Source organism: Lentzea sp. NPDC092896 (assembly GCF_044754905.1).
Taxonomy (GTDB): Bacteria; Actinomycetota; Actinomycetes; order Mycobacteriales; family Pseudonocardiaceae; genus Lentzea.
In genome coordinates this window covers 2273550-2330487 of record NZ_JBIVPX010000001.1, presented here as the reverse complement: position 1 = coordinate 2330487, position 56938 = coordinate 2273550, and the positions used below count along the sequence as shown (strand labels likewise).

The window sequence follows — 56938 nt, the reverse complement described above, 5'->3', positions numbered from 1 at the left end:
GCGCGCCGCCGTCGCCCTCGGCCGCCACCGGGTCGTCTGGCACCTCGCCTGGGCATTGGACGCCCTTCACTTCCGGCGGGGGCACCTGCGCGACGCGGTCACCTCGTGGCGGGCGGCCCTGGACGCCGCCGCGCACCTGCCCGGCTCCGCCGACCGGATCCGCGCTCACCGGTTCCTCGGCAGCGCCTGTTCGCGGCTGGGCCGGCACGACGAGGCCACCTGGCACCTGGACCGGGCCCTCGACCTGGCCGGGCGTCACGACGACCACGTCGAACAGGCCCACACCCACCGGGCGCTCATGGCGGCGTGGGCACTGCGGGGAAACGACCGGCAGGCCCTGGACCACACCCGGCGCGCCCTTGACCTCTACCGCACGCTCGACCACCCGGTGTGGGAAGCCGACGCGCTCAACGCGGTGGGGTGGTTCGCCGCGCGGCTGAACGACTTCGACACCGCCCGAGACCACTGCCGCGCCGCTCTCGCCCTGCACCGGCGGCACCACAACCCCGCCGGCGAGGCGGACACGCTGGACAGCCTCGGGTTCATCGCCCACAGCGCCGGGGACCACGGTCAGGCCGTCGACCACTACCGCCAGGCCCTCGCCCTGCTGCGCACCCGCGGCAACCTGTACCAGGTCGCGAACACCCTCGACGACGTCGGCCACCCCTACGCCGCCCTCGGACGACACGACCACGCCCGCGAGGTCTGGCGGGAAGCGCTGGAGCTGTACCGCGAACAAGGCCGCGATGACGACGCCGCACGCGTCCAGCAGCAACTCGACGACATCGCGCGACCGTAGTCGGGCTTGATCGGCAGCTGTCCACAACTGCATAATTGACTCGTTAAATGAGCATCTTCGATCAGACCGGGGGCTCCGTGGCAGTGCTCGGCGTGGATGTCGGCGGCACCGCCATCAAAGCGGTGCTCGTCGACGACGCGGGGACCGTGCTCGAGACGAGGTCGCGTCCGACACCTCGGCGGGGGCCTTCCGTGGTACCGGAAGTCCTGGACGCGGTCGGCGATCTGGCGGAAGAACTGCCGTCCGGCCGCGTGGGCGTCGCGGTGCCCGGCATCGTGGACGAGCGGCGTGGCGTCGGTGTGTTCTCGGAGAACCTGGGCTGGCGGGACGTACCGTTCGCCGACCTGCTCGCCGATCGCCTCGGGCGGCCCGTCGCGTTCACCCACGACGTGCGTGCCGGCGCGCTCGCCGAGAACCTGCTCGGCGGCGGTCGTGGCGCACGCACGATGTTGTTCGTCCCGATCGGCACCGGCATCGCGTCCGCTCTGGTGACCGACGGCCACGTGCACGACGGCGACGGGTACGCGGGCGAACTCGGCCACGTCGACGTCGGTCACGGCGAGCCCTGCCTGTGCGGGAGCACGGGGTGCTTGGAGGCCGTCGCCTCCGCAGCGGCCATCGCCCGCCGCTACACGGCCCTGACCGGCGGGGAGGTCTCCGGCGCCGTCGACGTCGCTCGCCGGGTCGAGGCGGGTGAGCCCGAGGCCGTCCGCGTGTGGGAAGAGGCCGTTTCGGGACTGGTCACGGCATTGGCCTGGACGGCGAGCGTGCTCGCGCCCGAGGTCGTGGTGGTGGGAGGTGGCCTGTCCGGCGCCGACCGGCTCCTGCTCGAGCCACTGGCCAGAGGCCTGTCGGCTCGCCTGACGTTCCAACGCGAGCCGCGACTGGTCCGCGCGACGCTCGGTGGCCTGGCGGGCTGCCGTGGTGCGGCGCTGGCCGCACACCGCCGTGCGCGATGATGTTCGTTCGGAGGCATTGATGAACAGATATGAGCGGCTGAACGCGCTGCTGGAGATCCTCGGCGAGCGAGGGCGCATCGAGGTGGACGAGGTCTCGGAGCGGCTGCAGGTCTCGGGCGCGACGATCCGCCGGGATCTGGACCACCTCGCCGAGCAGCGGCTGCTGACCCGGACGCACGGCGGCGCGGTGGCCCACGCGGTCGCCTACGACCTCCCGATGCGCTACAAGACGGTGCGGCACGCGGAGGAGAAGCAGCGGATCGCGCGGGCGGCGGCGGAGATGGTGTGGCCTGGCGCGGTGGTCGGGCTGAACGGCGGGACGACGACGACCGAGGTCGCACGAACCCTGGTCGCCCGGTCGGACGGCGATGCCGTGATCACGGTGGTGACCAACGCGTTGAACATCGCCAACGAGCTTTCGGTGCGACCTCAGGTGAAGCTCGTCGTGACGGGCGGCGTGGCGCGGGCTCAGTCCTACGAGCTGATGTCCTCGTTGGCGGAGAAGATCCTCAACGAACTGAGCCTCGACATCACCTTCCTCGGCGTGGACGCGATCGACGCGGTCGCAGGCGCGTCCGCGCACCACGAAGGAGAAGCGGCGATCAACAGGCTGCTGGCCGAGCGAGCCGGCAAGGTCGTGGTCGTGACGGACTCCTCCAAGATCGGGGCGCGGGCGTTCGCCTCGATCTGCGCGACGCCGGCGATCGACGTGCTGATCACCGACACCGGCGCCGACGAGGACGACGTCAGGCGGTTCCGCGAACGCGGGCTTCAGGTCGTGCAGGCCTGACCGGACGCGAGAAGCCGGCGGTGTGCACTGTGGACGGTCGCGTCAGGAGAACTGGGGCGCGACCGGCGCGGCGAGTTCGCTGCTGAGCAACGTGTTGTCGACCTGGTCCAGCGCCAGTCGCAGAGCCCCCAGCGCGACACCCTCGTCGCGCAGGGTGGACGCGCGCAGTTCCGGTACGCGCAGGCAGTGCTTGGCGAGCTCGCGGCGCAACGGGTCGAGGACGAGGTCGGCGGAACGGGAGAAGCCGCCGCCGTAGACGACGATCTGCGGGTCGAGGGTGAGCACGAGCGCCGCGACGCCGACGGCGAGGTCGCGGATGTAGCGCTGGACGGCCGTCTTCGCCGCGCTGTCGCCCTCCCGTGCGGCCTGGAACACCCAGGCCGCGGCCTCGCCGGGTTTGGCGCCCGTGGGCGCTCCGGGGTAGGCGGTGAGGTGGCCCGGCGCGTTGAGCCAGCGCACCGCCTTGAGTGCTCCTATCTCGCCCGCCACACCGCCGTGACCGCGGCGCAGCGTGCCGTCGATGATGAGGCCCGCGCCGGTGCGCAGCCCGGCGAGCAGGTAGACGATGTCGTCCGCGTCCTGGGCGACGCCCTTCCAGCGTTCGGCGACCGCGGCGAGCTTGCAGTCGTTCTCCACCCGGATCGGGCAGGTGAACCGCGTCCGCAGGTGGGCGACGGGATCGGCGTCGCGCCACCCTGGCAGAGGGGTGGCGACGATGGTGCGCCCGCTCTCGTCGACCGGGCCGGTCACTCCGACGGTGATCGCCCAGAGGTCGGCGGCGACCATGCCGGCCTCGTGCAGCACGTCGTCGATGGTCTGGTCCACGGCCGCGAGCCGCTCGTCGGGACCGGCCTGCGGGTCGGCCGGGCGGCGCAGCGACCCGACCAGGTTCCCCTCCAGGTCGCAGAGCATGACGAGGATCTTGTGCACGCCGATGTCGATGCCGAGCACGTGCCCGGCGGTGGCGCGGAAGCGGTAGCGCCGGGCGGGCCGCCCGACCGTGCTGCTGGCCCCCGGTTCCTCGACCTCCGCCCATCCGTCGGCCACCAGTTGCTGCACGAGCACGTCCGCCGCGGGCCGGGACAGGCCCGTCCGGCCCGCGAGCTCGGTCACGGTCGAGGGCGCGGTGCCGCGCAGGGCCCACAGGACGGACAGCTGGTTCAGCTCCCGCATCCGGGAGAGGTCCGTTCCGCTCATCGCCATGCTGTGCCCCTCTGAAAAGCGCGTAGCCACCTCTGAATAATGCTACGCAGTTTACTAAGTCCGGTCGCGCGCCGGGCTCAGGCGATCGGATACACCTGCTCCACGTCCGGGTCGACCGCCGGGGTGAAGTCGACCTCGCGGCCGTCGAGCGCGAACAGGTAGCGGCCCAGCCTCCGGATGTCGGGCCGGTGGTCCAGGTACCGGGTCATCGCCTCCAGTTCGTCGGGGCGCAACCAGCCGGGCGGGTCCGAGATCGCGCGGAAGCCGCAGATGTCGGCCAGGTCGCGCAGCCAGCTCTGCTGCCGGTCGGTGAGCAGGTTGAGGCGGCTGCGGAAGTACACGACGTCCGGGTCGACCTCGAGCAACGGCGCGTGCCACAGGCGGTGCAGGGTGTTGACGACGGCGTTGCGGGCCAACGCGTCGGACGGGTCCTGCGTGGCGTAGTGGTCCCACATCGGGGCGACGTCAGGTCCGCTGCGCAGCCCGTCGACCAGGCCGAGCGAGGGCAGCAGTGGCGCGCCGCTGCCCAGCAGGTAGGCGTCCTCCCCCGCCGCTTCCCGGATGGCGCGCAGGCCGGACCGGTACGCCTCTTCGCGGTCCACGTCGGCGGAACGGGCCCCCGGTGTGGTGCCGGCCTGGAGGAAGTCGAGCTTGAGGTAGGTGAACCCCCACTCGTGAGTCACGCGGTGGACGGTCTCCCGCAGGTGCTCCCGCGCCGAGTTCAGGGTGAGGTCGAGCGTCCAGTACCCGGTCCCCCAGTTGTTCCCCGCGACGACCGGCGCTCCGCCCGCGTCACGCAGCAGGAGTTCCGGTCGCTCGCGCGCGGTCCGCGAGCCGGGGTGCACGATGAACGGGGCGAGCCACAGACCGGGACGCAGCCCCGCGTCGGTGATCCGGTCCGCCAGTGCGCGCATCCCGGCGGGGAACTTGTGGTTGGCGTGCCAGTCCCCCACCTGCTCCTCCCAGCCGTCGTCGATCTGGGCGACGTCGAAAGGCAGGCCCTGCAAGGCTTTGACGTCCTTGGCGAGCAGCTCCTCGGTGATGTTCTCGTAGTAGGCGTACCAGCTGCACCACACGTTGCCGGCCCGCTTGGTGCTGTGCCCCAGGCGGGCGCCGAGGTGCTCCGCGTAGGCCGCGAAGACCTCGTCCTCTTCGCCGTACGCGAGCAGCCACGGGGACCCGCCGGACTCGTACAAGCCGACGAGGGTGTCCCGGTCGGCGGCGAGCCGGGGCACCCCCAGGCCCAGTGCCCCCAGGAGGAGGACCTTCCCGTCAGGTCCTTCCAGTGCGGCGACCGCGGACGAGTGGTGGCGGCCGGGGTCGTCCCACGTGGTGTCGTCCGCTGTGAGGCGGCGCTCCGCGCTGGCGATGCGCAGGGGGACGTCGGAGAGACGGCGCCATCCGCACGGACTCCAGGAGTTGTGTCCGTGCCGGTAGAACAACGCGTCGCCGAGTCCGTGCAGGAGCGCGACCCTCCCGGGCGGCAGCAGCAGACCTCCGTTGACGAGTCGCGGAACGGCACTGCCCTCGAGCTCGGCGCCGAACGTGCGGCCGCCGACGGTCAGGAACTGGGCCATGGGTGTCCTCTCGCGAGACGACGTACCGGCTACTTGAAGAGGGCGTTGACCTTGTTGTTCGCTTCCTTCAACGCGTCCTCTGCCTTGGCGTCGCCGAGGATCACGGACTGGATGGCGTCCTGGACGATCGGGTTGAGCTCGGTGCCGTGCTCCGTGACGGGCAGCAGGAAGGTGTCCTTCTTCGCGGCGTCGGTGAAGGCGTGCACGTCGCGGCCCGCGGCCTTGTGCGCGGCATCCACCTTCTGGCTGGCGCTGGTGATGGCGGGGAAGACCACGGCGCGCTGGGCGACGCGGTCCTGGCAGTCGGCGGAGCCCAGGAACCTGACCCACTTCCAGGCCTGGTCCGGATGTTCGCTGCCGGCCCAGATTGCGTCGGACAGGCCGTTGATGGAGCTCTTGCGTCCCTGCGGGCCGGTCGGCAGTGGCTTGAAGGCGAGCTCCTGCTTCACCTTCGGGTCGATGAAGGTGAGGATGGTCCACGAGCCGGCGATCGTGATCGCGCCCTTGCCCGCGATGAGCAGTTCGGAGTTGGCGACGCTGGACTGCTTGTCGAGACGGGGCGCGTACCCCTTGTCGATCAGGCGCTTGAACCAGCCGATGGTCTCGGCGAGCTTGGGGTCGTCGTAGTTGTAGTGGGTGCCCCACGGGTTCTTGTCTAGGTAGCTGAACCCGTTGGCGGCGGCGAAGATCGCCCAGCCGTTCTGCCCGTTGGCGCCGTCGGCCCACTCGGGCAGGAACCCGTAGACCTGCACGCTGTTCTTGTCGAACGCGGGGTCGAGACCGTTGCGGCCGTTGGCGTCCACGGTGGCCTTGGCGATCACCTGCTCGAACGTGCCGCCGTCGGACGGGTTCCAGGTGAGGTTCTCCAGCTGCGCGGGATCGACGCCCTGCTTGCCGAGCAGCCCGGTGTTGACCACCAACGCCATCGTGTCCCAGTCCTTCGGCAGCCCGTAGCGCTTGCCGTCCTTGACCCACACCTCGCTCAGACCCGGCTGGTAGGCCGACAGGTCGACGTTGTCGCGCTTGACGAAGGGTTCCACGTCCAGGAGCTGGTTCTGGGTGGCGAACTGCGGGTAGTAGGTGCTCTGGTTGGTCCACACGTCGGGCGCGTCGCCTGAGGCGAGCTGGGTGGTGAGGTTCTGCCAGTACTGGGCCCAGGCCGTCTGCGTGATCTTGACGGTGATGTCCGGGTTCGCGGCGTGGAAGGCGTCCGCGCAGTCCTGGTAGGCGGGCAGCTGCCGGTCGTCCCACAGCCAGTAGTCCAGGGTCGTCGCGCCCCCGGCACCGTCGCCACCGCTCGAGCAGGCGGCGAGGGGGACGGTGAGGGCCAGGCTCAGCAGGAGGGCGCCGGCGCGCCGTCGTGTCGATCGCATGGGTGGTTCGCCTCTCGGATCGGGCCGGCTCACTTGATGCCGGTGAAGTTGAGGGACTCGACCAGGCGGCGGCCGAGGAAGATCAGCAGGACGAGCACGGGCAGCACCGTCAGCGTCGAACCGGCCATCAGCCCGGTCCAGTCGGGCTGGACGTTGGGCGACTGCTGCTGGAAGATCCCGAGCGCGACGGTCAGCACCCTGGTCTTCTCGTCACGGCCGGTCAGCAACGGCCAGAGGAAGTCCTTCCAGGACCACACCGCGGTGGTCAGCCCGATGGTGAGCAACGGGCCGCGGCTCATCGGCAGCACCACGCGCCAGAACATGCCCCAGCCGCCCACACCGTCCAATGTGGCCGCTTCCTCGATCTCCCGCGGGATCGACAGGAAGAACTGGCGCAGGAAGAACACCGCGAACGGCGTCATGAGCACGCTCGGGGCGACCATGCCCGCGAAGGTGTTCAGCCAGCCGAGGTTCTTCACCAGCACGAAGTTGGGCAGCAGGGTGAAGATCGGCGGCACCATCAGCGCGGCGATCAGCACGCCGAAGACCAGGTCCCTGCCGGGAAAGCGGAGCCGGGCGAACGCGTAGCCGGCCATGGCGCAGCACTGCGTCTGCAGGACGGTGATCAGTCCGCAGTAGACGAACGAGTTGACCAGGTAGCGCAGGAAGTCGACCTTGGCCCCGGAACCGCCGGCCGCCCGCGCCTCCTGCTGGGTCGTCAGCCCGAGCACCCGGAGGAAGTTGATCGCCGTGGGGTGCTCGGGCAGCAGGCCCGTGGCGTCCGTGTACAGGTCAGCCGCGGGCGTGAGCGCGGTGCGCACCATCCAGTAGAACGGGAAGATCGTCGCCACCGCGGCCACGGCCAGCAACGCCCACGCGGCTATGCGGCCCAAAGGAATCTGACTCAGCGGCATCCGGGTGCGGGCGGAGGTCATGGGCACTCTCCTCATGCCAGGTCCGAGCGGGAGGCGCGCAGCAGCCGCATCTGCACGGCGGTCAGCACCCCGAGCAGCAGCGCGAGCACGACGGCGATAGCGGAGGCGTAGCCCATGCGGAAGTTCGTGAACGCCTGTTCGTAGATGTAGAAGTAGATGACCCTGGTGGCGCCGACCGGCCCGCCCTTGGTGGTCACCGCGATGGTGTCGAAGATCTGGAACGAGCCGATCAGGGAGACCACCAGCACCAGCGCCAGAACCGGGCGCAGCAGCGGCAGCGTGATGCGGGTGAACATCCGCCACTCGCCCGCGCCGTCCAGAGCGGCGCTCTCGTACAGATATCGGGGAATCTGCAGCATTCCCGCGTAGAGCAGCAGAGCGGTGTAGCCGGCGTAGGCCCAGGTGTTGATGCCCGCGACGGTCGGCATCGCCCACGTCGGCGAGGTGAGGAAACCGGTGGCGCCCAACCCCATCGCACCCAGGGCGTGGTTGACGAAGCCGAGGTTGGCGTCGAGCATCCACATCCACAGCAGGCCCACTGTGACGTTGGGGACCAGCCAGGGCACCAGCAGCATCGCGCGGATCGCCACCGACTGGGTCAGGCGGTGCATCAACGTGGCCAGACCGAGGGCCAGCACGGTCTGCGAAACGATGTTCAGCACGACGTAGTAGCCGGTGACCTTGAGCGCGTTCCAGAACTTGTCGTCGTCCACGAGGTCGCGGTAGTTCTCCACACCGACGAGGTTCGGTGCCGCCAACATGCCGTAGTCGGTGAGCGAGTAGTAGACGCCCAGAACGGTCGGGTACGCGTAGAACAGCACGAACCCCACCAGCACCGGCGCCAGGAACAGCCACGCCACCTTGCGGTCGTCGCGTCGCCGCGGCGGTGCGGTAGGTCTGCCGGCGTCCACGAACACTTTGCGATCATCGCGTCGCCGCGGTGTCGCGGTCTTGCTGGCGCTCATGGACACGCCTCCGCATCGGGACCTTCGCACCTCACCTCTTGCCAGTGGGGCGCTGTTGCTACATATTGATGAGGAATAGTGAAACTTTGTCAATCCTCAAGCGGAACTATTTGGGACCCTGCAGCTCTCCTCATCCCCTGGAGGTCGCTCCATGTCCACCGCCACGCCCAGAAGCCGGAGGTTGGTGGCCGCCCTGTGCGCCGCGGCTGTCGCCCTGCTGCCCGCCGCGATGCCCGGACTCACCCAGGCCGCGGACCTGTCCGCGCAGGGCGTGCCGGCCCGGCCCGCCCCCGGCCCCGCCCCGGATCCGAGCCTGCCCGCCCACGCCCTCGCCACCGCCGACGCGCCGCTGGACAACCCGCTCAAGGGGTTCGCCCGGTTCCTGCAGCCGGGCACCGACCCGAACGCCGGCTACCCGCTTTCCCTGACGTGGGCCTACTTCGGCCTGTCCGAGGTCATGACGGACCCGAACAACTGCTCCAGCTACAACTGGGGCATCGTGGACAACGCGCTCAACACCATCGCGGCGGCCGGCAACCACGCGGCGATCCGCCTGTACATGGAGTATCCCGGCGGCGGCACGGGCACCCATCCCGGCAACGCGATCCCCGCGTGCTTCAACGGACAGGTCCCCATGCGGCACAACGCCTACTGGGACACCACGAGCCCCGACTACGACAACCCGTTCCTGATGACCGGGCTCAAGAACTTCATCACCGCGTTCGGCGCGCGCTACGACGGCGACCCCCGGCTCGGCTACATCCACCTGGGACTGATCGGCCTGTGGGGTGAGTGGCACACCTGGCCCTACGACACCGACACCTCGGGCGACACCTATCCCAACTACATGCCCACCGACGCGAACGCCGCCGACATCCTCAACACCTACAACCGCGCGTTCACCCGCACCAGGCTCGAACTGCGCTACGCGGACAACGCGGGCGGTGCCGCCGACACCCTGCCGCGCATCGGTTACCACGACGACTCGTTCTGCTACCGCGAAGGCGGTCAGGGCGTGACGCTGCCGGTCTCCATGGGCGGCGCGTCCTGGTCCCAGCTGCAGAAGGCACTGGAGCACGGCGTGGAGAACCGGTGGACCACGGCCTCGATGGGCGGCGAGGTCCGCCCGGAGATCCAGTCCGTCGCGTTCGCCAACTGGCCGGGAGGCTCCGGCCCCGTCGACAACATGAAGGCGTGCATCGAGCTCGAGCACACCACGTGGAAGATCAACGAACGCAGCCTCGAGTACTCCCCCGGCGATCCCAACGTGGCCGCGGCGGTCCGGTTGATGGGCTACAACCTCACCGTCCGCAACGCCTACTTCCACAACACCGCGCAGGGCACCACGAAGGTGGGCGTGCAGATCGACAACACCGGCGTGGCCCCGTTCTACTACCCCTGGACCGTCAGCCTCGGTCTGAAGGACTCGGCCGGCAACGTGGTCAGGACGTGGGACACCTCCTGGGACCTGCGGCAGATCCAGCCCACCCGCATCCGCGCCTTCCCCGACTGGGGAGTCGGCGCCGACCCCACCTACCGGGACTTCGGCTACGCCCGGTACTTCGACGCCCCGGTCGACCTGTCCGGTCTGAGCACCGGCGGCTACCGGCTCGTCCTGAAGGCCAGGAATCCACTGGAGACGATCAACGCCAACGCCAAGAAGCTGCGCTTCGCCAACGCGGGCCAGAACGCCGACGGATGGCTCGACCTCGGCGGGATGACCGTCGGCGCCGGCCAGTCCACGGGGAGCTACGAGGCAGAAGCCACGGGCAACACCCTGGCGGGCGGCGCCGTCACCAGTGCGTGCGGCGGATGTTCCGGCGGCAGCAAGGTCGGCTACATCGGCAACAGCGGCACCCTCAGGTTCAACAACGTCGACGGTGGCACCGGTGGGACGCGCACCGTGACGCTGCACTACGCCTCCCAGGAGTCCCGCACCGCGCGGATCCAGGCCAACGCCCTGGCCTCCCAGACCATCACCTTCCCGTCCACTCCGGACTGGAACACGACGAGAACCACCACCGTGTCACTGGTTCTGCGCGCCGGCGGCGGGAACACCGTCACCATCTCGAATCCCTCCGGCTGGGCACCGGACATCGACAAGATCACCGTGAGCTGACCGAGGGCGGCCCGGGGCGTCCGGTCCCGGGCCGCCTTCCCCACTCCACATTCGCGCCGTGCGGAAGGCTTTCCCATGAACACCCATCTCCACCGCGACCTCCGTCTCGGCGTCCTCGGCTTCGGGCTTCGCGGATCCATCGCCCGCATCGCCCACCGCCCCGGAGCGGGCAGCCGGGTCGTCGCACTGGCCGAGCACGACGCGGCCATGAGGGCGGAAGCGGACGAGGCCTTCCCCGGCGCACTGGTCACCGCCGACCACCGGGAGGTCATCGAGTCCCCGGACGTGGACGCGGTGGTGGTCCTCACCCCCGACCACACCCACGCCGACCTCGCGTGCCAGGCCCTCAAGGCGGGCAAGCCCGTCTTCGTCGAGAAGCCCCTGGACATCACGATCGAGCGGTGCGACGAACTGCTGCGCACCGCCTACGAGACCGGCAGCCGGCTGTACGTCGGGCACAACATGCGGCACATGCCGGTGGTCCGCCTCATGCGCGACATCATCACGCGAGGTGAGATCGGCCAGGTCAAAACGGTGTGGGTGCGGCACTTCGTCGGCTCCGGCGGCGACTACTACTTCAAGGACTGGCACGCCGAACGCCGTTACACCAACGGACTCCTGCTGCAGAAGGCCAGCCATGACCTCGACGTCCTGCACTGGCTCGCGAACAGCTACACCCGGCAGGTGCAGGCCTTCGGCGACCTGATGGTCTACGGCGACAACCCGCACCGGCGTCCGCCCGGTGAGCCCAAGCACGCCGACTGGCACACCGAGAACGGCAACTGGCCGCCGCACACCCAGCGCGGGCTGAACCCCGTCATCGACGTCGAGGACGTGTCACTGGTCAACCTGCGCCTGGACAACGGAGTGCTGGCCGCCTACCAGCAGTGCCACTTCACCCCGGACTACTGGCGCAACTACACCGTCATCGGTGACGCCGGCCGCCTGGAGAACTTCGGCGACGGCCCCGGCTCCGTGGTGAAGGTCTGGAACTCCCGTCGCTCGTACTACAGCGACGAGGCCGACCTCCAGTACCACGTGCCGGACGACGAGGGCGACGACGGACACGGCGGGGCCGATCCGCTCCTCGTAGCCGAATTCCTGCGTTTCGCGCGGGAAGGCGGCATCACGGACACCTCACCCGTTGCCGCGCGCATGGCCGTCGCCGCCGGCGTGCGGGCCACCGAGTCCCTCCGCGCCGGAGGCGTCCCGCACGAGGTGCAAGACCTCGCTCCGGAGTTGGTGTCGTACTTCGAGAACGGGCAGGACGCATCGGCGCGGTAGAACGTTCGTGTTCAGGGCACTAGATGATGCGGCGCCGCACCCGCCACACCACCACACCGATCAGGACGGCCGCGACGGCGGCGAACAGGGCCGTCTCGATGAGCTGGAACGTCCAGAACCGGTCGGCGGGGTGGTAGACGTCGAACTGCTGGACGCCCCGCGCGTGCAGGAACTGGTTGAGGTTGGTGCCGGCCTGGTCGGCGGCGCCCTCCAGTTCGTAGTACTCGGTCGAGCTCAGCCTGCGCCCGGTGGCGTCCGCGTAGCCGTGTTCGATCGTCCAGTCGGCGAAGCCGGGCAGGTGCCCGGCCTGGTCCTTCGAACCGCCGACGGGGACCGGTTCCGTGCTGGTGAGCGGGGTGGCGTAGGCGGGTCGGGCCACCAGCGCCACCGCCATCCGGGCGGCGAGGAACGCCCCGAACGCGACGCCGAACGCGGGCAGGCTGCGCCGCAGGATCGCCCCGGCCGCGGTGGCGACGCCGAACGCGAACAGCGCGTACGCCACCGGAACAAGCCCCTGCAGGTCGAAGGCGTCGTACTGGAACCGCCCCTCCCACGCGTCGAACGGCTCGCGGAACCAGGTGAGCACCGCGGTGAACACGCCGGTGAGCGCGACGGTGACACCGGCCAGCACCACGAGCTTGGCCGCCAGCCAGCGCATCCGAGGCACGGCCTGCGTCCAGGCGAGCTGCCAGGTGCCGTCCTCCAGTTCGCGCGCGAGCAGCGGCGCGCCGAGGAACGCGCCGATGACGACGGGGACCAGGTAGAAGGCCGCCAGGAGGTTCTCGACGTACCCGTACTCGTCGTCGAGCCGGCGGAAGGAGGCCGTGCAGGCGTCGCTGATGCGGGCGTCTCCCGCGCACAGGGCGGGACCGCCGGGGAACAGGTCGTGGGCCTGCGACCCGAGTACCAGCAGGGCGACGCCGAACAAGCCGACGAGCAGACCCAGGACGCAGACCTCGGCCCGGTGCTGGCGCCAGATCAACCACGTCATGCCGTCACCTCCGACGTGTCCGCGGTGCTCGGCTCGGACGGCCGGCGCAGGTACGCCAGCACCAGGTCCTCCAGCGCGACCGGCTGGGCCTGCCACCCCGGCGCGGCCGGGAGCGCGCCGTCACGCACCAGCAGGGTCGTGTGCCGGTCGCTGTGGACGGCCTCCACGACGGCGCCGGCCCGGTCGAGGCCGGTGGCCGTGCGCGGGCCGACGAGCAGCCGGTGCTCGGCGAGGAGGGTGTCGATGTCACCGGTGAGCGTGACCCGGCCGTTGTTGAGCACGATCAGGTGGTCGCAGACGCGCTCCAGCTCGTGCACGACGTGGGAGGAGAACAGGACGGTCACCCCGCCTTCGGCCACCGCGCCCATGAGGACCTGCAGGAACTCGTGCCGGGCCAACGGGTCGAGGCTGGCGACCGGCTCGTCGAGGACGAGCAGGTCCGGCCGCTTCGCCAGGGCCAGAGCCAGCGCGACCTGGGCCTGCTGCCCGCCCGAGAGCGTGCCGGCCCTGCGGTCGAGCGGGATGCCCAGCTTCGCCAGCCTGCGCTCGGCCAGCCCCTGGTCGAACCTCAGGTTGCAGGCCCGGCCGAAGCGGAGCATCTCGGCGACGGTGAAGCGCTTGTACAGCGGGTGGTCCTGGGCCAGGAACCCGACCCGGGACAGGGTGTGCGGGGTGCTGGCGGTGACGTCGTGGCCGAGGACCTCCACCGTGCCGGTGCTCGGGGCCAGCAACCCGACGGCCAGGCGCAGCAGCGTGGTCTTGCCCGCGCCGTTCGGCCCGACCAGGGCGATCACGCCGCCCGCCGGCAGGGCCAGGGTGCAGTCGCGCAGCGCCCAGCCCTTCCGGTACCGCTTGCCCACACCGTCGGTGCGCAGCGCGAACTCGGTCGCCGTCACGCCACGCCCTCGTTCCTCGTCTGCTGGTGCACGGAGGTGAAGAGCGCGTTGACCGCCTGCTCGTCGAGGCCGGCCGCGTAGGCGCGGCGCAACCAGGTCGCCAGGCCGCGGTGCAACGACGTGTAGGTCGACGCCGACATCGCGGCCGACTGCTGTTCGTCGACGAACGTGCCCTGACCGGGCCGGCCGGTGACCAGGTTCTCCTGCTCCATCTGCCGGTACGCCTTGGCGACGGTGTTCGGATTGATCGCCAGGTCCTCGACCACCTCGCGGATCAGCGGGAGGCGGTCACCGGGCTGGAGGAAGCCCAGCAGCACCGCCTGGCGGACCTGCTGGACGAGTTGCAGGTACGGCGGCACGCCGGAATGGGTGTCGAGCCGGAAGACGAACACGGTAGCCCCTTACTGCTTTACTAGTACCATAGTAAAGCAGTAAGGGGATCAGTCAGACGCCCGGCTCCGGTGGATTCCGGATCGGGTCCGGCGCTGCCACCTTCCCCAGGCCCACCCGGCGACCAGCGCACAGGCCAGCGCACCTGTCAGGTGCCCGAGCGCCATCGCGACGACGCTCAGCAGCGCGGCGACGACCAGCAGAGCCCCGGACGCGCGGCGGTGGCGATCGCGCGAGGCGTGCAACCGCGCGCCCTCCAGGGTTTCAGCGAGTTTCGGGTCCTCGTCACTGAGGTTGCGCTCGATCTCGCACAAGGTCTCGCGTTCACGGTCACTGAGCACGGCACACCTCCTGCCACGGCTCGCAACGTGCCGGTGTCACCGGATCTCCCCTTCACGCGCCTGCCCGTAGGGCACCGCGTTCAGCAGGGTGACGCGGACCGTGGCGCCGCTGGGGGTCTGGTAGGCGCGCTGCTCTCCTTGGCGGGCACCGTTCACGGCCGCTCCCAGTGGGGAGTCCGGCGAGTAGACCTCGATCGTGCCGTGTTCCGCGCCGCGTGCGCCCAGCAGGAACGTCTCGGTCTCGCCCGTGTCGTCGAAGCTGACGGCGAGCACCATGCCGGGTTCGGCGATGCCGTCGTCCGGAGGGTCCTCGCCCACGATCGCGTTGATGAGGAGGTCCTTGATCTGGTGGATGCGCGCCTCCCGATCCCGCTGGGACAGGAAGTCCGACTCGCCGGACTCCTCGCCCAGGCGAGTGCGCATCGGCGAAAGCAGGGTCATCAGTTCGTTGCGGAGCCGGTGGTGCGCCTGCGGGCTCAGCCACACGCGTGGGGTCGTACTCGTCATGTCATGCCTCCGTGGCAGGAATAAGTGCCGTCAGGGCGGCCTGGGGGGAGGTACCGCCCTGACGGCGGGGCGTCCGCGTGGGCCGGGTTCGTCGACCCGCGACCCGCACGGACAGGAAAGGGGTCAGTGGTGGTGGCGGCGCAACGCCTCGAAGTCGTGGGCGTAACCGGTGGCCACGCCCAGGAGGATGTCGCGCTGGACGCGGAGGAAGTCGTTCTCCTTGCGCAGCCACGCCAGTTCGGCTCGCTCACCGTCGGTCAGCGGGTCGGTGTGCTCGGGTTCCACGGGGCGGTCACCTGAGCGGGTCGAACTCGCGCAGGGCGGCGGGCTGTTTGCCGGTGGTGATCTGCTCAGCCAGCAACCGTCCGGTGATCGGACCCTGCGCCAGGCCCCACATGCCGTGCCCGCCCGCGACGTAGACGCCCGGCGAACGGGTCGCACCGATGAGCGCGCGACCGTCCGGGGTGACCGGACGCGGGCCCACCCACACGTCGGTGCGGTCCTCCCACCACACTCCGTCCAGCAACGGCCGGACGGAGGCGATGATCGCGTCCACCCGCGCCTCGTCCAGCGGCGCGTCCGGCTCGCGGAACTCCATGGTGCCCGCGACGCGAAGACCGTCCTGGTAAGGCGTGCACGCCACGCGCACCTCCGGCAGGTAGACCGGGCCGTGCACCGGCTTCCGCGTCGGCACGGTGAACGAGTACCCGCGGCCCGCCTGGACCGGCGTGCGGACGCCGGCTCGTGCGGCGAGCTTCGGGAGCCAGGCACCGGTGGCCAGTACAGCCACGTCCGCGGAGACGGTGTCGCCGTCCTTCGCTCGCACGGTGACACCGGCGTTGTCCGCCCGGATGTCTGCCACCTCCAGAGAACGGATCGTGGCACCACGGGCGACCACGGCACGTCCCAGCGCCTGCACGAAGCCGCCGGGGTCGACGAAGCGCTGCCCGTCGACGCGCACACCGGCGGCGAGCGCGGCCGACGCCAGCGGGACCTGTTCCCTCAGGTCCGCTGTGGACAGTGCGGCGTGGTCGACCGGTTGTCCCGCCGCAGCAAGCCGTTCCAGCTCTCGCAACAGACCTGCCGCCTGTGCGGGAGAGGTGAAGACCGCGGTGATCGGGGCGTCGATCGTGGGCGCTTCGACGCCGTTCGCGGTCAGCACGTCGTAGGCTTCGATGCTCTCCTCGTTGAGGGGCAGGTTCGCCTTCACGGCCCTGGTCCACGACGGCCACCGGCAGTGGGCACCGAAGCGCGCCAGGAACGTCCAGAGCTTCGGGTCCGCCGTCAGCGGGATGTGCAGCGGTGCGTCCGGGTTGAACAGGGATCGCAGCCCGTAGCGCAGCACCGCCGGTTCGTTCAGCGGGATCGCCAGTCCGGGTGCGATCCACCCGGCGTTGCCCCAGGACGCGCCGGCCGCGACTCCGGTCCGGTCGACGACGGTCACCTCGACGCCGCGCTCCTGCAGGAACCACGCCGTCGACAGGCCCACGACACCCGCACCGACCACCACCGCTGAGCGCGGACCACCGTCAAGGCGCTCGTCCATCCCGACCTCCTGTCATCGCTTGTCCCGACTCCAGGATGCTGCGCACAGGGGGCGAACCGGTTGTCCACTTTCTACAATCGCTGCTCAGCGATTGTCGGTTTCCGACACCGTCGCCGCGAGGTCGATCAGCATCGCGACCCGCTTGGCGGCGTCGTCCAGCCCGAGGTTCGTCACCTCGCCCATCTTGCGCAGCCGGTTGCGCACGGTGTTGCCGTGCACGCCGAGCCGTTCACCGGCCACCGCCAGATCGCCCTGCGCCTCCAGCCAGGCGCGCAACGTCGCGACGTGGTCGGTGCCGTGTTCGCTGTCGTGCCTGCGCAGGTCCGCCACGGGACCGCGGGCCGACGCCCGGCCGACCCGTGCCGCGGTGCGCAGACGCTGAAGCAGGATCTCGTCCCACGACTCGTCGTAGGCGGGCGGAGCCGTGTCCCCGGCGCGCATCTCGTGCAGTGCCAGGCATTCGTCCGCCTCCTGCCGGCCGGCGGGCAGGTCCGCGGGCTCAGCGACCGCGCTGATTCCCGCCGACGTAATGACGTTCTCGGGTAGCGCGGCCCTCAACGCCGCCAGCCACTCCCTCGCCGCGGCGACCTTCTCGCCCGGCAGAATCGTGTAGACGCTGTTGCCCGCCAACGTGCTTCGTCCCGGCCGCGACCAGCCGAACCCGGTGGTCGCCTGCTCGAACGCCAGCAACACGGCCGCGTGCCGCTCGTCCCCGACGTGCGCGCGCACCGCGACCACCCTGGCCGGTCCGGGAGGCAGGCCGAGCTGGCTGATCACCGTCGCGGCGTCCGCCGTGCCCTCCAGCAGCCGGATCACCCACTCCGACTCCACCTGGCGTTCCAGATCGGCACTGGCCCGCAACCGCAGCAGGTGCAGCGCGACGATCCGGGCGCCGTCGGTCAACGCGGTGCGCCGAGCACCTTCCAGCGGAGCCGGGCAGGCCACCCAGATCGCCCCCAGCAACTCCCTGCCCACCCTGACCGCGACCACCATCCGCCCGGTCAGTCCGCGCGCGGGCTCCCCGGCTGCGAAGAGCGGCTCATCGGACCCGAGCAGGTGCGTCCGCACCCCCGCCGCGTCGAACAACTCGCGCACCCACGCGGGCACCTGCCGGCCCATGATGGTCTCCAGGCGTGCCGCGTCGACCTCCTGCTGCGGGCCGGAGTAGGCCAGCACGCGCGACAGCTGGTCCTCGATCGTCACCGCGCCACCAGTGGCCGCGGCGAGGCTGTCGGCCAGCGCGAACAGGTCGGTGGGACCGCGTCCCGACTCGGTCTCCCTGCCTTCGAGCACCAGGCCGTAGACGACCCCCGCCAGCTGGCTCCACGACAGGGCCGGATCAGCCAGCATCACCGCGACCCCCTCGGACTCCCCCACCGCGACGGCGTCCGCCAGGAACTCCTCGCCGCCTCGGACGAGCACCACGACGGACCGCGCCGACACCGCCGCGCGCACAGCCTCGGCCACGGACCCGGCACCGACGGCGAGGTACACGTCGCCGACCTCGGCACGGTCGTCCGCGGCATCGCGCAGCACGACTCCACGCAGTTCCGCCGATCGAGGCACCGGGCAGCAACACAACCGGACCCCGTACCCGCCCAGAACGTTGACCAGCCGGTCCAGCCTCACCATGCGAAAACTCCCTGTCCCACTGCTGACGTCACCGTAGAGGCAGGGACCGCGGGGAGCACCTCCGGCCGCTGACCCGCGAACTCACGGCGCTGCCGCGAGGAGTTGCTCGACGACCGAGTCGATCTGCTGCCGGGGCAGGAAGTGACCGGCCCGGACCACGGCGGCGATCGACGCGAAGTTCTTCACGTCCTCCAGCGGATCGGAGTCGAGGAGCAGGAAGTCGGCGTCCATGCCGGCGGCGACGGCGCCCATCCGGTCGGTGCGGCCGAGGTAGGCGGCAGGTTCCGTGGTGACGGTGCGCAGGACGTCGAGCGGGCGCAGGCCGGCCGCGGCGAGCTCGCGGAACTCGGTGTGCAGGTCCGCCGGGTTCGTGCCCGGTCCGTCCGTTCCGGTCAGGATCGGCACTCCCGCGTCGTGCAGGCGCTTCACCATGCGCAGGGACATGTCGTAGTACTGGCGGTAGGTGGCGCGGGTGTCGGCGGGCAGCGCGGTGAACCGCGCCCGCACCTCCCGGAAGTCGCTGACCGTCCTGGCGGGCAACATCTTCATCCACGGGTGGTCGTCGTACTCGGGATGGTCGGCCAGGTACTGCGTGCGGAGCCGGACCAGGGTCGGCGTCTGCCAGGTGGAGCTCTCCGCGAAGTGCCGCACCATCTCCCGCGCGGCCGTTTCGCTGAAGGAGTCCAACGCGCGCCGCATCAGGCCGACCGACTCCGGCGAGTTGGACATCGCGGGGTTGATCAGCATCTTCGCGGTCATGTTCGTGACGACGTCGGTGGAGAAGAGCCATCCGGCGAACGGCAGGTTCGCGAACCAGCCCGGCACCGGACCGGTGAGATCCTGTTGCCCGCGCAGGGTTTCCTCTTGGGACGACGACTCGATCCACAGGCAACTGCCGGTGCCCAGGTGTTCCATGGAGTCGTAGCCCGCCCGCGCGGCCTCGCTCGGGCTGACCGAGGGTGGAAGGTGCCCGGCGATCTTCAGTCCTTGCCGATGGGCCCATTCGACCGCCTCGAAGAAGACGTCGCGGTCCACGGAGATCAGCTTGACGAAGTCCGCGCCGAGATCCTTCTGGCGGGTGATCTCCTCGCGGACCTCCTCGACCGAGCCGGCGTTCCACGGCATCAGGAGATCGCCGGGCATGCCGAGCAGGCCTGGTGCGTGCAGGCCCAGCGGCAGGCGGCCCTCCGCCCGGTAGCGCAACAGGTCGTCGTCGCCGGCCATCTGACGCATGCCGGTGGTGCCCTCGGCGAGCATCGTGGCCAGGAACAGGCTCGCGCGTTCTTCCTGGAGCACGTGGGTGTGCATGTTGTTGTATCCGGGGACCACGAACCGATCCGCGCCGGCGATGGTCCAGATGTCCTTGGCGGCCGGTGTGTCCTTCGTGGCCGACACCGAGGCGATCCTGCCGTCGCGGACGACGACCGTCATCCCTGGGCTCCTGCTGCCGTCCCGGGGATCGACGACGGTGACCTGGTCGATCCGCAACGGCGCGGTGCGCGGCAGGGACGTGACCGGCGGGTCCCTCCTCGTCAGGTTCTTCACGACCGGCACTCCCACCGCCGCGACCACCCCGGCGCCGACCACGCCGAGCCCCACGCGTTTGAGCACGGTGCGGCGCGTCGGCCCGGTCTCGTCCTTCGCGATCATCAGGGCTCCTCGACGTCCGTGGCGAGGCGCGGGAACAACGCTGCGCCCGGTGAGTTCGGTCCCGGGCTGAGCAACGCCTCGTGCAGGGCCGGTGCCTGCCGCAACCCTTCGGCCAGTCCCGCGACCAGAGGTGCGGGCGTGAAGGGGAAGTCGCTGCCGTAGAGCAGCCGGTCCGGCCCGACCACGGCGAGCAGGCCGTCCAGTGCCACCGGTAGCGGAACGCCCGCCAGGTCGTAGTAGAGCCTGCCGAGAGCGCTGAGGACGTCGACGGGATCTCCGGTGAGGAAGGACATTCCTGCCGCGCGGTGGGCCAGGACCGGCAGCACCGCCCCGGCGTGCGGGACGATCCAGCGGATGTGCGGGTAGCGGTCCAGCGTGCCGCTCAGCACGAGGTCGAGGACGCAGCGGGTGGTGTCGAACAGGAACTCGACCATCGGACGCGGCCTGCCCAGCGCGGTGCGTTCCCAGCCCGGCGGCGAGGTCGGGTGCAGTGTCACCACGGCGGCGCGGGCGTCCAGTTCCGCGAGCACCGGGCCGAACGCCGGATCGGTCAGGTAGCGGCCGTTCTGGTTGGTGTGCAACGTGATCGCGTCGGCGCCGAGCTCGTCGAAGGCCCGCGCCAGTTCGGCGAGCGCGCCGTCGACGTCGGGCAGTGGCAGCGTGGCGGCCAGCCCGAACCGGCTCGGTCGCCGCGCGACCACCTGCGCGCCTTCGTCGTTGACGTGGCGCGCCAGGTCGCGCGCGGCCTGGTTCCTGGTGAGCGAGTCGCCGGCGAAGTGCACGCCCGGCGACGACACCGAGAGCACCGCGGCGGCCACGCCGGTCATGGCCATGACCTCGACGGCGGCGTCGGCACTCCAGTCGGGCAACGCGGGCATGCCGTCGGGCATGGCGTGTCCCGCCGCACGGCACCGCTCCGCGTAGTGCGGGGTGAGGTAGTGGGCGTGGACGTCGAGCCAGCCGGTCATGCGGGTGTTCCCCTCTCGGTGCAGGTCCGTGCGGCCGCGCAGATCACCCGGTCAGGGCGCACCAGGACGGCTCTGACGCGAGCCCCGGTCAGCCACTCCCCCAGCACGCTGTACCGCTCGACGGGCACGACGGTGAGTCCGTGCGGATGTCGCGCTATCGGATCCATGGTCAGCAATGCGAAGCCGTCGCCGAGCGTGTCGTCGAACCATTGGCCGTCTCCGGCGGGCGGCTGCGGGCAGAGGCGTCCGACCAACGGCGAACCGCCCCGGCGCAGGCGCAGCCTCGGTGATTCAGCAGAGAGCGCGAAGCGATCGACGCCCGGAAGCCGGGACAGCCGGCGGACGATCTCGCGCCGCAGAACCGCCGTGCGGCCGCTACCGCCGGTCAGCGCCCAGCCCACGACGATCGCCTGGCGGATGAGTCGCACGGTGTGCGGTTCGCGTTCGGCCTGGTAGGTGTCCAGCAACTGGTCGGGGGCCTCGTCGCGCAGCACCAGAGCCAGCTTCCACACCAGGTTGTGCGCGTCCCGCAGTCCGGAACCGAGTCCCTGCCCCACGAACGGCGGCGTCTGGTGGGCGGCGTCGCCGAGCAGGAAGACCCGGCGCTCCCGCCAGCGTTCGGCGACCTTGGCCTGGAAGGTGTAGGTCGTGGTGCGCACCAGCTCCGCCTCGGCCAGGGCGTGGTCGCCGAACCAGGGCGAGAGCAGCCGCGCGACGCCCGCCGGTGTGGTGAGTTCCGCGATGTCGTCGGTGTCCAGAACGCGGAACTCCCACCGATAGCGGTCTCCCACCAGGTGCATGAACGTGGCCGCGCGGCGCGGATCGCACACCTGGTGCACGCCCTCCCACATCGGCAGCGGCTCCGGAGAGCGGACGTCCACGACGAGCCACGGTTCGGTGAAACCCAAGTCGCGCAAGCCGAAGTCGAGCGCGGCACGCACCGTGCTGCCCGCACCGTCGCAGCCGAGCACAGCGGCCGCCTGAACCTGGTACCGCCGCCCACCACGCTCATAGCTCACGACCGCGCCGGCAGGCAGATGAGCGACACCGGTCACCTCCGCACCCCGGCACGTCGTGATGTGCGGCGACTCCTCGGCCGCGGCGACGAGCAGCGCCTCCAGATCGGGCTGGTCGAACATCGACGCCCGGGGATGACCGGAGAACCCGATCGGATCGTCGCGGCGGAACTCCGCGAGGGTGCGCAGCCCGCCGTCGAGAAGTCGCAGTCCCGGCATGGGCCTGCTGATGCCGCGAAAGCCGTCAGCGACACCCGCCTCCTGCAGGATCCGCACCACCTCGCCGTCGAGGTGCACCGCGCGCGGCAACGGATACGGCTCCGGATGCCGTTCGAGCACCAGGCAGGTGACGCCACGCCGGGCCAGCAGCAGCGCGGCGGTCAGTCCCACCGGACCGGCCCCGACGACGACCACGTCGACCGTGGTCACCGATGCTCCACCCGACTGCGCTGCGCCCCCAGGTCGAGGGCGCCGTCGTCGGTGGCGATCGAGGCGGTGACCAGATCACCGTGCTGGAGGTACTGGTCGTTCTTGGCCTGTCCTTTGAGGAAGAGCTTCCACTTGACCGCGGGCGGCAGCAGCGCGGCGATCCGTTCGACCGGTTTCGGAGGCGCCTTCAGCGCCGTCCCGCCGGGAGTCCCGGTCAGCAGCAGGTCTCCTGGAGCGAGCTCCTGGAAACGGGAGAGCAAGGTCAGCGCCCGCGCCGGGTGCACGATCATGTCGGCGACCGTGCGGTCCTGGCGCACCTCGCCGTTGACCGACAGGCGCAGCCGCAGCCGTTCCAGGTGTGCGAACTCGTTGTCCTGCAACAACACCAGGCGCGGTCCGACCGGGGTGAACGTCGGGTACGACTTGCTCTCGTAGAACTGCCCCTTGGTCAGCTGGACGTCGCGGGCGCTGACGTCGTTGGCCACCACCAGCCCGGCCACGTACCGCGGCAGGCTCGCCTCGGTCACCGCCGTGCCGACCGGCAGTCGCGCGCCGAGCACCAGTCCGAGTTCGACCTCGTAGTCCAGCAGAGCGACGTGCGGCGGACGCACGATCGTGGCGGTGCTCCCCGCGATCGAGCCGGAGGCCTTGCGGAAGAACGTCGGCGGCACGGTGTCGGGGTCGAAGCCGGAATCCCTGGCGTGCGAACGGTAGTTGACCATCTGGGCGACCACCCGGCACGGCGCGGTGACCGGCGAGAGCAGGTCGAGTTCGGCCACGTCCACCGTCGGCTCGGTGGCGGCGTCCACGGCCGCGCGGTCGGCGAGCAGTTCGGCGGTGGTCTCGGCGGAGGTGGACACCTTCGCGGCGCGTCCCGTACCGGGCCGCTCGACCCACCAGCCGTCCGCCGTGCGCAGAACCGTTGTCGTCATCGGGACATCGCCTTCATCAGGGCCAGCAACCGGGCCGCCGTCAGTTCGGTGTCCTCGTCGCGCAACGCCGCGAACACCGCGCGCAGCTTCGCCGGCGACGGTGTGGTGCCGAGGAAGTCACGGGTGGCGGGTGGTCCCCACTGGGCCAGGCCGGAGGCCGACATCGGCGCCCAGCCCGGTTCGAGGGACGAGTCGAACACGTCCCCGTCGGCGAAGTGCTCGACCATCAACCGGTCCGGATCACGCCAGTAGTCGAACAGCTGACTGCCCTGAATGTGCCTGCCGATCCCCCACGACCGGCGGTAGCCGCGCTCTGCCAGGTACTCCCCGCCCGCGGCCAGTGCGTCCAGGTCGGTCACCTGGTAGGCGGAGTGCACGTAACCGAGTTCCGGACCGAGGTGCATCGCGAGCGTGTGGTGATCGGCCACCGTGTCGCCCCGGTCGCACCGCAGGAACGCCATCGTGGGACCGAGGTCGCGTTGCCCCGGCAGGAACAGGAAGTCGCTGACGATCATCCCGAGGGTGTCGAGGTACCAGTCCAGCGCCGCCAGGAAACGCGGCGTCTGCAGCACCACGTGCCCCAGCCGCTGGACCCTGGCCGGTTCCCGCGCCGGACGCTGCGTCGCGTTGACCCGCAGTGGCGATCCGCCGGTGTTGTGCCGCAACGGGATCTGGCCGGGCAGCAACGAACCGGCATCGGCTCCGTGCACCACGCTCACCGGAATGCCGCTGGGATCGACGAGGTCGACGATCCGTCCCGCTCCGAGCGGACGGACCCGGGTTCCCGCGTGCCGGGCGAGCCGGTCCAGGTCGGACGACTCCGCCGCCCGGAACACGGGACCGACGAACCGCGACCGCGGGCCACGCCGGATCACCACCGCGTCCGTGCCCGCGAGCGTGCCGCGCAACCGCAGCTCGTCAGGCGTGCGGGCCGACACGGAGAACCCGAAGTCCCTGGCGAACACCTCCGCCCGGTCCAGGTCCGGCTTCTCGAACACCAGCCACGCCAGGTCGAGCACCTTCACCACCGGGTTGCGGGCGCGCCCGGTGTGCTCACCGCGATGCGCGCCGTCCTGGCTGTGCAGGTCCCTGTGGACCATCGCCCACCCTCCTGACCGCTCGTTCGCTCACTACTGATGAAACTATCAATTACGGAGTCAGGGCACGTCAAGGGCTAATTGATGATTTCATCAGTACTGTCATGACGTAGGATCCCGGCCATGACCACCAGCCGCCCCGAGACCGGCAGCCGCCTCGACCGCCGCAAGGCGCAGACCCGGCGCAAGCTCCTCGACGCGGCACGGGCGATGCTCGCCGACGGCACCGCCCACCAGTCGAGCATCCAGGACATCACCGACGCCGCCGATGTCGGCTTCGGCTCGTTCTACAACCACTTCCCGACCAAGGGCGACCTGTTCACCGCGGCCGTCGAGGACGCGATGGAGGAGATGGGCGCGCGGCTCGACGAGCTGGGCAGCACCGTCGAGGACCCGGCCGCCGAGTTCGCCCAGTCGGTCCGCCTGGCCGGACGACTGGCGCTGCAGCGACCCCAGATCGCCCAGGTCATGGTGCGCCACGGCGTCGCCTACCTGGACTCCGGCCGCGGACTCGCGCCACGCGCGCTGCGCGACATCATCGCCGGCGTCGAAGCGGGACGTTTCCACGTCGACAACCCCAAACTCGCGATGTCCACAGTGGCCGGTGCCCTGCTGGCGGCGCTGCACCTCTCCTTGACCGACCCCGACTTCGACCATGGCACCGTGTACGACCAGCTCGCCGAACAACTCCTGCGCATGCTCGGCGTCAGTCCCGCCGAGGCACGCGAACTGGTCGCGCTGCCACTGCCCGTTCCCGAGGACTGACCGGGCCGTGCCAGGCCCCTGAGCGATCCCGGACAATGGCGACGTGAAGCTTCTGCCTGTCACCGCATCCGGCGCGCAAGTCGCCTACCTCGACGTCGGCGCGGCCGATGGCCGTGCGAACGTCTACCTCGGCGGCCTCGGACTGGCGAGCACCGTCTCGTTCGCGCCGGTCATCGGCCACCCGGCGCTCGCGGGCCGGGGCCGGCACGTGCTCGTCGACCTGGTGGGCAGCGGGTGGAGCGACCACGACGACGCCTTCAGCCACACCATCGACGAGCACGCATCCGTTGTCGCCGCGGCGATCGACGCGCTCGGGCTCCACACGATCACGCTCGTCGGGCACTCGCTAGGCGGTTCGATCGCGATCAGCCTGGCCGCCCAGCGCCCCGACCTGGTCGGTGGGCTGATCGTGGCCGAGCCGAACCTCGACCCGGGCGTCGGCACGATGTCAGCGCGGATCGCGAGCTTCGACGAGGACACCTTCGTCGCCCGCGGGATGCACGGAATCATCGCCCCGGACGACACCACGATGGACGCCCGGACGTTGCGCCGGTGGTCACCGCGCGGGCTGCACCGCACAGCGGTGTCCCTGCTGGCGGACAGGCCGGCCACGTTCCGCGCGCAACTGACCGCGATGTCCGCGCCCAAGCGCTACATCTCGGGCGAGCTGAGCGGCGAGGACCTCGATGCCTTGCGCGCGACCGGTTGTGACGTGCGTGTCGTGCCCAATGCCGCGCACATGATGATGGAGGACAACCTCGACGGATTCGTGAACCTGCTGACCGATCCGCTCTGAGGCAGTCAGAGGGGCTGACTGCCCAGTTCGATCGCGCGGCGCAGGTCCTGGACGTAGGCCGCGGGCTGTTCCCACGCCGCGAAGTGACCGCCGGCGGGATGTTCCACGTACTCGAGCACGTCGAAGAAGGCCTCGGCGTAGCTGCGCGGCTCCGGCTTGATGTCGCGCGGGAACACCGACAGCACAGTGGGAACCTCGATCCGGCCGGGCAGGCCGCCGCGTTCGGTGTAGGTGGAGAACGAGGTGCCGATCGTGCCGGTGACCCAGTAGGCGGTGATCCAGGTCAGCAGTTCGTCGTCGGTGAAGGCCGAGTCGTCCGACCACGACTCCAGCTTGTCGGCGAGCCACGCCGCCAAGCCCGCGGGCGAGTCACCGAGCGCCACGGCGAGCGTGTTCGGCCGGGTCGACTGAGCTGCGATGTACGCGCCTTCCGTGCGGAACCACTGTGCCGTGCGGTCGAGATAGGCGACCGCGTCGGGAGCGAGCCCGGCGGGGTCCGCGGTCAAAGCCCGCTGTGGAGCGACGTTCGTGAGGTGCAGGGCGGCCACGCGGTCCGGGTGTTCGGTCGCGAGGATCTCCGCCACGGTCCCGCCCACGTCGCCGCCGGACACCACGTACCTCTCGTGACCGAGCTCGGCCAGTCCGGCCGCGATCATTCCGGCGATCCGGCTCGCCGACATGCCCGCGGCGCCGAGCCTTGGCGCGAAGGGAAAGCCCGGCAACGCGGGCACCACCACGTGCACGTCGGTGAGCAACGGCAGGACTCGTTCGAACCGCAGCACGGAGTCCGGCCAGCCGTGCAACAGGACCACGACCGGGGCATCGGGATCCGCGGCACGCTGATGGATCACGCGCAGGTCGTTCTCCCCCACCGTCTCCCAGGGAAGCTCCCCGATCCGGCGTTCGTGAACGGCCCAGTCGTAACCGTTGGCCCACCGGTCGAGCAGCGCGTCGAGACGAGCACCGCCGAGGCCCCGCGCCGGATCGTCGTTCCAGGGCGTCGGCACACGTCGCGTCCGGCTGAGTCGCTCACGGATCTCGTCAGTCATGTGTACGACGATACACATCGATGTGTATGGTCGTACACATGACGCCGCGAGACGCCACCACGACCAAGGCACGAATCCTCGAGAACGCACGACGTGAATTCGCGCAGCACGGATACACAGCGGTCACGGTCAAAGGCGTCGCGGACGCGGCCGGCGTGTCACCGAACCTCATCACCCGCTACTTCGGCGGCAAGGACGGTCTGTTCCTCGCAGCGGCCCAGGTGGAGATCCCCGTCGAGAACTCGTTCGACGGCGACCGCTCAGGACTGGGCTCACGGCTGGCGGCGAACATCGTCCAGCGCTGGTTCGGCCAGCCGGAAGAAGACCCGTTGCTGGTGCTGCACCGCGCGTCCGGCGACCGCCCGGAGGCGGCGGAAGCGCTGGCCACCTTCCTCGACGTCCACTCGCTGCAGCCGCTGCGGAACTACCTGCGCGACAGCGGTTTGACCGACGCGGAGGCATTCAGCAGGGCGGCGGCCATCGACGCGTTCGTCCTCGGCGTGACGACCCGCCGTCGAGTCCTGCGCTCCGAACTCGGCGACCCCGCGGAACTCGAAGCCTGGATGGGCGCCACCATCCAACGTCTCGCCGACGGGTGACCGCGAGGCCTGGGTCCACAGGAGACCCAGGCCTCGCGGTCATGCGCTGTCAGGAGTGGACAGGGATCTGCTCGTAGATCACCTTCCACTCGTAGGTGCCGACGAACCCGTTGGCCCACAGGGAGTTCACCCTGGACACCTCGGCGGAGTTCGGCGTGGCGACCCGGCACGACGTGCCAGGACCGCCGCCCGACATCAGCTCCGAGCACGGGCCGCTGTAGTGGTCGGGCAGGCCGAGGGCGTGCCCGGTCTCGTGCGCGGTGATTCGGGTGACGTAGTACTGCTGCGCCTGCGAGTAGTCGATGAAGATGGTGCCGCTGCCGTGGCCGTTGGTGGAGGCGTACGAACCACGCGGGTCATTGCCCTCGCGGTAGCGCAACGTGGCCGCACTGCGGTTCTCCACCAGCTTCACGTTGGACACCCGCGCGTTCCAGTTCGCCGCGCCCTGCCGAATGGCACTCGCGAACGTAGGTGCGCTGCTGGTGTCGTAGTAGACGTTGACCGCCGCCGCGGTGATCGGGGCTTCACTGGCCGACGCCTGGGCGGCCAGGGGTGCGACGGCGGTCGTGGCCGCCGCGAGCGCGACGGACAGGACGAACTTCTTGAACATGGGTTCTCCTCGCTTGCAGGGTGCGAAGAATGGAACCTCCGGTTCCACCACCCAACGTAAGGAAGGCCGTCGCGGCCACTCACCCGCCATTGGCGTGAAGCGGTCCCACACTCTTGACGGTTGACGTTGCTCATTTACCGGACGAATGCGGTGAAGACGCGGAAAAGGGGGCGAATGGTCGTCACGCAGCGTCAGAGGCGTTTCCCCGTCGAGAAGTCCTTCCGCGCCAACGAGAAGCTACGCCGAACCGGAGCGCGCCCTGGTCGCGATCACCACGGCCGCGAAGGTGAGGCCGAGCGCGATCCACGTCGCGACGCCGATCCGATCCCCCACGACGAGATCGACTCCCGCTGCACCGAGCAGCTGCCCGGACACGCTCGCCAGGCCGAACACCAGCACGCCGGTGTGGGCGACGACAGCGGCCGCCACCACGATCAGGCTGATGCCGATCAGCCCGGCGCTGTAGAGCCACGGTTCGCGCGGGAACACCCCGGCCGGCAAGCCGCGCACCGCGACCTCGGCCAGGAACACCGCCGTCAGCGTCAGCACCGCCACCACGAAGTTGAGCAACGTGGCCGCCATGACGGAACCGGCCGCGCCGACCCTGCCGTTGACCGCTGTCTGCCAGGCGAGCGCGGCACCGGCGACCAGCGGCAGGACGATCAGGACCGTTCCTTGCGCGTCCAGCCGTCCACCACCGGCGATCGCGACAGCCGCGACGCACACCGCGGCGGCGCCGAGCCGGGCCCTGGTGACCGGGTGGTGGCCGCTGGGCCCGAGTCCCCACCGGTCGACCAGCAGGCTGCCGGTCGTGTTGCCCGCGACCACTGCCACGGTGAACACCGCGACGCCGAGCGAACCGACGCTCAGTCCTTGGCTGGCCACGAAGAACGCGCCGCACATGCCGCCCAGTCCGTGCCACCAGCGCAGTGTTCCCGTCCGGAACGCCGCCTGGACCTCCCCGAGCGCACGACGTCCGGCGGGCAGCGAGGGAATGACCACGGCGAGAATGACCAGGCCGATCGCCGTGGTGATGAGCGGAGCGGCGATCCCGTCGTGAACGCGGGCGCCGAGTTCTCCGTTGAGCCGCGCCTGGACGGCGCCTCCGGTGCTGACCACCACCGCGACCACCACTGCGGCCGTACGTGCTGGACTGTCGACATCGATCACTTGACGAGAGCGAACCACACTCCCGCCGCGCGGTCATCAGGATTGTCGAACAGCCCACAACGGGCGCCGCGGTCCCGGACACTCACCGCAGGGCAAGAGCCGCCCCATCCTCCACAGTGGACAGCAGCTGCCACGGTCCAGCCGTCGTTCGGCCCGCGGTCGACGCAGTTCGGCAGGACGAGTTCTTGACGGCACGAAAGCAACAGCCTGCGAGGCCGTCACCAGGGCACGGTCGTGCCGTCCCAGGAGAAGAACCCTCCGGTGGGACCGTCATCGGGCAGCAGGGCGAGACGAACGGCCCCCGCCGCGGCCTCGGCCGGGTCACCACCGGACGCGGCGGCCCGGGGGTTGAGGTCGGTGGCCCGCAGGCCGGGGGCGAGCGCGTTGACCTTGAAGCCCTCGTCGGCCAGCGTCTGGGCGTAGAAGACCGTGAGGGCGTTGAGCGCGGCCTTGGACGCGCGGTAGGCCGCCGCGCCGCCGTTGCCGTGGGGGAACTGGGGGTTGGGGTTCGTGCTCCAGGTCAGCGACGAGGTGCCGCTGGAGACGTTGACGACGCGCGGGTGCCCGGAGCGGCGCAGGGCGGGCAGGAAGGCGTTGGTCACCGCCACGACCCCGGCCACGTTGGTCTCGAAGGTGCGCCGGAGGTCGTCGAGGACGGTCTCGGCGGGGGTGGCGAGGGAGGTGCCGATCCCGGCGTTGTTGACCAGCACGTCGAGGTGGTCCACCCGAGCCGCGGCCTGGGCGATGCTGCCGGGATCCGTCACGTCGAGGACGAGGAGGCGGGCCGCGGGTCCGAGTTCGTCGACGGTCCGCTGCCCGCGCTCCGGGTCGCGCGATCCCACGTGGACGGTGAAGCCCTCGGCGACGAGCAGGCGGGCGACGTGCTTGCCGATGCCCTTGTTGGCGCCGGTGACCAGAGCGGTGTTCATGCCGACCATCACAACCCGATCGCGGACGGCCTGCCAGGGATAACCTGTACCAGGCAGTGAGGTGCGGAGGTGTCATGGCGCGGCAGGAACTGGCCCGCTTCCTGCGGGAACGCCGGGCGGCGCTGCGCCCGCACGAGGTCGGGCTGACCCCGGCGGGCACCGACCGGCGGACACCGGGACTGCGGCGCGAGGAGGTCGCGGACCTCGCCCACATGTCCGCCGACTACTACACGCGGCTGGAGCAGGCGAGAGGCCCGCGCCCGTCGGCCAGGATCCTGGACTCGCTGTCCGACGCCCTGTTGCTCACCCCCGCCGAACGCAGTCACCTGTTCGGCCTCGCGGGGTCGAGCGTGCCGCCCGCTCAGAGAGCCGTGCACGGGGTCCGTCCGCACGTGGCGCGCATGCTGGAGCGGTTGCCGGGAACCGGTGCCATCGTCACCGACGCGTCGTACGGCGTCGTCGCCTGGAACCCGCTGGCCGAGGTGCTGCTCGGCGACCTCAGCGGCGGGAGTGCGAACCTGGCCCGACGGCGCTTCCTCGGTCAGCCACCGGCGTACGAGAGCTCCAGCGCCGAGGAGTTCGGGCACGTCGTCGTCGCCCGGCTCAGGCGGGCCGCCGACCGCTACCCGCACGACCCGCGGCTGACGGCACTGCTGGCCGACCTGCACGCGGGCAGCGAGGAGTTCCGGCACATCTGGCAGACACGTCCGGTGCACGCCCCCGGCCACCGCACCAAGACCATCCAGCACCCGGAGGCCGGCGCGCTGCGGTTGAACTGCGACGTTCTCCTCGTGCCGGAAGACGACCAGGAGGTCGTGCTGATCACGGCCGACGCCGGGTCGCCCTCCGCACGAGCCCTGGACCGGCTGGCGGTCGGACAGCCGGCTGAACCGGGGTTTGAGTGCTCGTCCGGGTGGGTAGTCGGTCAACACCAGACGGGTTGAGGCCACAGCTCGGTTCCCGATTGCCGAGCACTCCGAAGGAGCCTTCCCGGTGAAGATCGCGTTGGTGTCCCTCGACGCCAGTCCCTTGACCGCACACTCGCGCGGACTCCGCGTCGCCGAACTGGCCGTCGCGCTCACCCGGCAGCGCCACGAGGTGCACGTGTACGCCGCCCACTCCGACACCGCCTTGCCTGAACAGGCGAACGGGTACGCCGTCACACACCTGCCGCCGAACCCGGCGGAGTTCGTCGACGCGCTCGTCGCGCAGTGGCAGGTGCGCAAGCCGGACGTCGTGCACTCGCTGTCGACGAGTTCCGGTCTGGTGAGCTCATTGAGCGCGCGTCAGGCCGAGGTCACCGTCGTGCAGACCGCCCACGAGACCGGGCAGCAGCCCAGCCCGGACGAGTTGGCGTTGTACCACTCGGCGGACGGCGTCATCGCCACGACCGAACGCCAAGCCGCCGCGCTGATCGGTGCCGGTGTTCGAAGGTCCCGCATCTGGGTGGTGCCGCCGGGTGTGGACACCGAACTGTTCCAACCGGACGACTCCGACGCGCCCCGCCTGCCACCGCAACGCGTCGTGTGGCTGGGAGAGCCTTTGCCGGGCAACGGGTCTGACGTCGCCGACCTGGTTCCGGACACCGAGTTCGCGACCATCGGAGGTTCAGCGCGAAGTCGTGCGGCACTTCTGCGGTCCGCCGACGTCGCCGTCTGCACCGGCTTGTCCGCCGAACAGCAGAGCCTGACCCTGGAAGCGATGTCGTGCGGTGTCCCAGTCGTCGAGTTCCTGCCTGGCGGCCCCAGCGACATGATGGTGCACGGCATCACCGGCCTGCACGTGCCGCAAGGCAACGTGCTTCGCCTGATCCGAACCCTTCGCGCGCTTCTCGCCGCTCCGACGCGGCGGGAACTGCTCGGCGTTCTCGCCCGCGACCGGGTGTGCGTCCGGTATTCGTGGGACCGCATCGCCAACGACGTGATTCACAGCTACGACGAAGCGCTCGGCTCGCACCTGGTTCCACAGACAGGTGGCAGGACGCGTTGAGCTCCCGGTGCTTCGGTACCGGATCGAGATCAGCCGAAGCGGGCGACGTCGCTTGAGTTGCACAAGAGCGGGGTACTGAAGGATCGCCGTGCACGCGTGCACGCACTGGAGGCCCGCCTTCGGGTGGTCCGGCCTGGACCGGTGACCGGACGTTGAACACTCCAGCGTCCCGTTGCCGGTCCAGGTTCCAGGTGAGCTCTCCTCGCCCGACTCCCTTTGCCGACGGTCCGTGGCCGTACGATGCGCTGAACGTGCGTCAAGCAGCCGGCGCCGTGGACTCCACGTGGATGGCGAAGGGGTGCCGCGGCATGGCAGACGGTGCACAAGGGCAGGAACGCTCGGTGGACGAGGATCGCCCTGATCCGCTCGTGCGTCTCGATGAGACCGCTGACGCGCTCGAGGTCCTGCGTGAGGTCTTCACCGGCGACGAGCCGTTGGACGAAGCGCTCCAGCGGCTCGCGGAGACCGCGGCCAGGGCGGTGCCGGACGCCGACGCCGTGACCGTCACCGTGATGACCCCCGAGCATCCGCGCACCGCCGCGACGACGGATCCCCGTCTGATCGAGGTCGACGAGAAGCAGTACAGCGCCCGGCGCGGGCCGTGCCTGCAGTCGGCGCAGACCCTGGAAGCGGTCCGTGCGGTCGTGGGTGAGCACGGCGATCTGTGGCCGGAGTTCGAGGCCGCCGCGGACGAGGCCGGTGTTCGCGCGTACCTGTCGGTTCCCGTCGTCCTACCCGCGTCGGACACCGCCGGAGCACAGCACGTGGGAACGCTCAACATCTACAGCTACACGGCGACCGCGTTCGACCCCTTCGACGAGGGTCTCATGCGGCTGTTCACCACGGCCGCGTCCGCCACGATCGTCAGCGCCCAGCGGTGGCAACGCCTGCGCGAGCAGCTCCAGCACATGGAGCGCGCACTCGAGTCCCGCGCCACGATCGAGCAGGCGAAGGGCGCGCTGATGGCTGTGCACTCGTGCACGCCGGAGGAGGCGTTCGCGATGCTGGTGCAGCGGTCCCAGCACGAGAACACCAAGCTCCGCGACATCGCCGTCGGCCTGCTCGACACGGTCAAACGGACCTGAACGTCACCGGTTCCGGTAGGCAGCCAGCCCGCCCAGCTCCTCGCTGGCGATGAACACCGACCGCACGTGGATGAGGGCTTCCTCGATGTGGGCGGCGCAGCCCCAGGCCGCGTCACCCCACGAGTCGGCGACCTTGACCTCCGCCGCCGCCGTGCACGCCGACCTGCCGCCGAGCTGGCAGTGCTCGGGGTGCGGCGTACCTGCCTGTTCCGCCGCGGCCGCGCGCAGCTGGGCGGCCAGTTCGGCTGCCGCCGTGGCGCGCTGCTCGGCGTCGGCGCGCAGTTCCTGTTCCGCGCGCATCGCCTCGGCCAGGCGCGCTTCGGCCGCCTGCTTCGCCTGTTCCGTGTGGTGGCGTTCGACGGCCAGGGCCGCGGTGCCGGCGAAGACGCGGATGAGCGCCAGGTCCGTGTCCCGCGGTACGCGTGGGGCCCGGTGGTACATCGCGAACGTGCCCAGCAGGCCGCCGTCGCGCGCCAGGATCGGCGTGGACCAGCAGGCGCCCAGCCCGGCCTGCTCGGCCAGGTGGCGGAAGTCGTCCCAGAACGGGTCGGTGGCGATGTCCGTGACGATCACCGGTTCCCGCCGGTGTGCCGCCGTGCCGCAGGAGCCGACGCCTTCGCCCGTGGCGATGCCGTCGATGGCCTCGTTGTAGAAGGCGGGCAGGCTGGGCGCGGCGCCGTGGCGCAGGTGCAGGCCGTCGGGTTCGGCCAGCAGCACGGACACGAGCACGTCCTCCGGCGCCAGTTCCTCGATGCAGCGGGCCATCCCGTCGAGCACCTCGGTCAGCGGGGCCTGCCGGGCGATCTGCTCCAGCAACGCGCGGTGCTCGGCCATCAACCGCTGGGCGTGCTTGATCTGCGTGGTCTCCACGCCGATCACGGTCACCCCGGCCACGTCGCCGGTCGCGTCCCTGCGCGGTTCGCAGGTGAGGTCGAAGAACGCCTCCCGCACGTGCGGCCCGGTGCCCAGCACCACCTTGATGTCACGGCCGCTGAGTGGTTCGCCCGTGCGGAAGACCTCGTCCAGCAAGGCGTCGAGATGAGTCCGGTCCTCGCCGATGGTGGCCAGGAACGCCGGATTGGCGGTCTCCACCGCGTGCGCCGGTCCGCTGAACGCCGCGAACACCGCCGCCGAATGCCCGAAAAGTGTTCGTACGTCGTCAGTCTGCTCGTGCATGCCAAATGCGCTCACTGCGCGCCCTCTCGCGATGCGCCACAGGCTCGCTGTTTGACCTCGGACGCTGTTCTTGGTGCCCGCTCCACGGCGAGTACACGCGATCGTACGCACCGCCGATGACCGGCGATCAGGAGCACTTCTGATCCGGCTCGGCACGGTCCGCGTTGTCGACGTCCAGCAGGCCGAGCAACGACTCCACCTGACCGCCGCGGAACGCGCGGCGCTGCCGGTCGGCGCCGGATCCCTCGCTGTCCAGCAGCCGCAGACCTCGTTGCACCGCAGGGAGATCGCCGTTGGTCTCCAGCACCGGGGTCAGGCGGCGCACCAGGTCGTCCAGCTGCTCGCGCACCGGCCGGGACTCGCCGGACAGCACGTCGAAGGTGTTGCCCCGCAGGCCTTCGTTGGCCACGCCCCAGCACGCCTGTCTCAGTGTCTCCTGCGGAACGTCCTCAGCGGACACACCACGTCCGACGTCGACCACGGCCTGAGCGACCAGAGCGCGAACGAGTGCCGCGAGCAGCACCGCCTCGTCCGCGGTCGCCGCGACGTCCGCGACCCGCACCTCCACGGTCGGCAGTTCGGTGGCGGGCCGGACGTCCCAGTAGACCATCGCCCGGTCCAGCGCCGTGCCCGCCGCGATCATCGTGTCGCTGACCTCTTCGTAGTGCTGCCACGAGGTGAAGACCGGTGGCGGTCCGGACACCGGCCAACGCGACCAGATCGTCGAACGCCAGCTCGCGAAGCCCGTGTCCTCGCCGTCGGCGAACGGCGAGTTCGCCGTCACCGCCGACAGCACGGGTAACCAGGGCCGCACGTGGTTGCACACCTGCACGGCCGTCTCCCGGTCGGGAACGGCGACGTGGACGTGACATCCGCAGATCAGCTGCTGCTCGGCGAGCGCACCGAACTCGCGGGCGATCCGCCGGAACCGCAGGCTGTCCGTGATCTCACCGGTCGCGCGTCCCAGTGGCGGCGCACCGACGGCGATGGCCCGACACCCCACCGTTCTCGCGGCCAGTGCCACCTGGCGACGCAGGTCGAGCAGCTCGCGGTGAGCCTGCTCCACGTCCGCGCACACCGTCGTGTTGATCTCCACCTGCGCGCCGGTCAGCTCGTGCTGCAGGTCCAGGCCGAGCCGCTCTCTGGCGACGACCACGACCTCGTCCGCCCGGTTCACCGCGACGCCGGTCACCGCGTCGACCAGGAGGAACTCCTCCTCGACACCGATGGTGGGACTCCACTCGTCCTTCGCTGACGCCTTTTCCACGTGTCACCAACCTGCTCTGGGCGCCACTGCGCGCTCGGGGATTCCGGGAACCGGCGAATACCCCTCTCCCACCAGGAGAAACTTCAGCGGTCGCTGAATGTCGGCAGCGCGCCGTACGAAGCCCTGCGCGAGGCCCGCCGCAGGGTCGCCAGCACAGCCGGCCCGATCACGAGAATCGCGACGGTGTTCGTGATCGCCCTGCCCGTGTCCCAGCCCGCTGTCGACGTCAGCAACGTGAACACCGCGAACCGGTGCAGGTTCTCCAGCACGGGATCGCCTGCCACGTAAGAGATGTGGCCGTCGTGGTACGGCACCTCGGCGTCGGTGATGAACGGCCAGAACCACAGGTTCATCAGGAACCCGAACAGGTACGCGACCACGATCCCGTACGTCACGAGCATCGCGATCTCGGCCTTGCCGCTCACGCGTTTGGGCAGGAGCCCCGCGCCCATGCCGATCCACGCCGAGCACATCATCTGGAACGGCAGCCACGGCCCGACACCGGCGGTCAGCAACGCCGACGCGAACAACGACGTGCTGCCCAGGACGTAACCGAAGCCGGGTCCGAAGACGCGGCCCGCCAGGATCAGCAGGAAGAAGACGGTCTCGATGCCCGCCGTCCCCGCGCCCAACGGCCGCAGCGCCGCGTTCACCGCCGACAGGACGCCGAGCATCGCGAGTGCCTTGGAGTCCATGCCCCCTTCGGACAGTTCGGCCAGCACGATGACGATCAGGACGGGCAAGATGCCGATGAACACGAACGGCGCGTCCGGGCCGTGCTGCATCGACTGCGGTTCGACGCGGACGAGCAACGGCCAGACGAACATCATCAGGCTCGCGATCGAGGCCAGCGTCAGCACGACCGCCGACCGCTTGCCGATCTTCACCGCCGAGGTGGTCATCGCACCTCCTGCGGCAGCGCGGCGCGCACGTCGGCGACGGTGAGCCAGGGTTCGCCGAGGATCTTGGCGACCTGGGTGGCGAACGCGGGTGAGCCACCGAGGACCTCGGCGGTCGGGCCGTCCGAGACGACCTCGCCCTCGGCCATGACGACCACGCGCTGGGCGATCGTCGCGACGAACTCGACGTCGTGCGTGGCGACGACGACGGCCCGTCCTTCGGCGGTCAGGCCGGCGATCATCTGCGCCAGCGCGGCTTTCGCGGTGTAGTCGAGGCCTCGGGTGGGTTCGTCCAGCAGCACGACGCGCGGCGCGGCGGAGAGCTGGACCGCGAGCACCAGCGCGAGGCGCTGGCCTTCGGACAGGTCACGCGGGTGCGCGGCGGGATCGATGCCGGGGGCGAGCCGGTCGAGCAGGCCCCGGCACCGGCCGGGTTCCGCACCGGACTCGGCGTCGGCGGCGGCGCACTCGGCCCCGACGGTCTGCAGGTACAGCAGGTCGCTCGCGGTCTGCGGGACCATCCCGACCAGCTTGCGGCCCTCGGAACTGCTCAGCGACTTCGGGTCCGCGTCGCCCGCGCGGACGGTGCCGCCCTGGCGGGGTCCGGAGCCCTGCACCGCCCAGAGCAGCGACGACTTGCCGGAACCGTTGCGGCCCATGACGGCCAGCACCTCGCCCGCGTGCAGCGAGAGGTCGACGTCGCGGACGGCGACCTTCGGCCCGTACCGCACCACGATCCCCGACGCGGTGAGCAGCACGTCGCCCGCGGTGGTGGTCCTGACCGGCGGGCTGCCGAGCGTGAGCGACGAGGCGCGGCGGCGGGCGTCCCTCACGGACATCGGCAACGGGTCCCAGCCCGCCAACCGTCCCAGTTGGACGATCGGCGGCGCGATCGGCATGTCCCGCAGCACTTCCGGCGGTGGGCCGTCGAGCACTCCCCCGTTGCCGGGCACGTAGATCATCCGGTCGGCGAACGGGATCACGCGTTCCATGCGGTGCTCGGCCATCAACACCGTCGTGCCGAGGTCCTCCACCAGACGCGCGAGCGTGGCCATCACGTCCTCGGCGGCCGTCGGATCCAGCGCCGAGGTCGGTTCGTCCAGCACGAGCACCTTCGGGTGCGTGGTCAGCACCGAGCCGATCGCGACGCGCTGCTGCTGGCCGCCGGACAACGTGCGCAGCGCTCGCCGGCGGAGTTCCGCGATGCCCAGCAGGTCCAGGGTCTCCTCCACGCGGCGACGCATGACCTGCGGTGACAGACCGAGTTGTTCCATGCCGTAGGCGAGTTCGTCCTCGACGGTGTCGGTGACGAAGCCCGCCAGCGGGTCCTGGCCGACGACGCCGACGAGGTGCGCGAACTCGCGCGGCGGGTGCGAGCGGGTGGACACGCCGGCCACCGAGACGTCCCCTTCGAGGTGGCCGCCGGTGAAGTGCGGGACCAGGCCGTTGATCGTGCCGAGCAACGTCGACTTGCCCGCGCCGGTCTGGCCGGCGAACAGCACGAGTTCGCCTTCCCCGACGGACAGCGAGACGTCGCGCAGCACCGGCTCCGACCGGCCCGCGTACCAGAAGCCGACGTGGTCGAGTTCGATCATGACGCGACCACTTCTTCCAGTGCGGCGAACGGAGGTTCAGGAACGGGAGTGAGGAACGCGGGCAGGACACCGACCAGCACACCCAGGAGCGGCCCCCAGGACAGCGGTGGCCACGACAGCCGGATCAGCGACGGGTTGAGGTTCGCGGGGTCCACACTGGACGTCACGAACAGCACGGCCGCGACACCGAGTCCGCTCAACGCCACCACGAGTTCCGGCAGCTGCCACCGGTCCGGGCGGTAGCGGGTGCGCTGGACCCGCTGACCCGCCATGCGGAACCCGACCAGGGCGATGAGCAGCCCGACGGACAGCACCGGCGCGGCCAGGAATCGCGGTGTGGACCCGTCCAGCGTCGCGTAGACGCCCACGCACACCCCGATCAGACCGGCGATCATCATCGTGCCGGTGAGCACGCGCCGGCGTGCCTCGACCAGCCCGGCCCGGCCGTAGCCGCGGGAGTCCATCGAGGCCGCGAGCTGCAACGAGCGGGACAGCGCGTCCTCCAGGATCGGGATCATGACGGAGTGCAGCACCTGCGTGCGCTTTCCGCTGCCACCACGCAACTTCCGGGCGCGACGCACGCGCAGGACGCTCTCGGCGAGTTGCGGGAACACCGACAGCGCGACGATCACCGCCGTGCCCACCTCGTAGAGCGCGGGCGGCATGGCCTTGAGCAGTCGCTTCGGGTTCGCCAGTGCGTTGGCCGCACCGAGGCAGATCACCATGGTCGCGAGGCGCAGGCCGTCGTAGAGGCCGCCCAGCAACGACTCCGCGGACACGTCGCCGAACAGCCGGATGCCCGCAGCCCACGCCGGCAGCGGGACTTCCGGCAGCCGCAGGATGATCGTCGAACCCTCCGCCCCGCCGAACACGAGCCGGAAGAACACCCGGATCGCCACGATCCACGCGCCCAGCACGAGGTACAGCCGGAACGCCAGCGCCCACGGCGCCTCGGAACGGCGGGCCACGACGACGTACCCCGCCACCGCGATGATCGTGAGCAGCAGCCACGGGTTCGTGGTGCGGGTCGCGGCGACCGCGAGGCCGAGCGCCCACACCCACCACGCCGCCGGGTGCAGGTCGCGCGGCAGGAAGTACGACGTCACGACTCGTTGACCCGTTTCCGCCGCCGTGCCACGAAGAACCCGGCGACCAGCAGCACCACGACCGCGCCGCCCGCGGCCCACGGCGCGTAGTCGCTCGCGCCGGACGTCCGCTTGATCACCTCGCTCACGTCCTCGGCGTTCTCCCCGCCGCTGAACGCGATGTTGCTCGACGGGTCGTTCGCCTTCGTCCGCGCGGTGGCACTGGCGCGAGGCTTGGGCGGCGGCAACGCACCGGTCGGCGCGCCCGGCGGTGGAGTCGCCGTCTGCTCCGGTTCTGGAGTGGCTTGCGGCGGGCGGCCCTGAACGGGAGCCTGCGTCTCGTTGAGGTCGTTGCTGACCGGCTTCGGCTCCTCGACCGCGTTGCACGCCTTGCCCTCGGTGCCGGGGCGGACGGCGGCGACGCGCGGTACCGGGTTCGTGTCCGCGGTGGCGTTCAGCGAGAACGACCAGCCCTCGAAGCCGCCGCGGAGGAACTGGCGGTTCTTCACGCCCCACTGGCTGTAGTCCCAGGCGCAGTTGTTCCCGGCGTGCCAGTACGACCAGTAGGCCGCCGCGGGAGGGGTGTCGACGCACAGCTCGCGGTAGCCGGCGCGGCCGTTGATCGGGATCTGGTCCGCGGCGGCGGGTTTGTTCTCGACGCGGCAGAGGAACGCCTCGCCCCACCGCTGCACCCCGGCGACCTGGAAACCGGCGCCCTTCAGCGCGTCCAGGCCGGTGCCCGCGGTGGTCTGCGGGTTGCAGCGCACGATCGCGTCGCCTCCGAGCTGCTGGAAGTCGACGACGACGGTCACGCCCCGGTCGTCCTTGCAGAAGCCCGGATGGCCCTTGCTGTGGTCGATCGCGTGCACGACGGGTGCCACCGCCACCGTCAGGAACGTGGCGGCGGCCAGTGCCGCGAGCCTCCTCATTGGACGGTCAGGGTGGCGGACGAGTACACCGTCACCCCGTTCCCGGTCGCGGAGATGATGTAGGTGTACGTGCCGGTCGCCGTGGGCGTGATGTTCTGCGTGCCGCCGGGCGTCGCGAGCGAACCGGACCAGCTACCACCACCACTGGCCGGGGAGACCGACGACGCGCTGACCGACGTGGCGTTGGCCGAGGTCCAGGTGAGGGACGTGGTCTGGCCGAGGGTGATCTTGCGGTCCAGGTCGTTGATCGACAGGGCCGCGGTCGGGTTGCTCACGTTCACCGCCGGGTTCGTCGGCGTCACGCCCGGGACCGGGTTCGTGCCGGCCGACTTGTTGAGCGAGAACGACCATCCCTCGAAACCGCCGGGGATCACGTTGCGGTTCAACGCGCCGTAGCTGCTGTAGGTCCAGGTCGAGCCGGAACCGTCGGCGTGCCAGTAGCCCCAGTACGCGGAGCCGGGCGGAGTGTTGAAGCAGCCCTCCTTGTAGGTCGGGTTGCCGGTGACCGGGATGTTCTCCGTCGACGTCGGACGGCCGCCCACCCTGCACACGAACCCGAGGCCCCACTTGACCGTGCCCGCGACCGCGATTCCCGCGTCCTGCAACGCCTTGATGCCGGTGCGGTCGGTGCCGGGAGCGGCGTTGGGCGAGCAACGCGTGATCGTCGGCGCGGCCACCCCGCCGTTGCCGTCCAGTTCCTGGAAGTCGACCACGATCGTCGTGCCGCTCAACGCGTCCGCGCCGGTGCAGATGCCGTCGTAGCCCGCGGCACTGGCAGGAGCGGGCGCGACGACCAGTCCGGTGAGGACCACCGCGGCGGCGAGAACTCTCTTCATCACTGAACCCCCTGGGAGAGACGACGGCGAAGCAGCAGAACGAGACCGGCGAGCACCATGGCGCCGCCGAGTGCGAAGTAGGACCACAGCGGCGGGTGCCGTGGAGCGTTCTGGGCGACCAGCGCGGGGACCGGCTTGGCGTCGGCCAGGGGCAGTCGCACCACCGGTGACAGCGGAGAACCGTTCGCGCTGATCCACGATCGGCCCGCGATGCCTTGTGCGGCAACGAGACTCGTGGCGAAGTCGGTCGTGCCGTCACCGCCGGACACCCGCGCCAGACCACCGTCGGCGAGCACCATTCCGCCGATCGTCTTCGCGGTACCGCTCACGTCCAGGCCCGCTGCCTGGCGAGCACCCGCGACCGAGGCGCTCAACGCGATGGAGGGCGCGCCACCGTCGTCATCGACCATGCCCTTGCCGTTCGGCTTGGCGCCGAGCAACGAGATCGCCTTCACGAACGCGGCCGCGCGCTCCTTCGACCACTCGGCCGGGGCCTGGGCGACGGGCGCGTCCTCGGTGAACGGCCTGCTGTTCAGCGCGGTGACCGCGGCGGCGGTGGAGGCGAGATCGCCGTCCTCGCAGTCCGCGTCGTCCATGCGTTCCGGGAACGTGCCGTCCTCGCACTGACGGGCGGCCAGCGCCTCGATCGCCTGGCCGGGGTCGGCGACGGTGGCGAGCACCGCCCAGGTGTGGCGGCGGACGGAGTCCGCGGAGTCCGCGAACGAGCCGGTGTCGGTGAACAGACCGTCCGCGCCCCGCAGTGCCGCCAGGTCGGCGCGCAGCCGGTTCGCGAGGTCGTCGGACTTCTGGAACTGGGCGAGGACGACGAGTTTCGCGAGCGGTTCGGCGTAGGCGGCCTCACCGGTCTCCTGCCCGGCGCCGTGCGCGTAGGCGTTGACCGCGTCCGGCGTCAGCAGGAACTCCGAGGCCTTCTTCGCGGCGTCCGGCTGCTCGCCCAGCGCGTGCAGGGCCAGCACCAGGTCCGCGGTCGCGTCGTAGTCGACGTAGGTCCTGTCGTTCTCGGTGACCTCGACGTGGTCGCCGCGCACGAGCTTGTTGGCCAGGTACGCGCCGAGCTTCGCGGCGGACGTCTTCGCGGCCGGTTGCACGGTCTTCGGCGCCGGGGCGGGCTGGCGGACCACGGCCTTCGGTTTGGTCGTCGGTGTGGGCGCTCTGACGGTGGTGGTCTCGGTCTTGGTGTGCACCGGTGGTGGCGTGGTGCCCTGTGCCGCCGTGGTCGTAGTCGTCGCCGGGGTGCTGCTCGCGGTGGTGGTCGGGGTCGGCTCGGGCACGTCGCCCTTGGCCAGCGCGTACAACCCGATCTGCGACAACCCGAGCGAGGCCTGCGCGCTCGCCCTGATCCACGTGTCGATGCCGGAGATGCCGCCGGTGCGCGCCGCCTGGTACGAGGCCGGGTCGTACGCGATCGCACCGATCTGCCCGGCCAGCGCGGTACCCGAGTCGGACGCGCCGGCCTGTGCGGACTTCAGGAACTCGACGCCCCTGCCGACCTCAGCACCCGCGCCGCCCGCGTCCGCGAGCGCCTGCACGATCAGGCCGGTGCTGTTGGTGTTCGGCGCCTCGGTCCCGACACCGCCACCCCAGCCACCACCGGCGGACTGGTTGTTCTTCAGCCACGTCACGGTCCTCGCGATCGGCTCGTCGAGCCCGGCCGCCCCGGCGCGCTTCGCCGCGAGCATGGCCGACAGCGCGAGGCCCGTCGCGTCACCGTCCGGCGCCGACGAGCCGTCGGCCTTCCCCTCGTCACAGGAGGACACCTTGAGGCCCTCAGGTCCCTGGACGTACCCGAAGAAGATCCGGAAGTAGCCCTCGGAACACTGCTGCGTCACCATCTTGTCGATGGCGGGCTGGTCGTTCTCCCCCGCCACCGCCAGGCCGATCACGGCGAGGGACTGGCCGAACATGTTGGCGTTGTTGTTCACCATGTCCGCCCACTCGGGGTTCTTCGAGTAGTCGCTGATCCGGCCGGCGTCGACGCCCGAGCGCCGGATCGCCGCCTTCGTCTCGGCGACCATGTCGTGGCCGTCGAAGGCACGCGGATCACGGCCGGAGATCTGCGCGGCGAGCAGGGTCTTGGCCACCGCGCCGCCGACGACGATCTGGTCGAAGCCCTGGCCGGGAGCGAGGCCGTCCCAGGTGAAGTAGTCGGTGACGTGTCCCTGGTCGTCCAGGAACTTCATGATCGGCTCGGCGAGCGCGCCGTCACCGGAGGCGTGCATCGCGAAGACCAGGTCGAGCATCAGGCCGTGGTCGGGCAGCTCGCCGCCGAGCGGGTTCTCCAGGGTGCCGTCGGGTCGCAGCTGGTGGGAGAGCCACACGGAGCTGGAGTGGGCGGCGTCGCGATCTCCCGCGGCGGCCGCGGTTCCGGCGATCGTCGTGGCGATCAGGCCCGCGCCGACGGCGAACGCCAGTGCGGCCAGGCTCCTGCGCCGGGTCATTTCTCTCCCCCTCCTCGTGCTGCTCGAGGAGAGGAGACGACGCGGGGCGCCGGCAGCCACCCCTGCGTTTCGCGACAGCGGTCGGTCCGTTCACCCCGCCCGGATGGTGACCCGACTCGCCACTGAAACCAGTGGCCCACGGTTGCGCGACAGTGCCGGATTCCGACCGGCTTCCCCGTCACGGGCGAGGTATGAAGTTGTCGAGCCGAGCGAGGTTAACACCTGGAAACCGCTGTTCGGCACCGCCTTCGGGGTCGGAGGCGAGCGTCACATCCGTACCCGGTACGGGGCCTTGCGCGGCATGAGAACCTGTTGGGCGTTCAGCGCGGCGCGGGGGAAGTCCGGTGAGAATCCGGCGCTGTCCCGCAACGGTGTGCCCTCCGCGGCAAGCCCGGTCACCCGCATCGCGCGGTGTTCACCAACTCCTGTCGTGGAAGTGCGGGAAAGGGTTCTCATGAGACGTCTGGTGCTCGCTGCTGTCCTGATGCTGGGCATTGGCACCGCTGCCACCCCCGCGGTGGCGGCCACGCACAACAAGTCCGGCGCCGCCGCGGGCTGGCTCGCCCGGCAACTGGTCGACGGCGAACGGTTCGAGGCCGACTTCGGCGGCCAGAAGTTCCCCGACCAGGGCCTGACGATCGACGCGATCTTCGCGTTCGCCGCCGCCCGTTCCTCGGACACCAACGCCGAGAAGGCCATCACGTGGCTGGCGAAGCCGGAGATCACCACCGGCTACGTCGGCTCCGGCACCGAGGCCTACGCGGGCGCGCACGCCAAGCTGTTGCTGGCGGCGAAGGTGCGACACAAGAACGGCAACGCTTTCGGCGGTGTCGACCTGGAAGCCGGTCTGCGCGGCCTGCTCGCGCCGTCGGGGAGGTTCTCCGACCGGTCGGACTTCGGTGACTTCTCCAACGCCTTCACCCAGTCCCTGGCGCTGATCGCCCTCGACCGCACGCCGGCCGGCTCGCCCGCGTCGGCCAAGGCCTTCCTCGCCGGAACCCAGTGCCCCGACGGGGGTTTCCCGCTGAACTTCGGTCAGACCCCGTGCGCCAGTGACGTCGACTCGACCGCGCTGGTCGTGCAGGCGTTGCGCGCCACCGGTGACAACGTCAACGCCGCCGAAGGCACCGCCTGGCTCGCGTCGAAGCAGAACGCCGACGGCGGTTTCTCCGTCGGCGCCAACGCTTCCAACGCCAACAGCACCGGCCTGGCCGCGCAGGCGCTGGCCGGTCACCGCCCTGCGGCCGCGACGCAGGCGCGTCAGTTCCTGCGTTCGCTCGCGGTCGGCTGTGCGGGTGCCGTCGCGGACCGAGGCGCGATCGCCTACGACGCAACGGGATTCGACCAGGCGACCGCTCCACGTGCCACGGCTCAGGCGGTGCTCGGCCTGACCGGGGTCAAGCTCGCGAACCTCGACGGCGGAGGCAACCCCGCCGCGCCGACGCTCGCCTGCTGACGAAGCGGTGCCCCTGACCGGAGTTCCCGGCCAGGGGCACCGCACCCGCACGACTCAGAAGTCCTCGTCGAACGCCACCGTGCCGGTCACACCGACCTGGTAGGCCGAAACCCGGCGCTCGAAGAAGTTCGACAGCTCCTGCACGTCCTGCAGCTCCATGAACGCGAACGGGTTCTTGGAACCGTAGATCGGCTCGATGCCGAGCACCTGCAGCCGCCGGTCCGCGACATGCTCCAAATAGGACCGCATGTCCGCCACCGACATGCCGGCGACACCGCCGCCGAGCAGGTCCTCCGCGAACTGCACCTCGGCGTCGACGGCCTCGCGCAGCATCTGCTTGACCTCCTCGTACAAGGAGTCGTCGAACAGGTCCGGCTCCTCGCGGCGCACGGTGTCCACGACGTCGAACGCGAACGCCATGTGCATCGACTCGTCGCGGAACACCCAGTTGGTGCCCGACGCGAGGCCGTTCAAGAGCCCGCGCGACCGCAGGAAGTAGACGTAGGCGAAGGCGCCGTAGAAGAACAGGCCCTCGATGCACGCCGCGAAGCAGATCAGGTTGAGCAGGAACGACCTGCGGTCCTCCCGCGACTCCAGCCGCTTGAGGTCCGAGATCGAGTCGATCCACTTGTAGCAGAACTCGGCCTTCGCGCGGATCGACGGAATCGTCTCCACGGCGGCGAACGCCTCGATGCGGTCGTTCTCGTCGGGCAGGTAGGTGTCGAGCAGCGTCAGGTAGAACTGGACGTGCACGGCCTCCTCGAACAGCTGCCGTGACAGGTAGAGCCGGGCCTCCGGCGCGTTCACGTGCTCGTAGAGGTTGAGCACCAGGTTGTTCGCGACGATCGTGTCACCGGTCGCGAAGAACGCGACGAGCCGGTTGACCAGGTGCCGCTCGGCCTCCGACAGCTTGTTCAGGTCGGCGAGGTCCGAGTGCAGGTCGACCTCCTCGACCGTCCACGTGTTCTTGATGGCGTCCCGGAAGCGCTCGTAGAACAACGGGTACCGCATGGGCCGCAGCGTGAGGTCCATGCCGGGGTCGAGCAGAGCGTTCTGACGGGCGGTGTTGGCGAGCGCGGTCACTGGCAGGCCTCACAGGACTCGGGGTTTTCGAGGGAACAGGCGATGGCTTCGTCCGACGTCACGACGGGCACCGCCGTGGTGGTCGTGGTCGTCGCCTGCTGGATGCGCGTCGCCGGACGGGAGCGCAGGTAGTAAGTGGTCTTGAGCCCGGCTTTCCAGGCGTAGAGGTACATCGAGGAGAGCTTGCCGATCGTCGGCGAGGCGACGAACAGGTTCAGCGACTGGCTCTGGTCGACGTACGGGCCACGCGCGGCGGCCAGTTCGATCAGCGCCTTCTGCGGCAGCTCCCAGGCCGTGCGGAACAACGAGCGCACGTCCTCCGGCAGTTCGGCGATGCCCTGCGCGGAACCGTCGTCCTGCTTGAGCCGGTTGCGCACGGCCTCCGTCCACAGGCCGCGGGCCTTGAGCTCGCGCACCAGGTAGGAGTTGATCTGCAGGAACTCGCCGGACAGCGTCTCGCGCTTGAACGTGTTCGACACCTGCGGCTCGATGCACTCGAAGCAGCCGGCGATCGAGGCGATCGTCGCGGTCGGCGCGATCGCGATCAGCAACGAGTTGCGCAGGCCGTGCTCGCTCACGCGTTCGCGCAGAGCACCCCAGCGCTCGGTCTGCGTGGGCGTGACGCCCCACAGGTCGGGCTGCAGATCTCCCTTGGCGGCACGGGTTTCGGCGAACGCCGGGTGCGCGCCCGCGACCGAGGCCAGCTCCGCCGACGACTCCAGCGCCGTCAGGTAGATCTCCTCGGCGATCCGCGTCGACAGCTCACGGGCCTCCGGCGAGTCGAACGGCAGGCGCAGCTTGAAGAAGACGTCCTGCAGACCCATGACACCGAGACCCACCGGGCGCCAGCGCGGGTTGGAGCGCGCCGCCTGCTCGGTCGGGTAGTAGTTGATGTCGATCACGCGGTCGAGGAACACGACGGCGGTGCGGACCGTGGCACGCAGGCGATCCCAGTCGATGCCGTCGCCGGCCACGTGCGCGCCGAGGTTCACCGAGCCGAGGTTGCAGACCGCGGTCTCCTCGTCGCTGGTGACCTCCAGGATCTCCGTGCAGAGGTTGGACAGGTGCACCACGTTCGACGGCGACGCGGTCTGGTTGCACGTCCGGTTCGCGGTGTCCTTGAACGTCATCCAGCCGTTGCCGGTCTGCGCGAGCGTCCGGATCATCCGTCCATAAAGGTCACGAGCCTTGACCGTGCGCACGGCGCGGCCGGCCTCCTCGGCACCCCGGTAGGCGCGGTCGAACTCGTCGCCCCACAGGTCGACCAGCTCGGGGATCTCGTCCGGGTCGAACAGCGACCAGTCCGCGTCGGCCTCGACGCGGCGCATGAACTCGTCCGGGATCCAGTTCGCCAGGTTGAGGTTGTGCGTGCGGCGCGCGTCCTCACCGGTGTTGTCGCGCAGCTCCAGGAACTCTTCGATGTCCGGGTGCCACGTCTCCAGGTACACGCAGGCAGCGCCCTTGCGCCGGCCACCCTGGTTGACCGCGGAGACCGACGCGTCGAGCGTGCGCAGCCACGGCACGATGCCGTTGGAGTGGCCGTTCGTGCCGCGGATCAACGCGCCGCGCGAACGGACCCGGGACCACTGCACGCCGATGCCGCCGGCGAACTTCGACAGCCTGGCGATCTGCTGGTAGCGGTCGTAGATCGACTCGAGCTGGTCCTTCGGCGAGTCCAGCAGGTAGCACGACGACATCTGGGTGTGCTGGGTGCCGGAGTTGAACAGCGTCGGCGAGCTGGGCAGGTACGCCAGCGACGACATCAGCCGGTAGAAGTCGATGGCCTCGGTCGCCGTCTGCGAGAGACCGCACGCGACACGCAGCAACCAGTACTGCGGCTGCTCGATCACCGAACGCTTCGAGGGGTGGCGCAGCAGGTAGCGGTCGTAGACCGTGCGCAGGCCGAAGTACTCGAACCGCCGGTCGCCCTCCAGGTCGATCGCGTCGTCGAGCTTGCGCGCGTTGGCGGCCACGAACTCCGCGGTCGTGTCGCCGATCAGGCCTTCCGCGTGGCCGAGCGCGATGCTCTGGCTGAAGGACATCACGCCCTGGCGGCGCACTTCCTTCTCGATGAACGCGGCGAGCAGGCCCGCGGCGAGCTTGGAGTACTCGGGCTCCTCGGACACGAGCGCGGCGGCCGTCTGGATCGACAGCCGGTCCAGTTCCTCGGTGGTGGCGCCGTCGTAGAGACCGCTGATCGTCTTCGTGGCGACCCGCAACGGGTCGACGTCGTGCAGACCGACCGTGCAGCGCTCCACCGCGCGCACGATCTTGTTCAAGTCCACCGGTTCCAGTGAACCGTTGCGTTTCTTGACGCGCATAGTGGTGGTGACCGTGTCGACCGCCGTCACTAGCTCTCTCCTCGCGAGCTCGGGTGGCCACGGGGAAGCGAGGAGTGAACGGGCGCGCGCGACCGCCACGTCCTCCCGCCCTCCCTCGGGGCCGCGGACGCCCGCACGCAGGCACGTGCGGGGCGCTGGCAGGTCTTCGGACTCGTGGGCGAGCCTGTCGCCAGGCGCCTACCGGCCGTCGCTTCCCAGACATCGATGTCCAGTGCTTTCTGACGGCTTTCGTTCCCACTCACCGCTGCGGGGCAGTCCCGGATTCCCACCGGGTTCCCTCTTGCGACGACCGATCTGGAGGATCGGCCGAACCAGCTTCGGAGCACAATACATGGGCGCGGCCGAGCCGCTGACAACTACATCTAGTGGGCGTGTCGCTCAGTTGGAGCAGAGCACGCCAGGCTCACGACGTCGCCTCACCCTGCGCCGTATATCGCTTGCGGCAAGATCTGGAGGCCCCCACACTTGGCCGCCGATGCCGAGGCTGAACAGGTGGTTCATGTTCGATGTGATCATTGCCGGGTGCGGTCCGACCGGCGCGGTGCTGGCCGCCGAACTGCGGCTGCACGACGTGCGGGTGCTCGTTCTGGAAAAGGAACCCGAGCCCGCCGCGTCGTTCGTGCGCATCGTGAGTCTGCACATTCGCAGTCTGGAAATCCTGGCGATGCGCGGTCTGCTGGACCGCTTTCTGGAACGGGGCCGGCAACGTCCGGTCGGTGGCGCCTTCGCCGCCATCCCCAAACCCACGCCGGAAGGCCTGGATTCCACGTTCACCACCATGCTCGGCATCCAGCAGCCGGTCGCCGACCGGCTGCTCGCCGACCACGCGATCGCACTGGGCGCACAGGTCCGGCGCGGTGCCGCGGTGGCCGGTCTCGAGCAGGACGACGACGGCGTGACCGTCGAACTGGCCGATGGCGAGCGGCTGCGGTCGCGGTACCTGGTCGGCTGCGACGGCTCCCGCAGCACGGTCCGCAAACTGCTCGGCGTCGGGTTTCCCGGCGAGCCCTCGCGCAACGACACGCTGATGGGCGAGATGAAGGCCGCCGCACCGGAAGACGAGATCGCCGCCAAGGTCGCGGAAATCCGCAAGACGAGCCCTGTGTTCCACCTCGGACATTTCGGCGACGGGGTCTACCGCGTTGTGGTCCCGTGCGCGAAAGCCGGTGAAGATCGCGCGGAGGCGCCCTCCATCGAGGATTTCCGGCGGGAACTGCGCGCCTTCGCCGGAACGGATTTCGGCGTGCACTCCCCGCGCTGGCTGTCCCGTTTCGGCGATGCCACGCGGCTGGTCGAGCACTACCGGATCGGGCGGGTGCTGCTGGCAGGCGACGCGGCGCACATCCACCCGCCCGCCGGTGGCCAGGGCCTGAACCTGGGCGTGCAGGACGCGGTCAACCTGGGCTGGAAGCTCGCGGCGCAGATCCGCGGCTGGGCGCCGGAGACGTTGCTGGACAGCTACCACGCCGAACGTCATCCGGTCGCCGCCGACGTGCTGGACAACACCCGTGCCCAGGTGCAGCTCTCCGCCCCCGGACCGGGCGCGCAGGCCGTGCGCAGGCTGCTCACCGAGCTGATGGACATCAACGAGGTGAACCGGCGGCTGATCGAGAAGATCACCGCGATCGGCGTCCGCTACGACTTCGGCGAAGGCCCCGACCTGCTCGGCCGGCGGTTGCCCGACGTCGATCTCGCAGAAGGCCGGCTCTACGACCGACTGCACCAGGGGCGTGGCCTTCTGCTCGACCGCACCGGGCGACTGGCCGTCGAGGGCTGGTCGGATCGCGTCGACCTGATCGCGGATCCCGTTGCGGCACTGGAGGTTCCGGCCGTCCTGCTGCGCCCCGACGGGCACGTCGCCTGGATCGGCGAGGAGCAGCAGGACCTGAACGACCACCTCGCCCGCTGGTTCGGCAAGCCGTTCGCCTCCTGACGGGCTGTCAGCGCGCGAACTTCGCGATCGCGGCCGGGGTGACCGGGGTGAAGAAGTTGACGAGGTTGCCGTCGGGGTCGCGGAACAGCAGTGCGCGGTTGCCCCAGGGCATCGTGGTGGGTTCGGTGACGACGTCCTCCACGAAGCCCGCCAGGTTCTCGCGCACGGCGTCCACGTCGTCGACGAGGAACTCGATGATGACGCTGCGGTTCGCGCCGGGCTCTGCTGACCCGGGCGCGAACAGGCCGACGGTGCGGGTGCTGCCGATCGCGAGGGTGCCCGACGCGGTGGCGAGCTCGGCGAAGTCGTCGTTCGCCCAGTTCGCCCGCAGGCCGGTGGCGCGCTCGTAGAAGCCGACGAGGCGGGTGATGTCGCCGGTGATGACACGGATCGAAACGAAGTTCATACCGGCACGCTAGGAGCAATACCGGACAGTATCCGCCCGGTATCTGCGGAATACTTTCGACCATGCCCCGGCCCACCGCCCGCGTCCTCACCCTGCTGGAACTCCTGCAGTCGGGAGGCGTCCGGACCGTCGCCGAACTCGCCGACCGGCTCGGCGTGGACGAGCGCACGGTGCGCCGGTACGTCGAGCACCTCGTCGATCTCGACGTGCCCGTCGAGTCGGTGCGCGGCCGCTACGGCGGCTACCGGCTCGCGTCCGGCTACCGCATGCCTCCGCTGATGCTGAGCGACGACGAAGCGCTCGCCGTGCTGCTCGGCCTGGTCGCGGGACGGCGATCCGGCTTGATGACGGCCACGAACGCCGCCGGTGAAACGGCGGCGGCGAAGATCAGGCGCGTGTTGCCGCAGCGGCTGGGCGGCAGGCTCAACGCTGTCCTCGACTCCCTCGCCTTCACCTCACCCGAACGCGAGCTGCCCGCGCCTGACGCCACGGTCCTGCTCACGATCGCCGACGCGGTGAGCCACCACCGGCCGGTCTCGATCCGATACACCGCAAGGGATGGCCGGCACAGCGAACGCACGCTGCACCCGTACGGGCTCGTCGCCCACTCGGGCCGGTGGTACGTGACGGGTGCCGATCCCGCGATCGGCGAGGGCCGGACGTTCCGGCTGGACCGCATCGCCGGTGCGCGCACGTTGCCCGGCTCGTTCAACCCACCGGAGGGAGTCGATCCGGCGGAACTGGTCCTCAAAGGACTGGCCACCGCCTCCTACCGGCACGAGGTCACCTTGCGCATCCGGGGAACGGCCGAGCAGATCCGCACCCTGCTGCCCGCGAGCGTCGCGCTCATCGAGGAGTCGGACTGGTCCCGCGTCGAACTGCGGGTGGAACGGCTCGACTGGTTGCCGGGCGTCCTCGCGTCGCTGGACCTGCCGTTCGTGATCGAGCGCCCGGACGAGTTGCGCGACCTCGTCGTGGCGCTCGCCGACCGACTCAAGGAATCCGCTTTGCGGTGAACCTAGGAAGGTAAGCGCTTTCCAGCTAGCCTCTGAACCGCCGGGGGCACGCGGTTGTTCCAGCCGCCCGTGCCCCTGGCCCTACCTCATCAGACCCCGTCGATCAGCCGGATGGCCAGATCGGGGTTGAACGTGCCCGCCGGCGTGGTCGGCGCGATGCCGCACGGACCGTCGGACACGCCCGGTGTCTTGACCCACAACAACAGGTCGGCACCGCCACCGATCTGCGGCACCACACCGAGCTTGCGACCGGCGGGGTTGCACCAGCCGTCACCACGCCCCTTGCCGTTGCGGCTCGTGTCGACCACGAAACCGGCCGTGTAGCCGAGGAAGCCGTTGACCTGGCTCGCATAGCTCGTCGACTGGCTGGTGGTGTAGTAGTTCGACACGTTCACCGAGAACCCGCGCACGTTCCGCACGCCGGCCTCGTTCAGCCGGTACGCGATGGTGGACGGCGACACCCAGCCGGCGTTGCCGCCGTCGAGGTACGCGTACGTGTTGGGGGCCTTGGCTTTGAGCTGTTCGGTGGCGTACTTGAGCAGGCCCGCCATCTCCGTCCGCTGTGCCGCCGTCAGGCAGTCGTAGGCGGCGAGCGCGTCCGGTTCGATGATCACCACCGCGGGCTTGGTCCCGATCCCGGCCGCGAAGCTCGAGATCCAGGTCCGGTACGCGCCGGCACTGCCGGCGCCACCACCGGAGTGGCCACCGCAGGCATCACGGTTGGGGATGTTGTAGGCGACCAGGACGGGGAGTTTGTCCTGGCCGTCGGCCGCGCCCGCGTAGTTCGCCACGGTCGAGCCGATGCCGGCGTCGTTGCCGAACCAGCGCGCGATCGGCTTGGAACCGATCGAGGACTGGATCCGCGCGGACCTGGAGTCACTCGGGTTGTTCCGGGCCCAGGTGGCGGGCGCGGAGTTGGGGTTGACGTAGAAACCGCTGGTCAGGTCCAGCGGGCTGGCTGCTGCGGCAGGGGTGGCCGGGGACAGCAGCAAGACCGCGCAGACCGCGACCGTCGAACGGGCAATCCACCGCACTGTGGATCTCCTCTCGGATGGGACTGTTCCTCTCACCCACCGCCCGCGCGGCATCGCGCGGGCGGTGGGAGTTCTCGTGACGGGGAGGTCAGCGGGTGTCGGCGAACGCCGCGACCCAGGCCAGCGCGGAGTTCCAGTTGATCGCGACCTCGTTCGTCGACCACGACCCGAGCTCGTCGAGGTAGCACTTCGCGGGTGCGCAGCCCGGCAGGTTCTGCTGCGCCACCGGGTCCTGCAGGCCCGAGTTGGGGCCACCGGCGAGCGATCCGGCCGGCGGGTTGGGCATCCTGGCGTCTACCTGGTGCGCCCAGTGCCGGTGGTGCTGGTTCTTGCTGGCCTTCTCGCCGTAGCCGCTGACGAACGACTGGTTGAGGCCGTTGCGGCCGAGCAGGTAGTCCATGGACTCCAGCACAGCGTCGCTGTACTTGCGGTTGAGAGTCGTGTCGTAGGCCATCGCCATGATCATCGACGCGGTGAGCGTGGCGCTCGTCGAACCCCAGGCGTACTGGCCGTCGGCCGGCTTGGACGGGTTGGGGTAGCCCTGCGACTTCAGGTCGCGCAGGTGGCCGTCGGCGACGTTGATGACCCGCGCGCGGGCGGTGATCACGCGGTCGAGCGGGAACTTCAGCGGCAGCCGCAGGATCGTGAGGTCGGCCAGGCCGCCGGTGTCCTTCCAGGAGAACCCGGCCGAGGTCAGCTTCGTGGTGATCTTGTTGAGGTACTCGCGCTTGCCCGTCGTCCCGTACAGCTCGGCCGCGGCCCACGAGAACTCGTCGGTCACGTTGGTGTCGTCGTAGGCACCACCACCGACGCTGTCCTCCTTGGGGGCGTACTTCGCCGGGTTGGCCAGTGCGGCCTTCCACGCCGTCTCGGACGCGGCCAGGCACCTGTCGGAGAACGCGCGGTCCCACAGCTTGAAGACGCGGGCGCACTGGGCACCGGCGGCGGCGAGGTTCAGCGTGGCGGCCGTCGACGGGGCGTGCAGGTAGCGCGGCTGCGGGTCGTTGCCGGGCAGCATCGGGTGCGCGGTCCAGGCCAGGTCGTGCATCTTGTGGTGGACCATGCCCGCGAGCGGCTTGCCCGCCGGGACCTGCATCTTCAGCAGGAACTCCATCTCCCAGCGCGCCTCGTCCAGCACGTCGGGCTTCTGGTTGTCCTGCTCCGGGATGGCCAGCAGGCCGTCCCGGAAGCCTTCGATGTCGAGCGTGTAGAGCGACCGCTCGTAGGTGTCCATCAGCTGCCACGCGGCAAGGGCACCGTTGACGACGTACTTGCCGTGGTCGCCCGCGTCGTACCAGCCACCGCTCACGTCGAGGGAGTAGTCGCACTCCCCCGGCAGGCACGGCACCGACACGTCGCCCTGGTTCGGCGCCACGCCCACGTGTCCAGCCGGTCGCGCGTACGCCTCACCGACGTACTTCGCCTCGATCGGGATGCCGCTGCGGTTGTGGTAGAAGTACGCGAGCGAGTCCCGTCGCAGCTGGTCATAGGGCTTGTCGGCGATGCCGAACGGGAAGCTGCTCTGGTCGCCGACAGTCAGACTGTAACCGCTTCCAGCCTTCTTGTAGGCCGAGAAGTCGGCGATGTGCACGTGGTCGCGCGTCATCGCGTCGTTGCCCTTGACCTGCGTTTTCCCCGCCTGGACGACAGCACCCGCGGCGTCGCGCAGCTGCCAGTCGACCGGCTCGGTGGAGCTGTTCACGATCGAGGCGCGCTTGGCTCCGGCCGTCGGGTACGCGTACTGGTTCGTGCGCACCGGTGAGCCGTAGTCCCAGCCACCGCCGGGTGGGACGATTCCGCCGGTCAGCGACACGTCGTCGATGCACAGCGTGTACGGCTCGGCGGACACGCCACCGGCCTGGATCGCCACCTGGCCGCCGGTGCGAGTGGCCACTGTGGACGTGCCGGTGAACTCGAACGTCTTGGGAGTGCTGGTGAGCGCGGCGGCCTTGTTCAGCACGGTGGTGTTCGGCGCGACGGACAGCGCGACCGCCGCCCGCACGGTGACGTTCTTCGTCGCGGTGGCGGTGAAGCGCAGCGTGTAGGGCTGACCGGCCTCCAGCGGGATGTCGTTCTGGCCGATCATGGCCGTCCACGGGTTCGCGGTGCCGCCGGGGATCTGCGCGCACAGCCTGCCGTCGGCCACTGTGGACGGAGCGATTCCGCTGCTCCACCAAGGGGTCTTCACACTGTCGAACTTGCCGTTGAGCACGCGCTCGTAGGGCTCGGCCGCGGTCGCGGGTGCCGCGATCGTGGCGATCAGGACGAACGGAAGGCCGGTCGCGACCAGCCTGGTCTTCACGGACATACCGGGGGCCTCTCGAGGTCGACTGTCTCCCGGCGCGACCGCAGCGTCGAGGCGAATGTTCACCCACCCGACCCCGCCTGTCAACGCTCCCGCGTCATCGAAATGTGACCGGCGCTACCTCTTCACATCCGGATGGCCTCGTGGTTACAGTCCTGTAAGCGCTCACAGTTTCCCCCGATCCCGATGGGCGCACACCGGCCGAAGCCGCAGCGTCGCAGCAGGTGAACGGTGTTCCAGTGGTCTGTCAGACAGTCAAATCCAGGTGTTAGCGCTTGCAGACCATCCGCCAACTGGAGGTTCTTCGATGGGTGTTCGACCGAGGCGTGCCCTGCTCGCCACAACTCTGCTCAGCTCGCTGGTGGCCGTGTCCGCCTGTGGAGGTGCCGCCGACTCCGCGTCGTCGGGGGACGTCACGCTGATCGTCAAGACCTTCAGCCAGTTCGGCTACGACGAGCTCTACAAGGAGTACGAGGCGAGCCATCCCGGCATCAAGATCAAGGAAGAGAACATCGGCAAGCTCGGCGACTACACGCCGAAGCTGCAGCAGTGGCTCGCCACCGGGAAGGGCGCGGGTGACGTCGTGGCGATCGAGGAGGGCATCCTCTCGCAGTTCATGGCGAAGCCCGACCAGTTCGTGAACCTGCTCGACCACGGCGCCAAGGAACTCTCCGGCAACTTCCTGCCGTGGAAGTGGCAGCAGGCGTCCACTTCGGACGGCAGCAAGGTCGTCGGCCTCGGCACGGACGTCGGCGCCCAGGGCATGTGCTACCGCAAGGACCTCTTCGAGGCCGCGGGCCTGCCGACCGACCGGGAGGCGGTCGGCAAGCTCTGGCCCACCTGGGACGCCTACCTCTCCACCGGCAAGCAGTTCAAGGCCAAGACCCCCGGCGCCGGCTTCTACGACTCGACCGGTGGCGTCTACCTGAACATGCTGATGCAGTCCGGTGACCACACGTACTACGACGCCACGAACAAGCTGGTGATCGACTCGAACTCGGCCGTGAAAGCCACCTGGGACAAGTCCATCGAGATGGTGAAGGCCGGTCTGTCGGCCAACATCGAGATGTGGAGTCCACAGTGGAACGCGGGCTTCAAGAACGGCACCTTCGCCACGATCCCCTGCCCGTCCTGGATGCTCGGCACGATCGAGAAGCAGGCGGGCCCGGAGAACAAGGGCAAGTGGGACGTCGCCAAGGTGCCGGGCAACGGCGCCGTGCGCGGCGGTTCGTTCCTCGCGGTGCCGGCGCAGAGCACGCACCAGAAGGAGGCCGCCGAGCTGGCGAAGTTCCTGACCAGCGCCAAGGGCCAGACCACGGCGTTCAAGGCGAAGAACAACTTCCCGTCCTCGCCGCAGGCCATCGACGACCCGGTCGTGCAGGACTTCAAGAACCCGTACTTCGGCGACGCGCCCGTCGGCAAGATCTTCGGCGAGAGCGTCAAGGCGCTCAAGCCGGTCTACCTCGGCCCGGACAACAACGCCATCGGTGACCGCGTCGGCAACGCGCTGCTCGCGGTGGAGCAGGGCAAGCTCCAGCCCGACGAGGCCTGGGCCAAGGCCGTCGACGACGCCAAGCGCCTGGCCAAGTAGCGCCCCGGGGGCGGGGGGGGGGGGGGCCCCCCCCCCCCCCCGCCGCCCCCCCCCCCCGGGGCGGGGGGGGGGGGGGCGGCGCCCGGCCGGCGGCGCCCCGCCCCCCCCCCCCGCGCCCCCCCGGGGCCCGGGCGG

50 protein-coding genes and 3 riboswitches (1 of these 53 running past the window's edge) are annotated in these 56938 nt (G+C 70.2%); of the genes, 15 read left to right on the top strand and 35 right to left on the bottom strand.

Annotation, left to right across the window (positions count from 1 at the left end):
• The 3 genes in view from ACIQF0_RS10325 to ACIQF0_RS10315 are tightly spaced (at most 47 nt apart) and all read left to right on the top strand, a layout consistent with a single transcriptional unit that may run on beyond the window.
• Positions 1-799: the 3' portion of an AfsR/SARP family transcriptional regulator gene (locus tag ACIQF0_RS10325; RefSeq protein WP_401027019.1), read on the top strand. Its footprint begins 2015 nt before the window's first position; only the last 799 of its 2814 coding nucleotides appear in the window; the start codon falls outside the window, past its left edge; its stop codon occupies positions 797-799.
• A 47-nt stretch (positions 800-846) separates the two neighbouring features.
• Positions 847-1758 (top strand): ROK family protein, encoded by a 912-nt coding sequence (locus ACIQF0_RS10320; RefSeq protein WP_401027016.1) that lies wholly within the window; start codon positions 847-849, stop codon positions 1756-1758.
• 19 nt (positions 1759-1777) lie between these two features.
• Positions 1778-2548: a DeoR/GlpR family DNA-binding transcription regulator gene (locus ACIQF0_RS10315; protein WP_401027013.1), complete on the top strand. Its 771-nt coding sequence runs from the start codon at positions 1778-1780 to the stop codon at positions 2546-2548.
• 42 nt (positions 2549-2590) lie between these two features.
• Here the strand turns inward: ACIQF0_RS10315 and ACIQF0_RS10310 are convergent, their stop codons facing one another.
• The 5 genes from ACIQF0_RS10310 to ACIQF0_RS10290 form a co-directional block, all read right to left on the bottom strand.
• Positions 2591-3751, bottom strand: coding sequence for an ROK family protein (locus tag ACIQF0_RS10310; RefSeq protein ID WP_401027011.1), 1161 nt, complete (start codon positions 3749-3751; stop codon positions 2591-2593).
• 77 nt (positions 3752-3828) lie between these two features.
• The gene (locus tag ACIQF0_RS10305) at positions 3829-5328 is read right to left on the bottom strand and encodes a glycoside hydrolase family 36 protein (protein ID WP_401027009.1); all 1500 of its coding nucleotides are present in this window, start codon (positions 5326-5328) and stop codon (positions 3829-3831) included.
• 29 nt (positions 5329-5357) lie between these two features.
• A complete protein-coding gene (locus ACIQF0_RS10300) occupies positions 5358-6701 on the bottom strand; it encodes an ABC transporter substrate-binding protein (protein WP_401027006.1) in 1344 nt (447 codons plus the stop codon).
• Positions 6702-6730: 29 nt separating this feature from the next.
• Positions 6731-7636: a carbohydrate ABC transporter permease gene (locus ACIQF0_RS10295; RefSeq protein WP_360030234.1), complete on the bottom strand. Its 906-nt coding sequence runs from the start codon at positions 7634-7636 to the stop codon at positions 6731-6733.
• Positions 7637-7647: 11 nt separating this feature from the next.
• Positions 7648-8601 carry a carbohydrate ABC transporter permease gene (locus tag ACIQF0_RS10290; protein ID WP_401027003.1) on the bottom strand — a complete coding sequence of 318 codons (954 nt, stop codon included), beginning with the start codon at positions 8599-8601 and terminating at the stop codon, positions 7648-7650.
• Between the two features lie 151 nt (positions 8602-8752).
• Here ACIQF0_RS10290 and ACIQF0_RS10285 point away from each other — a divergent pair, with 151 nt between their 5' ends.
• Positions 8753-10720: a DUF4832 domain-containing protein gene (locus ACIQF0_RS10285; RefSeq protein WP_401027001.1), complete on the top strand. Its 1968-nt coding sequence runs from the start codon at positions 8753-8755 to the stop codon at positions 10718-10720.
• A 75-nt stretch (positions 10721-10795) separates the two neighbouring features.
• On the top strand, positions 10796-12004 hold the full coding sequence (locus ACIQF0_RS10280; protein ID WP_401026999.1) for a Gfo/Idh/MocA family protein: 1209 nt from the start codon (positions 10796-10798) through the stop codon (positions 12002-12004).
• A 19-nt stretch (positions 12005-12023) separates the two neighbouring features.
• Here ACIQF0_RS10280 and ACIQF0_RS10275 read toward each other — a convergent pair whose 3' ends face one another.
• The 13 genes from ACIQF0_RS10275 to ACIQF0_RS10215 form a co-directional block, all read right to left on the bottom strand.
• Positions 12024-12995: an ABC transporter permease subunit gene (locus ACIQF0_RS10275; RefSeq protein ID WP_401026996.1), complete on the bottom strand. Its 972-nt coding sequence runs from the start codon at positions 12993-12995 to the stop codon at positions 12024-12026.
• Positions 12992-13891, bottom strand: a complete 900-nt coding sequence (locus ACIQF0_RS10270; RefSeq protein ID WP_401026993.1) for an ABC transporter ATP-binding protein — start codon at positions 13889-13891, stop codon at positions 12992-12994. Before ACIQF0_RS10270 ends, ACIQF0_RS10275 begins: the two co-directional genes overlap by 4 nt.
• A complete protein-coding gene (locus ACIQF0_RS10265) occupies positions 13888-14283 on the bottom strand; it encodes a GntR family transcriptional regulator (RefSeq protein WP_363855237.1) in 396 nt (131 codons plus the stop codon). Before ACIQF0_RS10265 ends, ACIQF0_RS10270 begins: the two co-directional genes overlap by 4 nt.
• Before the next feature lie 48 nt (positions 14284-14331).
• Entirely contained in the window at positions 14332-14622 is a 291-nt protein-coding gene (locus ACIQF0_RS10260; protein ID WP_401026990.1) for a DUF3040 domain-containing protein, read from the bottom strand.
• A 36-nt stretch (positions 14623-14658) separates the two neighbouring features.
• Entirely contained in the window at positions 14659-15129 is a 471-nt protein-coding gene (locus ACIQF0_RS10255; RefSeq protein ID WP_401026987.1) for a GreA/GreB family elongation factor, read from the bottom strand.
• 123 nt (positions 15130-15252) lie between these two features.
• Positions 15253-15414 (bottom strand): hypothetical protein, encoded by a 162-nt coding sequence (locus ACIQF0_RS10250; RefSeq protein ID WP_401026984.1) that lies wholly within the window; start codon positions 15412-15414, stop codon positions 15253-15255.
• 7 nt (positions 15415-15421) lie between these two features.
• Positions 15422-16675 carry an NAD(P)/FAD-dependent oxidoreductase gene (locus ACIQF0_RS10245; RefSeq protein ID WP_401026982.1) on the bottom strand — a complete coding sequence of 418 codons (1254 nt, stop codon included), beginning with the start codon at positions 16673-16675 and terminating at the stop codon, positions 15422-15424.
• Positions 16676-16759: 84 nt separating this feature from the next.
• Positions 16760-18307, bottom strand: coding sequence for a PucR family transcriptional regulator (locus tag ACIQF0_RS10240; protein ID WP_401026981.1), 1548 nt, complete (start codon positions 18305-18307; stop codon positions 16760-16762).
• Between the two features lie 81 nt (positions 18308-18388).
• On the bottom strand, positions 18389-19957 hold the full coding sequence (locus tag ACIQF0_RS10235) for an amidohydrolase family protein (RefSeq protein WP_401026978.1): 1569 nt from the start codon (positions 19955-19957) through the stop codon (positions 18389-18391).
• Complete coding sequence (locus tag ACIQF0_RS10230) at positions 19957-20925, bottom strand: amidohydrolase family protein (RefSeq protein WP_401026975.1); 969 nt, start codon at positions 20923-20925, stop codon at positions 19957-19959. Before ACIQF0_RS10230 ends, ACIQF0_RS10235 begins: the two co-directional genes overlap by 1 nt.
• A complete protein-coding gene (locus ACIQF0_RS10225; RefSeq protein ID WP_401026973.1) occupies positions 20922-22370 on the bottom strand; it encodes a bifunctional 3-(3-hydroxy-phenyl)propionate/3-hydroxycinnamic acid hydroxylase in 1449 nt (482 codons plus the stop codon). The genes ACIQF0_RS10230 and ACIQF0_RS10225 overlap by 4 nt, the downstream gene beginning before the upstream one ends.
• Entirely contained in the window at positions 22367-23302 is a 936-nt protein-coding gene (locus ACIQF0_RS10220) for a fumarylacetoacetate hydrolase family protein (RefSeq protein ID WP_401026970.1), read from the bottom strand. The genes ACIQF0_RS10225 and ACIQF0_RS10220 overlap by 4 nt, the downstream gene beginning before the upstream one ends.
• Positions 23299-24402, bottom strand: a complete 1104-nt coding sequence (locus ACIQF0_RS10215; protein ID WP_401026968.1) for a VOC family protein — start codon at positions 24400-24402, stop codon at positions 23299-23301. Before ACIQF0_RS10215 ends, ACIQF0_RS10220 begins: the two co-directional genes overlap by 4 nt.
• A 120-nt stretch (positions 24403-24522) precedes the next feature.
• On the opposite strand from ACIQF0_RS10215, the gene ACIQF0_RS10210 reads away from it, so the two are divergent.
• Together ACIQF0_RS10210 and ACIQF0_RS10205 are read left to right on the top strand one after the other, a co-directional pair.
• On the top strand, positions 24523-25164 hold the full coding sequence (locus ACIQF0_RS10210) for a TetR/AcrR family transcriptional regulator (RefSeq protein ID WP_401026965.1): 642 nt from the start codon (positions 24523-24525) through the stop codon (positions 25162-25164).
• Positions 25165-25207: 43 nt separating this feature from the next.
• Positions 25208-25960, top strand: a complete 753-nt coding sequence (locus ACIQF0_RS10205) for an alpha/beta fold hydrolase (RefSeq protein WP_401026963.1) — start codon at positions 25208-25210, stop codon at positions 25958-25960.
• 5 nt (positions 25961-25965) lie between these two features.
• On the opposite strand, the gene ACIQF0_RS10200 is transcribed toward ACIQF0_RS10205, so the two are convergent.
• Positions 25966-27009 (bottom strand): epoxide hydrolase family protein, encoded by a 1044-nt coding sequence (locus ACIQF0_RS10200; protein WP_401026961.1) that lies wholly within the window; start codon positions 27007-27009, stop codon positions 25966-25968.
• Positions 27010-27047: 38 nt separating this feature from the next.
• On the opposite strand from ACIQF0_RS10200, the gene ACIQF0_RS10195 reads away from it, so the two are divergent.
• A complete protein-coding gene (locus ACIQF0_RS10195) occupies positions 27048-27608 on the top strand; it encodes a TetR/AcrR family transcriptional regulator (RefSeq protein ID WP_401026958.1) in 561 nt (186 codons plus the stop codon).
• A 49-nt stretch (positions 27609-27657) separates the two neighbouring features.
• Here ACIQF0_RS10195 and ACIQF0_RS10190 read toward each other — a convergent pair whose 3' ends face one another.
• From ACIQF0_RS10190 to ACIQF0_RS10180, 3 genes are all read right to left on the bottom strand, one after another.
• Positions 27658-28218 (bottom strand): snapalysin family zinc-dependent metalloprotease, encoded by a 561-nt coding sequence (locus ACIQF0_RS10190; protein ID WP_401026957.1) that lies wholly within the window; start codon positions 28216-28218, stop codon positions 27658-27660.
• Between the two features lie 237 nt (positions 28219-28455).
• Positions 28456-29388 carry a DMT family transporter gene (locus ACIQF0_RS10185; RefSeq protein ID WP_401026955.1) on the bottom strand — a complete coding sequence of 311 codons (933 nt, stop codon included), beginning with the start codon at positions 29386-29388 and terminating at the stop codon, positions 28456-28458.
• Between the two features lie 218 nt (positions 29389-29606).
• A complete protein-coding gene (locus ACIQF0_RS10180; protein WP_401026953.1) occupies positions 29607-30317 on the bottom strand; it encodes an SDR family NAD(P)-dependent oxidoreductase in 711 nt (236 codons plus the stop codon).
• 74 nt (positions 30318-30391) lie between these two features.
• Here ACIQF0_RS10180 and ACIQF0_RS10175 point away from each other — a divergent pair, with 74 nt between their 5' ends.
• The 3 genes from ACIQF0_RS10175 (at position 30392) to ACIQF0_RS10165 (ending at position 33391) form a co-directional block, all read left to right on the top strand.
• Positions 30392-31261, top strand: a complete 870-nt coding sequence (locus tag ACIQF0_RS10175) for a helix-turn-helix transcriptional regulator (RefSeq protein WP_401026952.1) — start codon at positions 30392-30394, stop codon at positions 31259-31261.
• A 49-nt stretch (positions 31262-31310) separates the two neighbouring features.
• Positions 31311-32306, top strand: a complete 996-nt coding sequence (locus ACIQF0_RS10170) for a glycosyltransferase (protein ID WP_401026949.1) — start codon at positions 31311-31313, stop codon at positions 32304-32306.
• A 308-nt stretch (positions 32307-32614) separates the two neighbouring features.
• Entirely contained in the window at positions 32615-33391 is a 777-nt protein-coding gene (locus tag ACIQF0_RS10165) for an ANTAR domain-containing response regulator (protein ID WP_401026946.1), read from the top strand.
• Between the two features lie 3 nt (positions 33392-33394).
• Here the strand turns inward: ACIQF0_RS10165 and ACIQF0_RS10160 are convergent, their stop codons facing one another.
• The 8 genes from ACIQF0_RS10160 to ACIQF0_RS10125 all read right to left on the bottom strand — a co-directional run bounded on the left by ACIQF0_RS10160 (position 33395) and on the right by ACIQF0_RS10125 (position 43637).
• On the bottom strand, positions 33395-34567 hold the full coding sequence (locus ACIQF0_RS10160; RefSeq protein ID WP_401026944.1) for a GAF domain-containing protein: 1173 nt from the start codon (positions 34565-34567) through the stop codon (positions 33395-33397).
• A gap of 127 nt (positions 34568-34694) precedes the next feature.
• Positions 34695-35834, bottom strand: a complete 1140-nt coding sequence (locus ACIQF0_RS10155) for a glutamate--cysteine ligase (protein ID WP_401026941.1) — start codon at positions 35832-35834, stop codon at positions 34695-34697.
• Between the two features lie 83 nt (positions 35835-35917).
• On the bottom strand, positions 35918-36736 hold the full coding sequence (locus tag ACIQF0_RS10150) for an ECF transporter S component (protein WP_401026939.1): 819 nt from the start codon (positions 36734-36736) through the stop codon (positions 35918-35920).
• The gene (locus ACIQF0_RS10145; RefSeq protein ID WP_401026937.1) at positions 36733-38328 is read right to left on the bottom strand and encodes an ABC transporter ATP-binding protein; all 1596 of its coding nucleotides are present in this window, start codon (positions 38326-38328) and stop codon (positions 36733-36735) included. Before ACIQF0_RS10145 ends, ACIQF0_RS10150 begins: the two co-directional genes overlap by 4 nt.
• Positions 38325-39434: an energy-coupling factor transporter transmembrane component T gene (locus ACIQF0_RS10140; protein ID WP_401026934.1), complete on the bottom strand. Its 1110-nt coding sequence runs from the start codon at positions 39432-39434 to the stop codon at positions 38325-38327. The genes ACIQF0_RS10145 and ACIQF0_RS10140 overlap by 4 nt, the downstream gene beginning before the upstream one ends.
• Entirely contained in the window at positions 39431-40342 is a 912-nt protein-coding gene (locus ACIQF0_RS10135) for an ABC transporter substrate-binding protein (RefSeq protein ID WP_401026931.1), read from the bottom strand. The genes ACIQF0_RS10140 and ACIQF0_RS10135 overlap by 4 nt, the downstream gene beginning before the upstream one ends.
• Positions 40339-41178 (bottom strand): hypothetical protein, encoded by an 840-nt coding sequence (locus tag ACIQF0_RS10130; RefSeq protein ID WP_401026928.1) that lies wholly within the window; start codon positions 41176-41178, stop codon positions 40339-40341. Before ACIQF0_RS10130 ends, ACIQF0_RS10135 begins: the two co-directional genes overlap by 4 nt.
• The gene (locus ACIQF0_RS10125) at positions 41178-43637 is read right to left on the bottom strand and encodes a hypothetical protein (protein WP_401026926.1); all 2460 of its coding nucleotides are present in this window, start codon (positions 43635-43637) and stop codon (positions 41178-41180) included. Before ACIQF0_RS10125 ends, ACIQF0_RS10130 begins: the two co-directional genes overlap by 1 nt.
• An 83-nt stretch (positions 43638-43720) precedes the next feature.
• Positions 43721-43862, bottom strand: a riboswitch (cobalamin riboswitch).
• A gap of 70 nt (positions 43863-43932) precedes the next feature.
• Positions 43933-44059, top strand: a riboswitch (cobalamin riboswitch).
• 32 nt (positions 44060-44091) lie between these two features.
• On the opposite strand from ACIQF0_RS10125, the gene ACIQF0_RS10120 reads away from it, so the two are divergent.
• Complete coding sequence (locus ACIQF0_RS10120) at positions 44092-45093, top strand: prenyltransferase/squalene oxidase repeat-containing protein (RefSeq protein ID WP_401026923.1); 1002 nt, start codon at positions 44092-44094, stop codon at positions 45091-45093.
• 54 nt (positions 45094-45147) lie between these two features.
• Here the strand turns inward: ACIQF0_RS10120 and ACIQF0_RS10115 are convergent, their stop codons facing one another.
• Complete coding sequence (locus ACIQF0_RS10115) at positions 45148-46176, bottom strand: ribonucleotide-diphosphate reductase subunit beta (protein WP_401026921.1); 1029 nt, start codon at positions 46174-46176, stop codon at positions 45148-45150.
• Positions 46173-48527 (bottom strand): ribonucleoside-diphosphate reductase subunit alpha, encoded by a 2355-nt coding sequence (locus ACIQF0_RS10110; RefSeq protein WP_401026918.1) that lies wholly within the window; start codon positions 48525-48527, stop codon positions 46173-46175. Before ACIQF0_RS10110 ends, ACIQF0_RS10115 begins: the two co-directional genes overlap by 4 nt.
• Before the next feature lie 109 nt (positions 48528-48636).
• Positions 48637-48849: riboswitch (cobalamin riboswitch) on the bottom strand.
• A 168-nt stretch (positions 48850-49017) separates the two neighbouring features.
• Between ACIQF0_RS10110 and ACIQF0_RS10105 the strand changes: the two genes are divergently transcribed.
• Positions 49018-50451 carry an FAD-dependent monooxygenase gene (locus ACIQF0_RS10105; RefSeq protein WP_401026916.1) on the top strand — a complete coding sequence of 478 codons (1434 nt, stop codon included), beginning with the start codon at positions 49018-49020 and terminating at the stop codon, positions 50449-50451.
• A 7-nt stretch (positions 50452-50458) separates the two neighbouring features.
• On the opposite strand, the gene ACIQF0_RS10100 is transcribed toward ACIQF0_RS10105, so the two are convergent.
• Positions 50459-50857 carry a VOC family protein gene (locus ACIQF0_RS10100; RefSeq protein ID WP_401026913.1) on the bottom strand — a complete coding sequence of 133 codons (399 nt, stop codon included), beginning with the start codon at positions 50855-50857 and terminating at the stop codon, positions 50459-50461.
• Positions 50858-50919: 62 nt separating this feature from the next.
• On the opposite strand from ACIQF0_RS10100, the gene ACIQF0_RS10095 reads away from it, so the two are divergent.
• On the top strand, positions 50920-51873 hold the full coding sequence (locus ACIQF0_RS10095; protein WP_401026910.1) for a helix-turn-helix transcriptional regulator: 954 nt from the start codon (positions 50920-50922) through the stop codon (positions 51871-51873).
• Positions 51874-51962: 89 nt separating this feature from the next.
• Here the strand turns inward: ACIQF0_RS10095 and ACIQF0_RS10090 are convergent, their stop codons facing one another.
• Both ACIQF0_RS10090 and ACIQF0_RS10085 read right to left on the bottom strand, forming a co-directional pair.
• On the bottom strand, positions 51963-52907 hold the full coding sequence (locus ACIQF0_RS10090; RefSeq protein WP_401026907.1) for a glycoside hydrolase family 6 protein: 945 nt from the start codon (positions 52905-52907) through the stop codon (positions 51963-51965).
• Positions 52908-52995: 88 nt separating this feature from the next.
• Positions 52996-55209 carry a glycoside hydrolase family 9 protein gene (locus ACIQF0_RS10085; protein ID WP_401026905.1) on the bottom strand — a complete coding sequence of 738 codons (2214 nt, stop codon included), beginning with the start codon at positions 55207-55209 and terminating at the stop codon, positions 52996-52998.
• Between the two features lie 310 nt (positions 55210-55519).
• On the opposite strand from ACIQF0_RS10085, the gene ACIQF0_RS10080 reads away from it, so the two are divergent.
• A complete protein-coding gene (locus ACIQF0_RS10080) occupies positions 55520-56803 on the top strand; it encodes an ABC transporter substrate-binding protein (RefSeq protein ID WP_401026903.1) in 1284 nt (427 codons plus the stop codon).
• Positions 56804-56938: the final 135 nt, after the last annotated feature.

Coding starts and splice junctions, on each gene's coding strand:
- ACIQF0_RS10320 (WP_401027016.1), top strand. CDS start 847: ATGAGCATCTTCGATCAGACCGGGGGCTCCGTGGCAGTGCTCGGCGTG.
- ACIQF0_RS10315 (WP_401027013.1), top strand. CDS start 1,778: ATGAACAGATATGAGCGGCTGAACGCGCTGCTGGAGATCCTCGGCGAG.
- ACIQF0_RS10310 (WP_401027011.1), bottom strand. CDS start 3,751: ATGGCGATGAGCGGAACGGACCTCTCCCGGATGCGGGAGCTGAACCAG.
- ACIQF0_RS10305 (WP_401027009.1), bottom strand. CDS start 5,328: ATGGCCCAGTTCCTGACCGTCGGCGGCCGCACGTTCGGCGCCGAGCTC.
- ACIQF0_RS10300 (WP_401027006.1), bottom strand. CDS start 6,701: ATGCGATCGACACGACGGCGCGCCGGCGCCCTCCTGCTGAGCCTGGCC.
- ACIQF0_RS10295 (WP_360030234.1), bottom strand. CDS start 7,636: ATGACCTCCGCCCGCACCCGGATGCCGCTGAGTCAGATTCCTTTGGGC.
- ACIQF0_RS10290 (WP_401027003.1), bottom strand. CDS start 8,601: ATGAGCGCCAGCAAGACCGCGACACCGCGGCGACGCGATGATCGCAAA.
- ACIQF0_RS10285 (WP_401027001.1), top strand. CDS start 8,753: ATGTCCACCGCCACGCCCAGAAGCCGGAGGTTGGTGGCCGCCCTGTGC.
- ACIQF0_RS10280 (WP_401026999.1), top strand. CDS start 10,796: ATGAACACCCATCTCCACCGCGACCTCCGTCTCGGCGTCCTCGGCTTC.
- ACIQF0_RS10275 (WP_401026996.1), bottom strand. CDS start 12,995: ATGACGTGGTTGATCTGGCGCCAGCACCGGGCCGAGGTCTGCGTCCTG.
- ACIQF0_RS10255 (WP_401026987.1), bottom strand. CDS start 15,129: ATGACGAGTACGACCCCACGCGTGTGGCTGAGCCCGCAGGCGCACCAC.
- ACIQF0_RS10245 (WP_401026982.1), bottom strand. CDS start 16,675: ATGGACGAGCGCCTTGACGGTGGTCCGCGCTCAGCGGTGGTGGTCGGT.
- ACIQF0_RS10240 (WP_401026981.1), bottom strand. CDS start 18,307: ATGGTGAGGCTGGACCGGCTGGTCAACGTTCTGGGCGGGTACGGGGTC.
- ACIQF0_RS10235 (WP_401026978.1), bottom strand. CDS start 19,957: ATGATCGCGAAGGACGAGACCGGGCCGACGCGCCGCACCGTGCTCAAA.
- ACIQF0_RS10230 (WP_401026975.1), bottom strand. CDS start 20,925: ATGACCGGCTGGCTCGACGTCCACGCCCACTACCTCACCCCGCACTAC.
- ACIQF0_RS10220 (WP_401026970.1), bottom strand. CDS start 23,302: ATGACGACAACGGTTCTGCGCACGGCGGACGGCTGGTGGGTCGAGCGG.
- ACIQF0_RS10215 (WP_401026968.1), bottom strand. CDS start 24,402: ATGGTCCACAGGGACCTGCACAGCCAGGACGGCGCGCATCGCGGTGAG.
- ACIQF0_RS10210 (WP_401026965.1), top strand. CDS start 24,523: ATGACCACCAGCCGCCCCGAGACCGGCAGCCGCCTCGACCGCCGCAAG.
- ACIQF0_RS10200 (WP_401026961.1), bottom strand. CDS start 27,009: ATGACTGACGAGATCCGTGAGCGACTCAGCCGGACGCGACGTGTGCCG.
- ACIQF0_RS10195 (WP_401026958.1), top strand. CDS start 27,048: ATGACGCCGCGAGACGCCACCACGACCAAGGCACGAATCCTCGAGAAC.
- ACIQF0_RS10190 (WP_401026957.1), bottom strand. CDS start 28,218: ATGTTCAAGAAGTTCGTCCTGTCCGTCGCGCTCGCGGCGGCCACGACC.
- ACIQF0_RS10180 (WP_401026953.1), bottom strand. CDS start 30,317: ATGAACACCGCTCTGGTCACCGGCGCCAACAAGGGCATCGGCAAGCAC.
- ACIQF0_RS10175 (WP_401026952.1), top strand. CDS start 30,392: ATGGCGCGGCAGGAACTGGCCCGCTTCCTGCGGGAACGCCGGGCGGCG.
- ACIQF0_RS10165 (WP_401026946.1), top strand. CDS start 32,615: ATGGCAGACGGTGCACAAGGGCAGGAACGCTCGGTGGACGAGGATCGC.
- ACIQF0_RS10160 (WP_401026944.1), bottom strand. CDS start 34,567: ATGCACGAGCAGACTGACGACGTACGAACACTTTTCGGGCATTCGGCG.
- ACIQF0_RS10150 (WP_401026939.1), bottom strand. CDS start 36,736: ATGACCACCTCGGCGGTGAAGATCGGCAAGCGGTCGGCGGTCGTGCTG.
- ACIQF0_RS10145 (WP_401026937.1), bottom strand. CDS start 38,328: ATGATCGAACTCGACCACGTCGGCTTCTGGTACGCGGGCCGGTCGGAG.
- ACIQF0_RS10135 (WP_401026931.1), bottom strand. CDS start 40,342: ATGAGGAGGCTCGCGGCACTGGCCGCCGCCACGTTCCTGACGGTGGCG.
- ACIQF0_RS10130 (WP_401026928.1), bottom strand. CDS start 41,178: ATGAAGAGAGTTCTCGCCGCCGCGGTGGTCCTCACCGGACTGGTCGTC.
- ACIQF0_RS10125 (WP_401026926.1), bottom strand. CDS start 43,637: ATGACCCGGCGCAGGAGCCTGGCCGCACTGGCGTTCGCCGTCGGCGCG.
- ACIQF0_RS10120 (WP_401026923.1), top strand. CDS start 44,092: ATGAGACGTCTGGTGCTCGCTGCTGTCCTGATGCTGGGCATTGGCACC.
- ACIQF0_RS10105 (WP_401026916.1), top strand. CDS start 49,018: ATGTTCGATGTGATCATTGCCGGGTGCGGTCCGACCGGCGCGGTGCTG.
- ACIQF0_RS10100 (WP_401026913.1), bottom strand. CDS start 50,857: ATGAACTTCGTTTCGATCCGTGTCATCACCGGCGACATCACCCGCCTC.
- ACIQF0_RS10095 (WP_401026910.1), top strand. CDS start 50,920: ATGCCCCGGCCCACCGCCCGCGTCCTCACCCTGCTGGAACTCCTGCAG.
- ACIQF0_RS10080 (WP_401026903.1), top strand. CDS start 55,520: ATGGGTGTTCGACCGAGGCGTGCCCTGCTCGCCACAACTCTGCTCAGC.